This is a genomic window from Sphingopyxis sp., from assembly GCF_051861155.1.
In the GTDB taxonomy this organism is placed as follows: Bacteria; Pseudomonadota; Alphaproteobacteria; order Sphingomonadales; family Sphingomonadaceae; genus Sphingopyxis.
In genome coordinates this window covers 113,275-169,811 of record NZ_JBHYDE010000006.1, presented here as the reverse complement: position 1 = coordinate 169,811, position 56,537 = coordinate 113,275, and the positions used below count along the sequence as shown (strand labels likewise).

Annotated in this window: 52 protein-coding genes, 1 tRNA gene and 1 other RNA gene (2 of these 54 only partly in view); 32 read left to right on the top strand and 22 right to left on the bottom strand. The window is 65.4% G+C overall.

Annotated elements, in window-relative coordinates:
- From ACTIFP_RS12440 to ACTIFP_RS12430, 3 genes are all read right to left on the bottom strand, one after another.
- Nucleotides 1-75: the 5' portion of an AAA family ATPase gene (locus ACTIFP_RS12440; protein WP_137752167.1), read on the bottom strand. 771 nt of this gene lie to the left of the window's left edge; the window shows 75 of its 846 coding nt (coding positions 1-75); its start codon is at nt 73-75; its stop codon lies beyond the left edge, outside the window.
- 170 nt (nt 76-245) lie between these two features.
- Nucleotides 246-914, bottom strand: coding sequence for a DUF6975 family protein (locus ACTIFP_RS12435; RefSeq protein WP_439569020.1), 669 nt, complete (start codon nt 912-914; stop codon nt 246-248).
- Nucleotides 915-1,190: 276 nt separating this feature from the next.
- Complete coding sequence (locus ACTIFP_RS12430) at nt 1,191-1,487, bottom strand: PspC domain-containing protein (protein ID WP_439569019.1); 297 nt, start codon at nt 1,485-1,487, stop codon at nt 1,191-1,193.
- 438 nt (nt 1,488-1,925) lie between these two features.
- On the opposite strand from ACTIFP_RS12430, the gene ACTIFP_RS12425 reads away from it, so the two are divergent.
- Nucleotides 1,926-3,077 (top strand): hypothetical protein, encoded by a 1,152-nt coding sequence (locus ACTIFP_RS12425; RefSeq protein ID WP_439569018.1) that lies wholly within the window; start codon nt 1,926-1,928, stop codon nt 3,075-3,077.
- 50 nt (nt 3,078-3,127) lie between these two features.
- Here ACTIFP_RS12425 and rpoD read toward each other — a convergent pair whose 3' ends face one another.
- From rpoD to ACTIFP_RS12405, 4 genes are all read right to left on the bottom strand, one after another.
- On the bottom strand, nt 3,128-5,149 hold the full coding sequence (rpoD, locus tag ACTIFP_RS12420; RefSeq protein ID WP_439569017.1) for an RNA polymerase sigma factor RpoD: 2,022 nt from the start codon (nt 5,147-5,149) through the stop codon (nt 3,128-3,130).
- A 32-nt stretch (nt 5,150-5,181) separates the two neighbouring features.
- The gene (dnaG, locus tag ACTIFP_RS12415) at nt 5,182-7,077 is read right to left on the bottom strand and encodes a DNA primase (RefSeq protein ID WP_439569016.1); all 1,896 of its coding nucleotides are present in this window, start codon (nt 7,075-7,077) and stop codon (nt 5,182-5,184) included.
- Nucleotides 7,074-7,463 (bottom strand): endonuclease domain-containing protein, encoded by a 390-nt coding sequence (locus ACTIFP_RS12410; RefSeq protein WP_439569015.1) that lies wholly within the window; start codon nt 7,461-7,463, stop codon nt 7,074-7,076. Before ACTIFP_RS12410 ends, dnaG begins: the two co-directional genes overlap by 4 nt.
- Nucleotides 7,464-7,568: 105 nt before the next feature.
- Nucleotides 7,569-8,021, bottom strand: a complete 453-nt coding sequence (locus ACTIFP_RS12405; protein ID WP_439569155.1) for a GatB/YqeY domain-containing protein — start codon at nt 8,019-8,021, stop codon at nt 7,569-7,571.
- A 131-nt stretch (nt 8,022-8,152) separates the two neighbouring features.
- Here ACTIFP_RS12405 and carA point away from each other — a divergent pair, with 131 nt between their 5' ends.
- The 5 genes from carA (at nt 8,153) to ACTIFP_RS12380 (ending at nt 14,341) form a co-directional block, all read left to right on the top strand.
- The gene (gene carA, locus ACTIFP_RS12400; RefSeq protein WP_439569014.1) at nt 8,153-9,421 is read left to right on the top strand and encodes a glutamine-hydrolyzing carbamoyl-phosphate synthase small subunit; all 1,269 of its coding nucleotides are present in this window, start codon (nt 8,153-8,155) and stop codon (nt 9,419-9,421) included.
- Between the two features lie 26 nt (nt 9,422-9,447).
- Nucleotides 9,448-9,750 carry a hypothetical protein gene (locus ACTIFP_RS12395; protein WP_439569013.1) on the top strand — a complete coding sequence of 101 codons (303 nt, stop codon included), beginning with the start codon at nt 9,448-9,450 and terminating at the stop codon, nt 9,748-9,750.
- The gene (gene carB, locus ACTIFP_RS12390) at nt 9,750-13,106 is read left to right on the top strand and encodes a carbamoyl-phosphate synthase large subunit (protein ID WP_439569012.1); all 3,357 of its coding nucleotides are present in this window, start codon (nt 9,750-9,752) and stop codon (nt 13,104-13,106) included. Before ACTIFP_RS12395 ends, carB begins: the two co-directional genes overlap by 1 nt.
- 96 nt (nt 13,107-13,202) lie before the next feature.
- Nucleotides 13,203-13,679 (top strand): transcription elongation factor GreA, encoded by a 477-nt coding sequence (gene greA, locus ACTIFP_RS12385; RefSeq protein WP_439569011.1) that lies wholly within the window; start codon nt 13,203-13,205, stop codon nt 13,677-13,679.
- Nucleotides 13,680-13,705: 26 nt separating this feature from the next.
- On the top strand, nt 13,706-14,341 hold the full coding sequence (locus ACTIFP_RS12380; protein WP_439569010.1) for a rhomboid family intramembrane serine protease: 636 nt from the start codon (nt 13,706-13,708) through the stop codon (nt 14,339-14,341).
- Nucleotides 14,342-14,361: 20 nt separating this feature from the next.
- On the opposite strand, the gene ACTIFP_RS12375 is transcribed toward ACTIFP_RS12380, so the two are convergent.
- Genes ACTIFP_RS12375 through ACTIFP_RS12355 form a run of 5 tightly spaced genes read right to left on the bottom strand, consistent with a single transcriptional unit; the run spans nt 14,362 to nt 17,551 of the window.
- Entirely contained in the window at nt 14,362-14,919 is a 558-nt protein-coding gene (locus tag ACTIFP_RS12375) for an NUDIX hydrolase (protein WP_439569009.1), read from the bottom strand.
- Nucleotides 14,920-14,930: 11 nt separating this feature from the next.
- Complete coding sequence (locus ACTIFP_RS12370) at nt 14,931-15,617, bottom strand: TPM domain-containing protein (RefSeq protein WP_439569008.1); 687 nt, start codon at nt 15,615-15,617, stop codon at nt 14,931-14,933.
- A gap of 11 nt (nt 15,618-15,628) precedes the next feature.
- Entirely contained in the window at nt 15,629-16,444 is an 816-nt protein-coding gene (locus ACTIFP_RS12365; RefSeq protein ID WP_439569007.1) for a TPM domain-containing protein, read from the bottom strand.
- A complete protein-coding gene (locus ACTIFP_RS12360; protein ID WP_439569006.1) occupies nt 16,441-16,953 on the bottom strand; it encodes a TPM domain-containing protein in 513 nt (170 codons plus the stop codon). The genes ACTIFP_RS12365 and ACTIFP_RS12360 overlap by 4 nt, the downstream gene beginning before the upstream one ends.
- A 1-nt stretch (nt 16,954) precedes the next feature.
- Nucleotides 16,955-17,551, bottom strand: a complete 597-nt coding sequence (locus ACTIFP_RS12355; protein ID WP_439569005.1) for a LemA family protein — start codon at nt 17,549-17,551, stop codon at nt 16,955-16,957.
- Between the two features lie 144 nt (nt 17,552-17,695).
- On the opposite strand from ACTIFP_RS12355, the gene mscL reads away from it, so the two are divergent.
- On the top strand, nt 17,696-18,106 hold the full coding sequence (gene mscL, locus ACTIFP_RS12350) for a large conductance mechanosensitive channel protein MscL (protein ID WP_439569004.1): 411 nt from the start codon (nt 17,696-17,698) through the stop codon (nt 18,104-18,106).
- A 106-nt stretch (nt 18,107-18,212) separates the two neighbouring features.
- Nucleotides 18,213-18,568, top strand: a transfer-messenger RNA (tmRNA) gene (ssrA, locus tag ACTIFP_RS12345).
- 207 nt (nt 18,569-18,775) lie between these two features.
- On the opposite strand, the gene ACTIFP_RS12340 is transcribed toward ssrA, so the two are convergent.
- A complete protein-coding gene (locus ACTIFP_RS12340) occupies nt 18,776-19,186 on the bottom strand; it encodes a MerR family transcriptional regulator (protein ID WP_439569003.1) in 411 nt (136 codons plus the stop codon).
- Between the two features lie 68 nt (nt 19,187-19,254).
- Between ACTIFP_RS12340 and ACTIFP_RS12335 the strand changes: the two genes are divergently transcribed.
- Complete coding sequence (locus ACTIFP_RS12335; protein ID WP_439569002.1) at nt 19,255-19,887, top strand: cation transporter; 633 nt, start codon at nt 19,255-19,257, stop codon at nt 19,885-19,887.
- Nucleotides 19,888-20,162: 275 nt separating this feature from the next.
- Here the strand turns inward: ACTIFP_RS12335 and ACTIFP_RS12330 are convergent, their stop codons facing one another.
- Together ACTIFP_RS12330 and ACTIFP_RS12325 are read right to left on the bottom strand one after the other, a co-directional pair.
- Nucleotides 20,163-21,284: a helix-turn-helix transcriptional regulator gene (locus tag ACTIFP_RS12330; RefSeq protein ID WP_439569001.1), complete on the bottom strand. Its 1,122-nt coding sequence runs from the start codon at nt 21,282-21,284 to the stop codon at nt 20,163-20,165.
- A gap of 127 nt (nt 21,285-21,411) precedes the next feature.
- Nucleotides 21,412-24,459, bottom strand: coding sequence for a TonB-dependent receptor (locus ACTIFP_RS12325; RefSeq protein WP_439569000.1), 3,048 nt, complete (start codon nt 24,457-24,459; stop codon nt 21,412-21,414).
- A gap of 153 nt (nt 24,460-24,612) precedes the next feature.
- Between ACTIFP_RS12325 and ACTIFP_RS12320 the strand changes: the two genes are divergently transcribed.
- From ACTIFP_RS12320 to ACTIFP_RS12290, 7 genes are all read left to right on the top strand, one after another.
- Nucleotides 24,613-26,820, top strand: coding sequence for a polysaccharide lyase 6 family protein (locus ACTIFP_RS12320; protein WP_439568999.1), 2,208 nt, complete (start codon nt 24,613-24,615; stop codon nt 26,818-26,820).
- Entirely contained in the window at nt 26,817-28,979 is a 2,163-nt protein-coding gene (locus tag ACTIFP_RS12315; protein ID WP_439568998.1) for a heparinase II/III domain-containing protein, read from the top strand. Before ACTIFP_RS12320 ends, ACTIFP_RS12315 begins: the two co-directional genes overlap by 4 nt.
- Nucleotides 28,976-30,259 carry an MFS transporter gene (locus ACTIFP_RS12310; protein WP_439568997.1) on the top strand — a complete coding sequence of 428 codons (1,284 nt, stop codon included), beginning with the start codon at nt 28,976-28,978 and terminating at the stop codon, nt 30,257-30,259. The genes ACTIFP_RS12315 and ACTIFP_RS12310 overlap by 4 nt, the downstream gene beginning before the upstream one ends.
- Nucleotides 30,260-30,271: 12 nt before the next feature.
- Nucleotides 30,272-31,024 (top strand): SDR family NAD(P)-dependent oxidoreductase, encoded by a 753-nt coding sequence (locus ACTIFP_RS12305; protein ID WP_439568996.1) that lies wholly within the window; start codon nt 30,272-30,274, stop codon nt 31,022-31,024.
- Nucleotides 31,024-31,863, top strand: a complete 840-nt coding sequence (locus ACTIFP_RS12300) for a rhamnogalacturonan acetylesterase (protein WP_439568995.1) — start codon at nt 31,024-31,026, stop codon at nt 31,861-31,863. The genes ACTIFP_RS12305 and ACTIFP_RS12300 overlap by 1 nt, the downstream gene beginning before the upstream one ends.
- Before the next feature lie 114 nt (nt 31,864-31,977).
- Nucleotides 31,978-34,866, top strand: a complete 2,889-nt coding sequence (locus ACTIFP_RS12295) for a TonB-dependent receptor (RefSeq protein ID WP_439568994.1) — start codon at nt 31,978-31,980, stop codon at nt 34,864-34,866.
- 82 nt (nt 34,867-34,948) lie between these two features.
- The gene (locus ACTIFP_RS12290) at nt 34,949-35,695 is read left to right on the top strand and encodes a FadR/GntR family transcriptional regulator (RefSeq protein WP_439568993.1); all 747 of its coding nucleotides are present in this window, start codon (nt 34,949-34,951) and stop codon (nt 35,693-35,695) included.
- A 103-nt stretch (nt 35,696-35,798) separates the two neighbouring features.
- Here ACTIFP_RS12290 and ACTIFP_RS12285 read toward each other — a convergent pair whose 3' ends face one another.
- Genes ACTIFP_RS12285 through ACTIFP_RS12275 form a run of 3 tightly spaced genes read right to left on the bottom strand, consistent with a single transcriptional unit; the run spans nt 35,799 to nt 37,652 of the window.
- Complete coding sequence (locus tag ACTIFP_RS12285) at nt 35,799-36,503, bottom strand: putative sulfate exporter family transporter (protein WP_439568992.1); 705 nt, start codon at nt 36,501-36,503, stop codon at nt 35,799-35,801.
- A complete protein-coding gene (locus ACTIFP_RS12280) occupies nt 36,496-37,101 on the bottom strand; it encodes a 3,4-dihydroxy-2-butanone-4-phosphate synthase (RefSeq protein ID WP_439568991.1) in 606 nt (201 codons plus the stop codon). The genes ACTIFP_RS12285 and ACTIFP_RS12280 overlap by 8 nt, the downstream gene beginning before the upstream one ends.
- Nucleotides 37,098-37,652, bottom strand: coding sequence for an NADPH-dependent FMN reductase (locus ACTIFP_RS12275; RefSeq protein WP_439568990.1), 555 nt, complete (start codon nt 37,650-37,652; stop codon nt 37,098-37,100). The genes ACTIFP_RS12280 and ACTIFP_RS12275 overlap by 4 nt, the downstream gene beginning before the upstream one ends.
- Before the next feature lie 179 nt (nt 37,653-37,831).
- On the opposite strand from ACTIFP_RS12275, the gene ACTIFP_RS12270 reads away from it, so the two are divergent.
- Nucleotides 37,832-39,091 (top strand): MFS transporter, encoded by a 1,260-nt coding sequence (locus tag ACTIFP_RS12270; protein WP_439568989.1) that lies wholly within the window; start codon nt 37,832-37,834, stop codon nt 39,089-39,091.
- Between the two features lie 108 nt (nt 39,092-39,199).
- Here the strand turns inward: ACTIFP_RS12270 and ACTIFP_RS12265 are convergent, their stop codons facing one another.
- Nucleotides 39,200-41,512: a TonB-dependent receptor gene (locus tag ACTIFP_RS12265; protein WP_439568988.1), complete on the bottom strand. Its 2,313-nt coding sequence runs from the start codon at nt 41,510-41,512 to the stop codon at nt 39,200-39,202.
- Between the two features lie 202 nt (nt 41,513-41,714).
- Here ACTIFP_RS12265 and ACTIFP_RS12260 point away from each other — a divergent pair, with 202 nt between their 5' ends.
- The 5 genes from ACTIFP_RS12260 to ACTIFP_RS12240 all read left to right on the top strand — a co-directional run bounded on the left by ACTIFP_RS12260 (nt 41,715) and on the right by ACTIFP_RS12240 (nt 47,366).
- Nucleotides 41,715-43,736: an alpha-glucosidase gene (locus tag ACTIFP_RS12260; RefSeq protein WP_439568987.1), complete on the top strand. Its 2,022-nt coding sequence runs from the start codon at nt 41,715-41,717 to the stop codon at nt 43,734-43,736.
- Nucleotides 43,736-44,749 (top strand): LacI family DNA-binding transcriptional regulator, encoded by a 1,014-nt coding sequence (locus ACTIFP_RS12255; protein WP_439568986.1) that lies wholly within the window; start codon nt 43,736-43,738, stop codon nt 44,747-44,749. The genes ACTIFP_RS12260 and ACTIFP_RS12255 overlap by 1 nt, the downstream gene beginning before the upstream one ends.
- 15 nt (nt 44,750-44,764) lie before the next feature.
- On the top strand, nt 44,765-45,670 hold the full coding sequence (locus tag ACTIFP_RS12250) for an aldo/keto reductase (protein WP_439568985.1): 906 nt from the start codon (nt 44,765-44,767) through the stop codon (nt 45,668-45,670).
- Nucleotides 45,667-46,749, top strand: coding sequence for an LLM class flavin-dependent oxidoreductase (locus tag ACTIFP_RS12245; protein ID WP_439568984.1), 1,083 nt, complete (start codon nt 45,667-45,669; stop codon nt 46,747-46,749). Before ACTIFP_RS12250 ends, ACTIFP_RS12245 begins: the two co-directional genes overlap by 4 nt.
- 191 nt (nt 46,750-46,940) lie before the next feature.
- Nucleotides 46,941-47,366, top strand: a complete 426-nt coding sequence (locus tag ACTIFP_RS12240; RefSeq protein WP_439568983.1) for a VOC family protein — start codon at nt 46,941-46,943, stop codon at nt 47,364-47,366.
- A 38-nt stretch (nt 47,367-47,404) separates the two neighbouring features.
- Here ACTIFP_RS12240 and ACTIFP_RS12235 read toward each other — a convergent pair.
- Both ACTIFP_RS12235 and ACTIFP_RS12230 read right to left on the bottom strand, forming a co-directional pair.
- Nucleotides 47,405-47,480: transfer RNA gene (locus tag ACTIFP_RS12235), tRNA-Thr, on the bottom strand.
- 17 nt (nt 47,481-47,497) lie between these two features.
- Nucleotides 47,498-48,370, bottom strand: coding sequence for a hypothetical protein (locus ACTIFP_RS12230; RefSeq protein WP_439568982.1), 873 nt, complete (start codon nt 48,368-48,370; stop codon nt 47,498-47,500).
- A 62-nt stretch (nt 48,371-48,432) separates the two neighbouring features.
- Between ACTIFP_RS12230 and ACTIFP_RS12225 the strand changes: the two genes are divergently transcribed.
- The 10 genes from ACTIFP_RS12225 (at nt 48,433) to ACTIFP_RS12180 (ending at nt 55,474) form a co-directional block, all read left to right on the top strand.
- On the top strand, nt 48,433-49,008 hold the full coding sequence (locus tag ACTIFP_RS12225) for a NifU family protein (protein WP_439568981.1): 576 nt from the start codon (nt 48,433-48,435) through the stop codon (nt 49,006-49,008).
- Nucleotides 49,009-49,046: 38 nt separating this feature from the next.
- On the top strand, nt 49,047-49,640 hold the full coding sequence (locus ACTIFP_RS12220; RefSeq protein WP_439568980.1) for a malonic semialdehyde reductase: 594 nt from the start codon (nt 49,047-49,049) through the stop codon (nt 49,638-49,640).
- A gap of 19 nt (nt 49,641-49,659) precedes the next feature.
- The gene (gene tsaB, locus ACTIFP_RS12215; RefSeq protein ID WP_439568979.1) at nt 49,660-50,289 is read left to right on the top strand and encodes a tRNA (adenosine(37)-N6)-threonylcarbamoyltransferase complex dimerization subunit type 1 TsaB; all 630 of its coding nucleotides are present in this window, start codon (nt 49,660-49,662) and stop codon (nt 50,287-50,289) included.
- Nucleotides 50,286-50,768 carry a GNAT family N-acetyltransferase gene (locus ACTIFP_RS12210; protein ID WP_439568978.1) on the top strand — a complete coding sequence of 161 codons (483 nt, stop codon included), beginning with the start codon at nt 50,286-50,288 and terminating at the stop codon, nt 50,766-50,768. Before tsaB ends, ACTIFP_RS12210 begins: the two co-directional genes overlap by 4 nt.
- 108 nt (nt 50,769-50,876) lie before the next feature.
- Nucleotides 50,877-51,311 (top strand): MucR family transcriptional regulator, encoded by a 435-nt coding sequence (locus ACTIFP_RS12205; RefSeq protein WP_439568977.1) that lies wholly within the window; start codon nt 50,877-50,879, stop codon nt 51,309-51,311.
- A gap of 132 nt (nt 51,312-51,443) precedes the next feature.
- Complete coding sequence (locus ACTIFP_RS12200) at nt 51,444-51,869, top strand: Fur family transcriptional regulator (RefSeq protein ID WP_077147848.1); 426 nt, start codon at nt 51,444-51,446, stop codon at nt 51,867-51,869.
- Entirely contained in the window at nt 51,841-52,626 is a 786-nt protein-coding gene (locus ACTIFP_RS12195; RefSeq protein ID WP_439568976.1) for a lysophospholipid acyltransferase family protein, read from the top strand. Before ACTIFP_RS12200 ends, ACTIFP_RS12195 begins: the two co-directional genes overlap by 29 nt.
- A 7-nt stretch (nt 52,627-52,633) precedes the next feature.
- Nucleotides 52,634-53,980, top strand: a complete 1,347-nt coding sequence (gene miaB, locus ACTIFP_RS12190; protein ID WP_439568975.1) for a tRNA (N6-isopentenyl adenosine(37)-C2)-methylthiotransferase MiaB — start codon at nt 52,634-52,636, stop codon at nt 53,978-53,980.
- Nucleotides 53,981-54,111: 131 nt separating this feature from the next.
- Entirely contained in the window at nt 54,112-55,119 is a 1,008-nt protein-coding gene (locus ACTIFP_RS12185) for a PhoH family protein (protein ID WP_439568974.1), read from the top strand.
- A 106-nt stretch (nt 55,120-55,225) separates the two neighbouring features.
- Nucleotides 55,226-55,474: a hypothetical protein gene (locus ACTIFP_RS12180; RefSeq protein WP_439568973.1), complete on the top strand. Its 249-nt coding sequence runs from the start codon at nt 55,226-55,228 to the stop codon at nt 55,472-55,474.
- Nucleotides 55,475-55,513: 39 nt separating this feature from the next.
- Here the strand turns inward: ACTIFP_RS12180 and ACTIFP_RS12175 are convergent, their stop codons facing one another.
- Nucleotides 55,514-56,537, bottom strand: the 3' portion of a protein-coding gene (locus ACTIFP_RS12175; RefSeq protein WP_439568972.1) for a hypothetical protein. The gene runs 92 nt beyond the window's last position; only the last 1,024 of its 1,116 coding nucleotides appear in the window; its start codon lies beyond the right edge, outside the window; the stop codon is at nt 55,514-55,516.

Here is a 56,537-nt window from a genome sequence, read left to right as displayed (position 1 = left end):
CAGCAGGGTCGCGGCATTGACCGCGACCTTCAGGTCGTCGGTGGCGATATAGGCGCTGGTTCCATCGAAACGCATGGGCTCGTCTTTCCCTTAACGTGAACGTCAATCAAGCGCGGGCATAGCGAGGGGAGGGGGAGGGTGCAAGCTGAAGGCGTCGCCCCCGCGAAGGCGGGGGCCGCTGTCGGTGTAGAACTGCCTGTCGGCGTAAGGGGGATAACGGCCCCCGCCTTCGCGGGGGCGACGGATTAGATAGCCCGGCTTGCTGCGCGCGCCGCCATCAAATCCCACAGCCCGCTGTGCTGGACGATCAGTTGCTGGGCGCCGAACACCATCGCGCGCTCGACCGCGGGGCTGTCCGCGACCGTCGCCGCCAGCCGCGCGGTGCCCGGAAGGTCGGGCAGGTTGCACGTCGGCGGCGTCATGTCGAGCCGCTGGGCGCTGATGTCGAGCAGGACGCGGATCGTCCGCCAGTCGAGCGTCAGCGCGATCGCGGCGCCGACGGCGCAGCCGTGGCGATCCGATTCGGCGAGCATGTCGATCGCCTTGCGCTGCGCCGCGACCGCGGCCTCGCATTGCGCCTGGCCCTGGGTGCTCGGCACCGGGCCGACCGCCGAGGCGATCTTGGTCAGAAAGGCGCGTTCCTGGACAAAGGCGGCGGCGGCTTCATCCATCCATTTGCGCGATGCGGGATCGACGGCCTTGCGCGCAGCATTGTCGATCACGCCGGGGTGGCGGCCGTGGAGCAGGCAGAGGAAATGGACGGCGTCGGCCAGGTTGCGCATGGCGTCGGGGCCGCTGGACAGCGCGCCGGCGCGGACGTGCGGATGCGCGCCGGTGCCGCCGCTGGCAACCAGCGAATCGAGCATTTCGGCGACGCGGCGCGGCTGCAGCAGGGGCTGGGTCGACTGGCTCAACGCTTGTTCCTCGCCTGTGGCGCGGGCCGCGGAGGCCAGGCCGGTGGACTATCAGCGATCAGCCATAGAGTAACGTCGTAAACGTCACGTTTATAAGCGGGAAACGATTTGTACCGGTGCTGTTTCAGTCAGGGACAGCCGGGGCCTGGGCCGGAACCGACAAAGAAGGACCGGCAAGCCCCGGGGAAAGCTTGCCGGTCCTGTGACGACGTCCGGGGACGTCATCGTCGCGGGGGGCCGAACCCAAAGGGAGAGGGAGCGTCCGGCCGGGTCCGCTCAAGCGGCGAGTGCGAACTCGCCGGCTTTTTCGGCGCTCGGCGTGCTGCCTTCGACCGCGCTCAGCGCCGGCGAGGCGGCAGCGGCGGTCTTGGCAGGGAAAAGCAGGCGCGAGGCGAGCACGACGCCGCCGAGCGCAAAATAGCCGAGGAAGGTCTGCACCGGGAAGAAGAACAGCGGCGCCACAAAAGCGAGCCGCAGCCACAGCGGGTTGAAGCCGAAGTCCTGGCCCACAGCCTCGCAAATCCCGAAAAAGGTGTCGCGACGCTGGAAGAGATTGGTGGTTTCATTGTCCATTTTTCGGTCTTTCCTTTTGGCGGCGGGTGTCGCCCCGTGCTCGTGCCCCCAGCTTCGCAAGGGGCGTGCCAATTTGTCGGATGCGTGGATTTCCAGCCTTTACCGGGCAGCGACGCGGCAAGGCGCGCTGCACTAATCGGGAAATGATCCCATCAGTCGGGAAATGACACCATCAGTTCGTATTTTGATTCATGGCGTGAACTCGGGGAGGGGAGAGCGCCACTCATGTGGGCGGTCGTCGGCAGTTTACAAGATTCCATAACAAGTCAGGCGCTTGGTTAGACCAAGCGCCTGACTGTTTCGACGAAATGCGAGGTAGTTTTTCCCGGTTCGGCAAACCGCCTATCCTTCCGCCAGCATTTTTAGGTTACGCCGGGCGCGTGGTAGGCAATTCAAAAGCAATTGCTTCCTCGCTTACGAACGATCATTTTGGATCGGATGACGCCAGAAATCAGGGATTCGAATTTTCTCAGGTTGAAGCTGAGCCGCTCCGACAACGCGCGGCAACCGGTTAGCTTCCTGGTCGGCGCTCCCTTTTCCTTCGATCGCGGGGTCGGCGTTCCGAATGTCGACGGGTTTTTGGATGTCGTGCGCGAGCGCGTGGCGCAAAGCGGCACCCAATTTTCCGCGGGCCTGGAAAAGGCGCTTTCGGATGGGCCGGGTCCGCTGCGCTATCAAGGCGCGATGGGCTTTGTTTACGACGGGCTCGATGCAGGTGCGGCGGCCGACGTCGTGCGGGCGGCGGTACTCCGCGCCCGTAAACCTGGCTTGCCCGACCTCGATCCGGTTACGGACTATGATGGCAGCCCGGGCGAATGGGACATTGCGCGGGCGCAGCGCGGACTGGCCCGGGCGATGCAAGTTGATCCGGATCGATTTCCGGGGCCGGTCTTTACAACGAATTTCGATCCGCTGATCGAACTTGCGTTGAGGGACCGCGGGTTTGTTCGCGGCGAAATCGGCATTGCGGCGGCCGAGGCAGCCATGGCGGCGATGCCGCAATGGTCGAGCACGATCAATGCGCGGGCGCGGGCGTTGCGGCTTGCCGATTATCCGCAAGACGCGTGCGATTTGTTGCGCGGGCAATTCCGCAACATCAAAACCACCGTCGATTGGCAACAGAATCTTCGCGCCTATTTGCACGAATGGGCAACATGCGAAGGCAAAGTCGGCGGGCGGGCGCGGCGGCTGAGCAATGCGTGGCTCGACGCCATTTCGCTTTCCGACGCGCTGCCGGTGGAGCTGGCGCCGGATCAGGTGAAGCTGTCCTGCGGCGGCCTTGCCGTCGCCTTCGAACGCCTGAGCGACGGCACGCCGAGCGGCGTTTATGCAAGGGCGCGCCGCGCCGTCACCGAACTCGGCCTTCAGGCGAATCCCGATTCCAGAGCCGCGACGATCTTTGCGCGGCACCAGCAGGAAGCGGACGCGCTGGGAATCGCCAAACCCGCCGACAACGACCAAGCCCTCGCGTGGCTCGCCGAGGCAGCGACGGCCGCATGGCAGGAGCTCGACGATACCTTCCTCCGCAGCCTCAGGCAGGATGGCCGATTGACCTTCCAGAAACTACGCGCCGCCCTGTCGACAACCTGACGTCGGCGACCTGACGTCCGCTTCGGTCGCCGCGCGCCGACTCGGACTGCCTATTGGTCGAGGAAGCTGCGCATCTTGCGGCTGCGGCTCGGGTGCTTCAGCTTGCGGAGCGCCTTCGCTTCGATCTGGCGAATGCGTTCGCGGGTCACGCTGAACTGTTGGCCGACTTCCTCCAGCGTATGGTCGGTGTTCATCCCGATGCCAAAGCGCATGCGCAGCACGCGTTCCTCGCGCGGGGTGAGCGAGGCGAGGACGCGGGTGACCGTTTCCTTGAGGTTCGACTGCACCGCGGCGTCGACCGGGATGACCGCATTCTTGTCCTCGATGAAATCGCCGAGGTGGCTGTCTTCCTCGTCGCCGATCGGCGTTTCGAGGCTGATCGGTTCCTTGGCGATCTTCATCACCTTGCGGACCTTTTCGAGCGGCATCGACAGCCGCTCGGCCATTTCCTCCGGGGTCGGCTCGCGGCCGCTTTCGTGGAGGAACTGGCGGCTGCAGCGGACCAGCTTGTTGATCGTCTCGATCATATGGACCGGGATGCGGATCGTGCGCGCCTGGTCGGCGATCGAGCGGGTGATCGCCTGCCGGATCCACCAGGTCGCATAGGTGCTGAACTTGTAGCCGCGGCGATACTCGAACTTGTCGACCGCCTTCATCAGGCCGATATTGCCTTCCTGGATCAGGTCGAGGAACTGCAGGCCGCGGTTCGTGTATTTCTTGGCGATCGAGATCACGAGGCGGAGGTTCGCCTCGACCATTTCCTTCTTGGCGATGCGCGCTTCGCGCTCGCCCTTCTGGACCATGTTCACGACGCGGCGGAATTCGGTCAGGCTCATGCCCGCGGCTTGCGCAATTTCCGAAATTTCGATGCGGATGCGGTCGACGGCGCCGGCTTCATTCTCGGCGAAGGCGGCCCATTTTTTGTCGATCGAGCCGACCGCGTCGAGCCACGTTTCTTCCAGCTCGCGCCCGACATAATTGTCGAGGAACGCCTTGCGCGGCACCTTGTGGCGCTCGGCCAGGCGCAGCATCTGGCCGCCGAGCGCGGTCAGGCGGCGGTTATAGCTGTAAAGCTGGTCGACCAGATATTCGATCTTGGTGCCGTGGAACTGCACGCTCTCGACCTGCGCGGTGAGCTCCTCGCGCAGCTTGTGATATTTCTTTTCCGACGCCGACGGAAATTCCTCGCCGCCCGACAGCGCCTCGAGCCGCGCTTCCTGCAGCTTCGAAAAGGCCTTGAAGCTCTTGGTGATGTTCGCGAATTTTTCGAGCGCGTCGGGCTTCAGCAGCTCCTCCATCGCCGCGAGGCTGAGCGTGTTGTCCTCCTCATCCTCTTCGAAGCTCTCGCGCTTGCCCGACGATCCTTCGCCATCCTCGTCGTCGCCATCGGCGGCGGGTTCTTCCTCGACCTCGTCCTCGTCCTTGAACGACACGCCGGCGGTCTTTTCGCTGATCTCGCCGTCGTCCTCGGCGCCTTCCTCGTCAAGGTTTTCGGGCGCCGGATCCTTCGACAGCATCGCTTCCAGATCGACGATCTCGCGCAGCTGCATGTCGCCATTGTTCAGCGCAGTCGACCAGTCGATGATCGCGTTAAAGGTCAGCGGGCTTTCGCACAGCCCCAGGATCATCGTGTCGCGGCCCGCTTCGATGCGCTTGGCGATCGCGATTTCGCCTTCGCGGCTGAGCAGTTCGACCGCACCCATTTCGCGCAGGTACATGCGCACGGGATCGTCGGTGCGATCGACCGTTTCCTTCTTCTTTTCGATCGCGGGGTTCGACACCGAACCGGTGCCGGCGCTGACGTCGACATCGTCATCGGCTTCCTGGTCGGCCTCTTCCTGCACATCCTCGTCGCTTTCGACGATGTTGATGCCCATGTCGCTGATCGCCGACATGATGTCCTCGATCTGCTCGGACGACATTTCGTCCTGCGGCAGCGCCGCGTTCAGCTCGTCATAGGTCAAATATCCGCGCTTCTTGCCGCGCGCGATCAGCTTTTTGACGTCGGCCTCGTTCAGGTCGATCAGCGGGGCGTCGGTATCGGTGTCGGCGGCGGTGTTCTTGGTGGCCATATATGTTCCTGCCAAAGGGGCAATTCGGTGGGTCAGCTCTCGCTACTGTCGGACAGCGCAGCGAGGCGGCGGGTCAGTTCCTTGTCCATCGCATACAGCTTTTGCTGCCTTGCGAATCCTTCATCGTCCATCGTGCGCTGAAAATCCGCGGTGGCCTCGGCCAGCCGGGCGCGGATTTCGGGCTGGGTGACCAGCACGCCGATATATTCCTCCAAGTCGCGAAGCGCGGTTTCCCGCGCCGCATCAACCTCTTCGCTGTCAAGCCTGCGATTGAACGAGAAGTGCATTCCATCGGCTCTGAGCAATGTCGTCGCCCTATTATACACTTTCATTGGCTCCAATATGGCAAGCAACCCCTCGCAATCAAGCCCTTCCTGACCACCCACGCTGTCAAGCATTGCGCGCAGCAGTTCGGCGTCGCCGGAATCGGCGACCGGCAGACGGGTGAGCGCCTCCTCGTTGCGCCGCAGCGCTTCGGGGTAACGCAGCAAGCCGCCGATCAGCGCCGCCACATAGGGCGCGGCGATCCCCGCCAGGCCGATCGTGCGCGTTTCGTCGGCTGGCGGCTGCAACCGCGGGTCGGGGCCAAAGCGGCGATTGCCGTTGCCGCCGCGTCCGCCCCGCGGCGGGTTCGGCGTCCAAGGCGCGCGCGCCGCGCGTTCGGGGCGTTGCCGCGCGAACAGCGTGTCCAGCCGTTCGCGAAACGCCTCGCGATAATGGTGGCGGACGTCGGCGTCCTCGATCGCGTCGGCATGCGCGAGCAACCGGGTCTTGAGCGCCGCGCGCTCCTCGGGCGTCGCGAGCGGCCCCGCCGCGACCTCATGCGCCCACAATCGCTCGACCAGCGGCTGGGCGTCGGCGAGCAGGTCGGCGAACCCCTCGGCCCCGCGGGCGCGGACGATGTCGTCGGGATCCTGCCCGGCGGGCAGGGTGGCAAAGGCGAGGCTGAAACCGGGGCGGAGCAGCGGCAGTGCGCGCATCGCGGCGCGCATCGCGGCTTTCTGCCCCGCCGCATCGCCGTCGAAGCACAGAAAAGGCACCGGCACCATGCGCCAGATGAGGCCTAGTTGCGCTTCGGTCAGCGCGGTGCCGAGCGGCGCGACCGCGTCGGCAATCCCTGCCTCGGCGAGCGCGATGACGTCCATATAGCCCTCGACGACGATGATCCGGTTCGTCTGCCGCGACGCCGGGCTCGCCTTGTCGAGGTTATAAAGGACACGCCCCTTGTCGAACAAAGGGGTGTCGGGCGAGTTCAGATATTTGGGCTCGCCATCGCCCAGGATGCGCCCGCCGAACGCGATCACGCGCCCGCGCGCATCGCGGATCGGGATCATCAGGCGACCGCGAAAACGGTCGTAGGATTCTTTGTCCTCGACCGCGATCAACATCCCCGATTCGACGAGCATCGCGGTCGGGAATTTCTTGAGCGCCTCCTTCAGCGCGCTGCGGCTGTCGGGCGCGAGGCCGAAACCGAAGGCGCGGCGGGTCGGGTCGGATATGCCGCGCTTGGCCAGATAATCGCGCGCCGGGGCGCCGTTGCTGCTGTCGAGCTGCTGGGTAAACCAGTCGGCGGCGCCCTGCACGACATCGCGCAGGCTCGCTGCCTCCTCGGCCTTTTTCGCGGCGCGCGGGTCGGCGGCGGGCACCTCCATCCCGGCCTCGGCGGCGAGTTCCTTGACCGCATCCATGAACGACAGCCCGCGCTGGTCGGTCATCCAGCGGATCGCATCGCCATGCGCGCCGCACCCGAAGCAGTGATAGAAGCCCTTCTCTTCGTTGATCGTAAAGCTGGGGGTCTTTTCGTTATGGAAGGGGCAGCACGCCTTATACTCGCGGCCCGCGCGCGTAACCTTCACCGTCCGCCCGATCAGGGTCGACAGCGTGATCCGCGATCGCAATTCGTCCAGCCATTGCGGGGTGAGGGTCAACTATCCCCCTCCCGCTTGCGGGAGGGGCTAGGGGAGGGCATGTTCGCTATCACGCGCTCAATCTCGCCCACGACACCTTCGATCCGTTCCAACACATCATTATTCCAGAACCGGATCACTCGATAACCCTGTGATTGCAGAAAGGCCGTGCGCGATGCGTCTTTTGCTACATCAACTGCGTGCTGCCCACCATCGACTTCGACGATCAGTTTGGCGGTTCGCGAGACAAAATCGCAAATGAACGGGCCTACCGGGAATTGTCGATTGAAGCGGACGCCAGCGACCTTGCGCGCGCTCAGTTGCGCCCAGAGTTTCCGCTCGGCGTCGGTGGCGTTCAGCCTAAGCTCGCGGGAGCGCATTGTCGGTCGTTTGTAGCCCTTGTCCAACAGGCCCTCCCCCGACCCCTCCCGCAAGCGGGAGGGGAGAAATATGCGCTCGCGGCCCGTCCAGTCCCCCTCCCGCTTGCGGGGGCTAGGGCAGGGCATGTCGCCTTACGACAGCGCCGCCTTCACCCACCCGCTCGCCTTGCTCATGTCCAGTTCGGACCCGTGGCGTTCCTTCACCGCGGCCATCACGCGGCCCATATCCTTCAGGCTTGTCGCGCCCAGTTCCGCCGCAATCGCCTTGATCGCCGCCTGCGCCTCATCGTCGCTCAGCTGCGCGGGCAGGAAATCCTCGATCACCACGACCTCGGCCGCCTCGATGTCGGCCAGTTCCTGCCGCCCGCCCTGCTCGTACATGGCGATCGACTCGCGGCGCTGCTTGACCATTTTCTGCAGCACGTCGGTGACCAGCACATCGTCGTCGGCCGGCGCGGTGCCGGTGCGCAGTTCGATATCCTTGTCCTTGATCTTCGCCAGCATCAGCCGGATGGTGCCCAGCCGCGCCTTGTCGCCGGCTTTCATCGCGGCGACCTGCGCAGCCTTGATGTCGTCACGAATCATGCGTGTCCCCATGCGCTGCAAATTTCGGAAAGGCCCTCTCTAGCGGCAAGATTCCGAATCCGATAGCTTGTGAATCACTTTTTTGCCGCCTACTTGGTCGGCCGTTTAGCCCCCCGTCCGGAGCATATTGAATGGCACCTGCCAACCCCTCTGCCGCGCCCAACGCCCAGCCCGATGGCGCGACTGGCGTTCTCGTCCTTGCCGACGGCACCGTCCTGTGGGGCGTCGGTTATGGCGCGAGCGGTGCGGGTGTGGGCGAGATTTGTTTCAACACCGCGATGACCGGTTATCAGGAAATCCTGACCGACCCCAGCTATGCGGGCCAGATCATCACCTTCACCTTTCCGCACATCGGCAATGTCGGCGCGAACCCCGACGATATGGAGCGCGACAAGCGCGCCGCGATCGGGTGCATCACCCGCGAGCTGCCGACGCTGCCCAGCAATTTTCGCAGCGTCCAGACCTTGCCCGAATGGATGGCGGCGCAGGGGCTGATCGGCCTCGCCGGCATCGACACCCGCGCGCTGACGCGCCGCATCCGCAATGGCGGTGCCCCGACCGGGGTGGTGGCGCACAGCCCCGATGGCAAGTTCGATCTCGACCGGCTGCTCATGCTGGCGCAGGGCTGGCCGGGGCTGGAGGGTATGGACCTTGCCAAGACTGTCACCCGTGAACGGCAGGGCGCGTGGGATGCGGGGGTCTGGCATCTGGGTTCGGGCTATGAGTCCCCCTCCCGCTTGCGGGAGGGGCTAGGGGAGGGCATGTCGCCGTCCTCGACCGAAACAGGCCCTCCCCCGACCCCTCCCGCAAGCGGGAGGGGGGAAGAAAAGCCGCACGTCGTCGCGGTCGATTATGGCGCCAAGGACAATATCTTCCGCAATCTGGTCAAGGCCGGCGCGCGCGTCACTGTGGTGCCCGCAAAGACCAGCCTCGAAGACATTGTCGCGCTGCGCCCCGCGGGGGTGTTCCTGTCGAACGGCCCCGGCGATCCCGCGGCGACGGGCGACTATGCGGTGCCGGTGATCAAGGGATTGCTCGAACGCAACGTCCCGATCTTCGGCATCTGCCTCGGCCACCAGCTGCTCGCGCTCGCCGCAGGGGCAAAGACGGTGAAGATGCACCAGGGCCATCGCGGCGCCAACCATCCGGTGCAGCGCGTCGGCGGTGAGTTCGCCGACGGCGTGGTCGAGATCACCAGCATGAACCACGGCTTTGCGGTCGACGCATCGACGCTGCCCGGCGGCGTGGTCGAAACGCACAAGAGCCTGTTCGATGGATCGAACTGCGGCATCGCGATCACGGGCAAGAATGCGTTCAGCGTGCAATATCACCCCGAAGCGAGCCCGGGACCGCAGGACAGTTTCTATCTGTTCGAGAAGTTTGTGGGCGGGTTGAAGTGAGGCGAACGCGGCTGATCTGGCTAGCGGTGGGAATTGCGGTCGGTGTAATCGCCGCCGCAATACCTTCCTTTTTTTATCCGGACGAGCTCATGTATTTGAAGCTTGTTGGTCCGGATTCGGGTCAGACGGCGGGCCAACGCGACGCGCAGCAGTCAGTTCTGGAGAAGGTTTGGACCTGCGGAGGTCGTAACTTTTCAGCGGCTCTGCCGACCCATGCCGTCGACGTGAATATCCCGATCACGTCCGAAAACAAGAAAATCGCAGACTGCGTCATCAAAGCCGCAGCTGGGACCGACATTTCCATAACCATAGCGAACGGCAAACGATAATGCCCAAAAGAACCGACATCCAATCCATCCTCGTCATCGGCGCCGGCCCGATCGTTATCGGTCAGGCGTGCGAGTTCGACTATTCGGGGACGCAGGCGATCAAGGCGCTGAAGGAGGAGGGCTATCGCATCGTCCTCGTCAACTCCAACCCCGCGACGATCATGACCGATCCCGACCTCGCCGACGCGACCTATGTCGAGCCGATCACGCCCGAGATCGTCGCGAAGATCATCGCGAAGGAAACCGCGCTGCACCCCGGCGGCTGGGCCGTCCTGCCGACGATGGGCGGGCAGACCGCGCTCAACACCGCGCTGGCTTTGTTCAACGACGGCACGCTGACCAAATATGGCGTCGAGATGATCGGCGCCGATGCCGAAGCGATCGACAAGGCCGAGGACCGGCAGAAATTCCGCGACGCGATGGACAAGATCGGGCTGGAAAGCGCGCGCAGCGGCGTCGCGCACACGCTCGACGAGGCGCTGAAAATCCTCGACCGCACCGGGCTCCCCTCGATCATCCGCCCGTCGTTCACGCTCGGCGGCACCGGCGGCGGCATCGCGTATAACCGCGAGGAGTTCGAGCATATCGTCCGCGGCGGTCTGATCGCCTCGCCGACCACCGAAGTCCTGATCGAGGAATCGCTCCTCGGCTGGAAAGAATATGAGATGGAGGTCGTGCGCGACCGCAAGGATAACTGCATCATCATCTGTTCGATCGAAAATGTCGATCCGATGGGCGTGCACACCGGCGACAGCATCACCGTCGCCCCGGCGCTGACGCTGACCGACAAGGAATATCAGATCATGCGCAACGCGAGCATCGCGTGCTTGCGCGAGATCGGGGTCGAAACCGGCGGATCGAACGTCCAGTTCGCGGTCAATCCCAAGGACGGCCGCCTGATCGTGATCGAGATGAACCCGCGCGTGTCGCGCTCGTCGGCGCTGGCGTCGAAGGCGACGGGTTTCCCGATCGCCAAGGTCGCGGCAAAGCTCGCGGTCGGTTACACGCTCGACGAGATCATGAACGACATCACCGGGGTCACCCCGGCGTCGTTCGAACCGACGATCGACTATGTCGTCACCAAGATCCCGCGCTTTGCGTTCGAGAAGTTCAAGGGCGCCGAGGCGGTGCTGTCGACCGCGATGAAATCGGTCGGCGAAGTGATGGCGATCGGCCGCACGATCCACGAGTCTTTGCAAAAGGCGCTGCGCGGGCTGGAAACCGGCCTGTCGGGCTTCAACTTCGTCGATCGCTTGAAGGGCGCGTCGCACGACCAGCTGCGCAGCGAACTGGCGAAGGCGACCCCCGACCGCTTGCTCAACGCGGCGCAGGCGATCCGCGAGGGGCTGCCTTTGGCGGAAATCAACCGCATCGCGGGCTACGACATGTGGTTCCTCGAACGCATCGCAGAGATTATCGCCGCCGAGCAGGAGGTTTGCGAAAACGGCCTGCCGCGCGATGCCGAGGGGCTGCGCAAGCTCAAATCGATGGGCTTTTCGGACAAGCGGCTCGCGTACCTCGCGCTCCAGTCGGCAAATTTGCGCCCCGGATCGAAGCGCGCCACCGCGCGCGGCAGCGGGCTGATCCACGAAGCGGTGAAGGCGATGACCGGCGGTGTCACCGAAGCCGAAGTGCGCGCGCTGCGCCACAAGCTCGGCGTTCGCCCGGTGTTCAAGACGATCGACACCTGCGCCGCCGAATTTGCGGCGCAGACCCCCTATCTTTACTCGACCTATGAAGCGCCGACCTTTGGCATCCCCGAGTGCGAGGCCGATCCGTCGGGCGCCAAAAAGATCGTCATCCTCGGCGGCGGCCCGAACCGGATCGGGCAGGGGATCGAGTTCGACTATTGCTGCTGCCACGCCTGCTTCGCGCTCGAAGAGGCGGGGTATGAGACGATCATGATCAACTGCAATCCGGAGACGGTGAGCACCGATTATGACACCTCCGACCGCCTCTATTTCGAGCCGCTGACCGCCGAGGATGTGCTGGAGATCCTCCACGTCGAGCAGTCGAAGGGCACGCTGGTCGGCGTGATCGTCCAGTTCGGCGGCCAGACCCCGCTGAAGCTGGCGCAGGCGCTGTCCGACGCGGGCATCCCGATCCTCGGCACCTCGCCCGACGCGATCGACCTCGCCGAAGACCGCGAGCGCTTTGCGGCGCTGGTCAACAAGCTTGGCCTGAAGCAGCCCGAAAACGGCATCGCGCGCAGCCGCGAGGAAGCGATCGCGGTCGCGGCGCGGATCGGTTACCCGGTGCTCACGCGCCCGTCCTATGTGCTGGGCGGCCGCGCGATGGAAATCGTCGACGATCAGGCGCAGCTGGAAAATTACATCGAGACCGCGGTGCAGGTGTCGGGCGATTCGCCGGTGCTGATCGACCGTTATCTGCGCGACGCGATCGAGGTTGATGTCGATGCTTTGTGCGACGGCACCGATGTGGTCGTGGCGGGGGTGCTCCAGCATATCGAGGAAGCCGGGGTCCATTCGGGCGACAGCGCCTGTTCGATCCCGCCGTACAGCCTGTCGGCCGGCATCATCGCCGAAATCGAGCGCCAGACCGAAGCGCTCGCGCGCGCGCTCGACGTCCGCGGCCTGATGAACATCCAGTTCGCGGTGAAGGGCGATCCCGGCTCGGAGGCCGGGGCAGGCGTTTACCTGATCGAGGTCAACCCGCGTGCCAGTCGCACCGTACCCTTCGTCGCGAAAGCCGTCGGTTCGCCGATCGCCAAGATCGCGGCGCGGGTGATGGCGGGCGAAAAGCTTGCCGACCTGCCGCGGATCAATCGCGACATCCAGCATGTCGCGGTCAAGGAAGCGGTGTTCCCCTTTGCGCGCTTCCCCGGCACCGATCCGGTGCTGTCGCCCGAAATGAAGTCCACCGGCGAAGTCATGGGAATCGATCGTGATTTCAACCTGGCGTTCGCGAAGGCGCAGTTGGGCGCGGGCGACCGCCTGCCGACCACCGGGCGCGTGTTCGTGTCGGTCAAGGACAGCGACAAACCGCGCATCCTCGACTCCGTCCGCCGCCTGACCGGCTGGGGCTGGAAGGTGATCGCGACCGGCGGCACCGCCGATTATCTGGCGGGCGAAGGGATCGCGATCGAGCGCGTCAACAAGGTCGCGCAGGGCCGTCCGCATATCGTCGACCGGATCAAGGACGGCGACGTCCAGCTGATCTTCAACACCACCGAGGGGTGGCAGAGCCTGCAGGATTCGCAGTCGATCCGCGCCTCGGCGCTCGCCGGCGACGTCGCTTACTACACGACGGCGGCGGGCAGCGATGCCGCGACCCACGCGATCGGCGCGCTGCGCGCGCACTCTCTTGAAGTAAAGCCGCTTCAAGACTATTATTGAAGGACCGCTCCACCCCCCGACATTGACGGAAACAGCGGCGCAGCCGCCCGGCGAAGTTTCGCTGGCGGCGGATTATTGACGAAGGACAACAGGATAATGGCAAGCGTTGAAAAGGTACCGATGCTGGCAGAAGGCTATGACAAGCTGAGCTCGCAGCTCAGCGCGCTCAAGGCCGAGCGACCGCTGATCGTCGATGCGATCGAGGAAGCGCGCGCCCACGGCGACCTTTCGGAAAATGCCGAATATCACGCCGCGAAAGAGCGCCAGGGCCAGGTCGAAGCGACGATCGGCGATCTGGAAGACAAGCTGTCGCGCGCGCAGGTGATCGACCCGACGACGCTGACCGGCGACCGCATCGTGTTCGGCGCGACCGTGACGCTCGCTGACGAAGACGACAAGCCGGTGCGGTACCAGATCGTTGGCCAGGCCGAAGCCGACGCCAAGGACGGCAAGATCAGCTATAATTCGCCGCTCGGCCGCGCGCTGATCGGCCGCCGCGTCGAGGACGAGATCGAAGTCACCGTGCCCGCGGGCGACAAATATTATCTGGTGAAGAAAATCGAATTCATCTGATGGAGCGCCAAGGAGCGAGATAGGCGATGAAGCCGCAGGCCGCGCCGCTGGTCACGGGCTATGCGCTGGCGTGCGTCATTGTCTTTGCCCTGCTGTGGATCACCGGGTTCCAGATCGATGCGATCGTCCGCGCGGGGTTCATTCCGGCGCGGTTCGGGTCCGAACTGATCGTCCCGCCGGGGACGCTGGTGCCGTTTTTCCTCACCCCGCTGACGTCGGCGTTCCTGCACGGCGGGGTGCTGCACATCGTCTTCAACATCGTCGTGCTGCTGTTCATCGGCCGCCAGCTGGAAGCACCGCTGGGCGCGAAGGCGATGGTGGTGCTGCTCCTTGCCGGCGCCTACACCGGTGCGTTCGCGCAATTCCTCGCCGACCCGGCGTCGGCGGTGCCGATGATCGGCGCCAGCGGCGCGATCTCGGCGCTGATTGCGGTGTTCGCGCTGATCTTCAGCCGCTCGCAGGCGTCCGCGATCGGCCCGATCCCGGGGCATTGGGTGCGCGCGCTGTGGCTCGCCGCGGCGTGGATCGGGTTACAACTGCTGATCGGTTTTGCGGGCGGCGGCAGTTTTGGCGCGATCGCGATCTGGGCGCATGTCGGCGGGTTTCTGGCCGGGCTGGTGCTGGCACGGCCGTTGCTGCGCTGGCGGTTCGGGGCGCGGTAGTCAAAGCCAACCCCTCCCCTTTAGGGGAGGGGCAAAAAAGCCAGCAACCCACCCGCCAGCAGCAACGCAACCCGCACATCGATCCCGCACCCCTCGGCGCGTTTCGCCGCAGCAAAATCGGCAATCCCGTCCAGCGGCACGCGGTGGACGATGATGTCCTCGCTATCGACCCCGCCGCCGTCGCCGACCTTGGTCAGCCCGGTCGCGACCAGCAGGGTGAAACTTTCGCTGACCATCCCCGGCGAGCTGTAGAATTCGCCGACCACCCGCCAATGCGCGGCGCGATAGCCCGTTTCTTCTTCCAGCTCACGCTCTGCCGCGACTTCGGCGGCTTCGCCCGCGCTGTCATCGCCGACCAGCCCTGCGGGCAGTTCGATGCAATTCCTGTCCATCGGCACCCGATATTGCTCGACCAGGATGACGTGACGCCCATCCGCCGCATCGTCGATCGCCAGGATCACCGCGGCATGGATGCCGCGCGAGCGCGAGACATATTCCCACGTCCCCTGCTGCCTCACGGTGATGAAGCGGCCTTCCCAGCGGGTTTCGATGGGGGTGCCGGGCGCGGGGCGGGTCATTGCATGCGCCCCTAAATCTCGATCAACCGATCGGGCAGCTCGTTCGGATTTTCGCTGCCGCGCGGGAAATGCTGCGCCAGCACGGCGCCCATCTGTGTCACCGCCGCCGCCATGCCCGCGCCCGGCTGGCCCGCGCGCACCCGTTCGATCAGCGCCGCCATGGCATCGCCCCACACGTCGGCGGACACCTTGGCGGCAATCGCTTCGTCGGCGACGATGTCGGCGCGATGCTCTTTCAGGCTGAGGTACAGCAGCACCCCGGTGCGGCCCAATGTCTTCGCTTCGGTACCGACCTTGAACAGGTCGACGGCGCGCGCGCGCACCCGCTGCGCCTTGATCGCGCGCGGGGTTAGCGCCAGCCGCAGCGGCCGCCACAGCAGGATCAGCCACATGCCGATCCATTTGACGACGCCGATGGCGATGACCGTCCCAAGCCATTGATTGGCGGTCAGCTCATAACCCCAGCCGCCGGTCAGCCGGTCGTAGAGGCCGCGGTAAAATTCGGGAAACAGCGCGATCGCTGACATGGCGACAAAGGCGACGACGCTCGCCCACACCAGCGCGACATCGTCATAATCGTTCGATTGCGCCGCGACGACGGTGACGATCTCGCCGCTCGTATGTGCCTCGGCCGCGGCGACCGCGACGGTGACGACATCATGGTCGGCGGCGCTCACATGGCTGATCTTGCGTGGCATCACTCGTCCCCTTACCAGCCGCCGGAGGCGCCGCCGCCCCCGAACGAGCCGCCGCCGCCCGAAAAGCCGCCAAAGCCGCCGCCGCCGCCGCCCCAGCTGCCGCCACCCCACGACGATCCGCCGCTGCCGCCGCCCCAGTCGTCGCCGCCCCAGATGATGATCGGCGCATCCCACGGCCGGCCCTTGCGCCGTTTTTTGCCGCGCCGCCCGATCCGCGCCAGCATCGGCAGGATGAAGAAGAAAAAGATGATGAAAGCGACAAAGATCAGCCCGCCGATGTCGCCATCGTCGGCGCGGTCGCGTTCCTGCGCCGCCGCCGCCTCTGCACGCACCGCGGCTTCTTCGGGGGGCAACTGAATCTGTTCGGCGATCGCATTGACCCCGGCCTGGATGCCGCCGGGATAGTCGTTCGCCTTGAATCGCGGCGTGATGGTGTCGCGGATGATACGTCCCGACATTGCGTCGGTCAGCACCGGTTCGAGCCCCAGCCCGACCGCGATGTGCATCCGTCGCTCATTGGGCGCGATCAGAAAGACGACGCCATCGTCCTTCTCGGCATCCCCGATCGCCCACTCGCGGCCTAATCGATAGCCATAATCGGCAACATCGCGGCCTTCCAGATCGCTGACCGTCGCGACCACCAGCTGGTGCCCGGTCGTTTTCTCCAGCGCGAGCAGCTGCGCATTGAGCGCCGCCTCCTCGCCCGCCGGGATGATGTCGGCCTGATCGACGACGGGATTGCCCGCAAGCTTGGGGAAGGTTTGCGCCGTGGCGGGGGCCGCGATCAGCGACAGGCCGAGCGCCCAGCCGAGCAAAAGCGGCCTCATTTGGCATCTCCCGTTTGCGCAGCGATGGCGTCGATCCCGATCCTCAAGCCGCTGGCATAATCGCCCGTCTGGAAACTGGGAATCATGTCCTCGATCACCGCTTTGGCTTCCACGTCGGTCAGCGCCTTTTCCAAGCCATAGCCAACCGCGACGCTGGATTGGCGCTCGTTCGGTGCGACAAGAATGAGGATGCCGTCATGACGCTTGGCATCGCCAATCCCCCACCGCCGGCCAAGGCAGGTCGCGAATTCCATCGGGTCCGCGCCGTTCAGCGCGCTCGTCGTCGCGACCACCATTTGATGGGTCGTGCGTTGCTCATAGGCGGCGAGACGTTCGGACAATTGCTGCTCCACCTCTGCGCTCAGGATATTCGCGGCATCGCTTACGCGCCCTTCGAGCGCCATCTTCGGAACCCCAACGCAAATTGCGGATTCAGGCGCGGGCGCCGCCTTGCAACCGCCCGCGATCAACAGGATCGCGAGCGGAGCAGCAAGGGCGGCACGCCGCATCTTACGTCCCGAAATCGACCTTCGGCGCCTGATTGGCGTTCGGCGTCACCGCGCGATACGGGGTCATCGGCTTGGCGCCATGGACGATTTTGGCGCCGATGATGTCGGGGAAGGTGCGGATCGTCGTGTTATAGTCCTGCACCGCGCCATTATAGTCCTGCACCGACACGTTGATGCGGTTTTCGGTGCCCTCCAGCTGGGTCATCAGATCGGCAAAGCGCGCCTGGCTTTTGAGGTCGGGATAGGCTTCGACGGTGACGAGCAGGCGGCCGAGCGCGCTCGACACATTGCCCTGCGCCTGCTGGAACGCCTGCACCTTCGCGGGATCTTCCAGATCGTCGGTGCTGAGCTTCACCTGCGTCGCCGACGCGCGCGCCTGGATCACGCCCTGCAGCGTCGATTGTTCGATATTGGCCGCGCCCTTCGCGGTTTCGACCAGGTTCGGGATCAGGTCGGCGCGGCGCTGATACGCGGCCTCGACATTCGCCCATTTCGCCTTGGCGGCTTCTTCCTTGGTGGGAACGCTGTTGATGCCGCACGCGGACAGCGACACGGCCGCGACGGGGATAATCAGCCAGCGGGCAGAACGGAAAGTCATGGGTCAGGCACTCCCTCCGCGCGGCACGGCGCCGCGCCAACTGCCTTAATATAGTAAGACGCCCCGCCGCCCGCAATCATTGACGCCGATAATCGTGTCATGCAGTCTGAAACCCGCAATCGAAGCGACCAAAGGGGTGAGAACATGATCAAGGATTTCAAGGCGTTTTTGAACCAGGGCAATGTCATGGGACTGGCGGTCGGCGTCATCATCGGCGCCGCGTTCGGGACGATCGTCAAATCGCTGACCGACGATGTCTTGATGCCCTTTATCGGCCTGATCACCGGCGGCGGGGTCGATTTCACCAACAAATATCTGATCCTGTCGGGCGGCGAGAAAGTGACCGCGGGCATGACGCTGGCCGCGGCGAAGGCAAGCGGCGCCAATGTGATGGCGCTCGGCAGCTTCGTCACCGCGATCATCAATTTCATCCTGCTGGCGTTCGTCGTTTTCCTGCTGGTGCGGCAGGCGAGCAAGTTCATCGCGATGCCCGAAGCGGGGCCGACGCAGGTCGACCTGCTGACCGAAATCCGTGACGAATTGCGGAAGAAATAGCCTCTTTTGTCATCCCGGCGCAGGCCGGGATCTCACCGGTGCGTACCATATCGGCGGCGAGATCCCGGCCTGCGCCGGGATGACGATCGTTTGGGCTGGGGTCGCTGCCCTTCCCAAAGCCTTTTAGGCACCCTATATAGCTCAGGTCGGTTTCGGCCGACTATGGTGATAAATGGTGTCGTGGAATAGACACAGCGGACCCGGGGGCAGTACCCGGCGGCTCCACCACAAACCCGCCGATCCAACCGGAAAAGCGGGCTTCTGACGGGGCCGAACCAGGATCGACGTGTGTTCAAAGACGATATTTTTGCCCGGGCTGAGTAACCCGTTCAAGGCTCAAAACCAATAGGTGCTAACGATAACGAAGCACTCGCTCTGGCTGCCTAACCGATAAGCCTCACGGCCTAAGGTTAGACAAATAGAACGCGGTTCGGACCGAACCGGGCAACAGAATCGGATACCAGCGGCTGGGGACGAGCCGGGCAACAGAATCGTCCCACCTTTCCCTAAAATGTGCCATCCCCCTCGTCATTCCGGCGAAACCGGGAGCCCTGTTGCGGCGCGCAAATGGATCGTCATTGCGAGGAGCGCAGCGACGCGGAAATCCAGAGTATGCGCAAACCGCCATGGATTGCTTCGCTTCGCTCGCAATGACGATGGGAAACCGTGTCAGTGTGCCCCCGCACAGCTCCCATGATCGCCCAGCGCCTCGATCACCCGGCAATCGGCGGCGACCCCGCCGCGGCAGCGCCCGACGATGCGCGTCAGCTCGTCGCGGAGCAGCGTGAGCTGCGCGATTTTGTCCTCGACCTGTTCCAGATGGCGGGTCGCGATGCGGTCGGCCTCGCTGCAATCGCGCCCCGGATCGTCCGACAGATCGAGCAGCGAGCGGATTTCCTCGATCGTGAAGCCCAGATCGCGCGAATGGCGCACAAAGGTCAGCCGCGCGCGGTGCGGATCGCCATAGCTGCGATAATTCGCTGCGGTGCGGTGCGGCGCGGGCAACAGGCCGATGCGCTCATAATAGCGGATGGTTTCGATATTGGTCCCGGTCGCCCGCGACAGCTCGCCGATTTTCATGACTTGACCCTGTAGTTGCTACAGGGTGCATATAGGGTGCCGACTCGAAGATCAAAGGAGCATCGACCTTGTCCGATCATTGCTGTGCCGGTGCCAGTGGCAAGACCGCCCTCAACGACCCGCGCTGGCGGCGCATCCTGTGGGCCGCGCTGCTGATCAACGCCGCGATGTTCGGGGTTGAAATCGTCGCGGGGGTCGCGGCGGACTCGCGCGCGCTTCAGGCCGATGCGCTCGATTTCCTTGGCGATGCGGCCAATTATGCGATCAGCCTGGGGGTTGCGGGCATGGCGCTGGCGTGGCGCGCCCGCGCCGCAATGGTGAAGGCGGTGACGATGCTCGCCTTTGGCCTGTGGGTGCTGGGATCGGCGGTGTGGGGCTTTGTCGGCGGATCGGCGCCGCATGCTGAAACCATGGGGTTGATCGGCGCGCTCGCGCTCGCCGCCAATGTTGCGGTCGCGCTCATGCTCTATCGCTATCGCACCGGCGACGCCAACATGCGCTCGGTGTGGATCTGTTCGCGCAACGATGCGATCGGCAATGTCGCGGTGATGGGCGCGGCGCTCGGCGTGTTCGGCACCGGACAAAGCTGGCCCGATCTCGGGGTGGCGGCGATCATGGCGACGCTCGCGATCTGGGGCAGCATCGAGGTGTTCCGCCAGGCGCGCGGCGAACTCGCCGCCGTTCCGGCGACCAGCCGCTGAACCGCCACATTTCGGACGGCCCGACAGAAAAGGGCCCCGCCGAGATTCGACGGAGCCCTTCCAGGTCGCACACAGCAATCCACTGGCGAGGCCCTCGCCCTGTCGTTCTGGGTCGCATCGAACGACAGGAATGACTTGAGCCCGACCCCTTCGACGCATCGCCGTGCCGGACGCGAATCCGGCGCGATGCGGTCGAAGGAATGGCCCCCCTTAGTCCTTGCAAATGGACCTTTATTTCGGACGGGGCGGCGGATCATCCCCCTGCCGGGGGGTGCCTACGCCAGGATCGGCGCCAGCAGCCGCATCAATCCCGCTTCGTTGTCGACGCCGCATTTCAGATAGATTTGCTTGATCTGGCCACGCAGCGTTTCGGCGGTGACGCTGCGCTCCGCCGCGATCCGCAGCCGCGGTTTGCCCTCGAACAACCGCACCGCAATATCGGCTTCGGCGGGGCTCAGGCGATAGATGGCGGCCAGATAATGCGCCACCCCGGCGCGGTCGCGCCGCGGGCCATTGGCGATCAGGATCGCGTGCGGCAGCTTGCCGAGCGACCAGTCGCGTTCGGGCAGGCGAAATCCTTCGATCACCAGCTGCGGCCGGTCCTCCGCCGTCGCGACCCGTGTCCTTACATGGTCGAGCCCGCCGTCGGCGATCAGCGCCTGGACCGCCTGGCGGAGCGTGAACGGCGCCCCCGCGGCGTCGATCGACCGGCCCGCCAGCCGCACATCGCCCGCGTCCAGCATCGCGTCGGCGCCGCTGCTGTGGGCGAGCAACTGGCCGCGCACGTCGACGATGAACGCGCTGACCTGGATCGCGTCGAACGCGCCCGCCAGCAGCTTGGCCTGTTCGCCCTCCAGCTTTTCCTGCAACCGAACCGCACGCCGCGCCGCCTTGGCGCCATGCGCGAAAATCCGGCGCTGCGCGGCGGTCGTCCGGCCATCCTTGCGGTTGCGCAGGGTAGCAAGGCCGACGATCCCGAAATTGTCGATCACCAAATTGGTCTGACAGCCAAAGGGAATGCCGATCTCCTCGCACCAGTCGAGATAGTCGGGCGAGGCCAAATGCGGGATCACCCGATCATAATGATCTTCGTGCAGGATCGGGTCGTAATAGCCGCGTTCGACGTGCCGGTTCGACGCGGCAACGCGAAAATTATGCGTTTCTGCACCCCAGCCGCTCGCCGCGAAATGATCGATCAGGTCGGCGTCGAAATCGATCACGAGGTTGAACGGGATTTCGCGCGCCCCGCCGACCCCGATCAACTGGCCATGTCCCGATCCGGTCTGGCTGGCGAGGGTCGCCAGCGCGTCCAGCCACCGGTCGGGCTGCAGCGCGGCCTGCATGAAAATCTCGTCCCAGTCCGGTTCCGTCCGCTGGCCCATCGCGTCCGCTGCCATTCCAATCCTGCGCCAATTTCACGCCATCTCGCCCAAGTTTATGACAAAAGCCAAGAAATTAACTTCAAAAAACTTTTGCCGGGCCGACGGCGGGACGCGCTGGATCTGGTCCGCGCCGATCGGGGGCTTAGAATTTCACGCTCAACCCCGCGGTGATGCGGCGGTCGGTGAGGCCCTGAAAGCACAGGAGCGCCTTGTTGTTGACGCAATATTGATTCTGGTCGCCGCGGAGCAGGTTGATACCCTCGACGCCGACATTGATGCGATCATTGATGTCATAGTTGATGCTGGCGTTGAGCTGCCCGCGCGCGCCGTTGATCAACGGCAGGCCAAAAAAGAAGGGGTCGTTCGACACATAGCTTGAGCGCCACGTATAGCGCAGCCGCGCGTTCAGCCCGTATTTGTCATAGAACAATGTGGTATTATAAGCGAATTTCGACAGGTTCGTCAGCGTGATCAGGTCGCGCGAACCCGGAAAGCCGAGCTGGGTGAACACCGTGCGGGGGCCGTCGGCGACGCGATATTCGCGCGCCGAACCGCCGGCCTTTTGATAGGTGAAATTGCCGATGAAGCCAAAGCCGGACGCAAAGCCGAGCGTGTCCTCCCACGCCGACAGATCGTGCTGAAAGGCGATTTCGACGCCTGTCTGCGTCGTCGTGCCCGGAACGTTGAAGGTCGAGCTGCGCGGGACGCAGATGCCGACGCCCTGAACCGGGTTGTTGATGTTGCGGTTGGCGATCGGGTTATAGATGCCGCCGCCGGGGCAGGCGGGGTCGATCGAGATGTTGAGATTGCCGTTCGCGTCGAGGTTGGGCGCCGGGTCTTCCTGCCGCTGCGCGAATAAATTGGTGCGGCTCTTGTGGAAGAAACCGATGCTGATCAGGCTCGACGGCGCGAAATAATATTCGCCCGACAGGTCGAACGACCACACGGCTTCGGGAACCAGGTCGGGATTGCCGACCGCGACCGGCGTGTTCGCGCCGGTACCGAACGAAAAGGAGGTCGACAGCGTGTCGAAATTCGGGCGGCGGATGTCGCGCGCGATCCCGGCGCGCACCAGCAACCGGTCGGCGGGTTCGAGCACCAGGTTAAAGCGCGGCAGCAGGAAATTATAGGAGCTGTTCGCGACAGTCTGCCCGGTAACCGCGCCATTGGCGATATTGTTGCCGGTCGACGAGAGTTTGGTGTGCAGCCAGCGCACACCGGCGTTGCCGCGCACCGGCATGCCGGCGACTTCGCCCTCTATATTGGCCTGGAAATAGGCGGCGTTGGTCGTTTCCTTGATGCTGAAAAAGCCCGCGAAGGATTCTGTCGGCGTGGCCAGCGAGGCGACCGCCGGACCCTGCGTGCGCGCCGCGTTGCTCGCCGCGATCGCCGCGTTGAGCGCCGCCAGCACGCTCGCCGGATCGCGGAAGGCGAGGCCGCCGTCGATCAGCAGGAAATCGGGGAAATATAATTTGCGATTGTCGGCCGCGTTGAAGTTGCTGGGACCGGGAATCAGGATGTCGGAAAACAGGTCGCCCGACGGCCGGTTCCAGGCGCTGGTCGTGTTGGTCAGGCTGACATTGTTCGAAAACTCGTTGTTTTCCGCCGACGTCCGGTTCCAGCGATAGCCGAAGTCGACCGAGGTGACGAAGGGGTTGAGGTCGCTGCTATCGTAAGAAAAATCGAGGCGCGCGGCGCGTTCCTGATTGTCGGTCGAATTGGCGCCCTGCGTCACCTGTTGCAGCTGGTAATTGGCGGGGTCCAGCAGCTGCGCCGTCGTCGGGGCAAAGGGGCTGGCCTGGTCGATCCCGAATTGCAGCGTGCCGCCACGCAGGTCGAATTCGATCGGCACGCCATTGTCGATGCTGCGCCCGATGACTGGCTGCGGCCCGTTGGGGTTGATGAAGTCGAGCGTGGTCGAAAAATTGGGGAAATCGGATTTGGAGGTCGACAGCGACACCTCCGCGCGCAGCCTGAGCCTGTCGGTCATCTGCCAGTCGGTGCCGAAATCGAACACGCGGCTTTTGGTGACGCGCGCGCCGGTGTCGCTCGACGTGCGGAGGTTCGGATCGATGACGGTGCCGGTCGAACCGCCGATCCCGATCGTCCCGGCCACCGCCGCCTCGACGGTGCCAAGGTCGATCGGGCCGTTGGGGCCGTCGAGCCGGCCGAAATCGACGGTTTCGAAGGCGGTGTTGTTCATCGCGTCGACGACCGAGGGGGTCGCGGTGCCCGAAATCTGGACGCGGTGGCTCTGCTGGCCGCGCCGCTGGTTGTTCAGCGTCGCGTCGAAATAGAATTTCAGGTCGTCATTGGGTTTCCATTCGAGTGCGGCGGTTCCGTTGTAGGTTTCATATTCGTAATTCTCGAGCCCCTGTTGCAGGAACTGGATCCGCAGGAACGGAAAGGCTTCGGCGCTCGGCCCCGATCCCGGCAGGACGAGCGCGTCGCGGTCGACGCGCGGCTTGAACGACGCGACATCCTGCCGCGCATAGCTGCCGCTCACCACGATGCCGATTTCGCCGATGCCGGTATCCCAATTGTTGCCGAGCGTCGCCGACAGGCGCGGCAGCGTCGATTTCGACAGGTCGCTGTTTTCCATCTGCGCGCGTGCCGCGATCAGCGGGTCGCGCAGGTCGAGCGGGCGGATCGTGCGCAGGTTGATCGTGCCGCCGACCGATCCCTCGATCGTCCGTGCGGTCGGCACCTTGGTGACCTCGACCGATGCGATCAGTGCGGCGGGCAGATCTTCGAAACTGATCCCCGAGCGGCCCGCGCCCGACCCGACGGTCGACACGCCGTTGATTTCGGTGCGATTGGCATCGGTGCCGCGAATCTGCACCGCATTGCCCACGCCCGCCTGGCGCGTGATCTGGACCCCGGTGACATTTTCCAGCACTTCGGCGAGGTTCTGGTCGGGCAGCTTGCCGATATCCTCGGCCTGGATCACCTCGACGATATTGTCGGAGGTGCGCTTTTCGCCCAGCGCGTTGGCAAGGGAGCTGCGAATGCCCGTCACGACGATCGCATCATCGCCGACCTCATCGGCAGCGGCGGTGGCTGCATCCGGTGCGGCGGTATCCTGCGCCAGGACGGGGGCGGCGAGCATCGCCATGCCCGTGGTGCCGAGCAGCGTCGCCGCGAGGTTCATTTTGCCGCGCGCCGCGCGGGCGAAGCTGCCCCGAATCATCCCTCTCTCCCTCTGTGGCTTTGTTTGGCATCAGGCTCGTCTTGTCAGACCAATATGTCAACCCATGATCCATACCTTTGTGGGGTTGATATTGTCCTACCTCTTGTATAGTCCAGTCGGCAAGAATCATAAAAAGGGTGAGGCGCAGTGCAGATGAGGGCGGTTTTGACGGTGGTGATGCTGGCCTCGACGGCGCATCCGGCGCTTGCGCGCGACCTGCTGGTGTCCGATCAGGCGCAGTATAAGGCCGCGGTGAAAAAGGCGCAGCCGGGCGACGCGATCATCCTCGCCGACGGCGAATGGCGCGATTTCCAGATCGTCTTCACCGGCATGGGCACCGCCGCCAGGCCGATCACGCTGACCGCGCAGACCAGGGGCAAGGTGCTGCTCACCGGCCAGTCGAACCTGCGGATCGGCGGCCGGCACCTGCGCGTCGCGGGCCTCGTGTTCAAAAATGGCGCCAGCCCGACGAGCGAGGTGATCAGCTTTCGCCGCGATTCGAAAACGCTGGCGAGCGATACGCGCGTCACCGAGGTCGTCATCGATGGTTTCAGCAAGCCCGACCGCCGCGCCGAGGACATCTGGGTCGCGCTCTACGGCACCGGCAACCGCGTCGATCATTCGCATTTCGAGGGCAAAACGAACAGCGGCGTGACGCTCGCGGTGATCCGCCGCGCGGGCGATCCGCTCGATAACCGCCACCGCATCGATCACAATTATTTCGGTCCGCGTCCGCCGCTCGGCTCGAACGGCGGCGAGACGATCCGCATCGGCACCAGCGAGGAATCGCTGTCGGCATCGAACAGCATCGTCGAACGCAATATCTTCGATCGCACGAGCGGCGAGGTCGAGATCGTCTCGGTCAAGTCAGGCGGCAATATCCTGCGCGAAAATCTGGTGCTGGAGGCGCAGGGTGCCTTTGTGCTGCGCCACGGCAACGGCAATCTGGTCGAACGCAACATCTTCCTCGGCAAGAACGTCGCCGACACCGGCGGCGTCCGCGTGATCAACCGCGACCAGATCGTCCGGGGCAATTATTTCGAGGGGCTCGCGGGCACCTCGTTCAAGAGCGCGATCAGCGTGATGAACGGTGTGCCCAATTCGGTGATCAACCGTTACCATCAGGTCGCAAACGCGCGGATCGAGGGCAACAGCATCATCGACAGCGCGCGCATCACCCTGGCCGCGGGTGCCGATGCGGAACGGTCGGCGGCGCCGGTCGCCAGCAAGTTCGAGCGCAACCTGATCGTCGGCGCCAGGGGCGAAGACCCGTTTCGCGCCGAAGGCGACATCGGCGGCATCGCGCTGGCCGGCAATGTCGAGGCGCGGGTTGCAAAACCGCTGCTGACCGCGGGCGTCGCGCAACGCGACGTCGCCCTCGAACGCGCCGCCAATGGCCTGCTCTATCCCACCGATCCAAAGCTTGCCGCGGTTGGCGCGCCGCGCGATCTGAAACCCGTGACGCGCGGGGAGGTCGGCGCCAGCTGGTACCGCGGCAACGCCGCCGAAGCCGCGTTCGGCGCCGGTGCAACCCGCCCGGTGGCGGCGGGTGCCTCGCTCGCTGCGGCGGTCGCGAATGCGAAGGCGGGCGACACGCTGGCGCTCGCAAGCGGCACCTATGACGTCGCTGCGCCGCTGGCGGTGCGCCACCGGCTGACCATCGCGGGGGCGAGGGATGCGCAGCCTGTGCTGCGCGTCGCGTCGAGCCTGGCGCGGATCGAGGGGGGCGGCGGGCTGCGGCTCGAAAATCTGGCGGTCGACGCGCGAGCGGCGCCGGGCGACGGCGCGCTGATCGCGGTCGGCAGCGGCGTTGCGCCCAATTATGCGGTCACGCTCGACCGCGTTTCGGTGCGCGGCCCGGGTCGAGGACGCCTGGACGGCATCGCCATGGCGCCCGGCACCTTTGCCGAGGATGTGGCGATCACAAACAGCGATTTCGCCGAGATGGGCGTCGTCGTTGCCGCGACCGCCGAACAGGAACCGAAGGGCTGGTATCCGATGGAGCGGCTGACGATCAGCGGCAGCCGCTTCGCGCGCGTCGCAATGGTCGCCGACCTGCTGCGCAAGGGCAGCGACGAGAGCACTTTCGGCCCGTGGTTCGCGATGACCGGATCGAGCGTCAGCGGCAGCGGCCGCGACGGCGCATCGCTGCGCCTGTCGGGCGTCCAGCACGCCGACATCGCGCGGAACAGCTTTGCCGGATCGGACGGCATCCTCGTCATCCATTCGGTCGGCGCCCCCGAAACGCGGATCGCCGCGAACGCCTTTGCCGCGACCCCGGGGCCGCGGATCGAAGAGCTTGCGTGGAAAGGTCCGCCGCGCGGGCAGCTGATCGGCAATGTTGTGGAGGCGCGGCCATGACTCGTACGATCGCACTTCTCCTCGCAGCGGCCACGCTGCCGGTCCTCCCCGTTTCGGCGCAGACCCCGCCAGGCGCTTCGGCGCAGGCGTTCGCGCCACTGTTCGCTACCGAGATCGAGCGCGCCAAGGCGGGCGTCGAGGCGTCGATCAAGGCAGGCATCAACGTCCCGGTGCCAAAGGATCCCGGCGGCGGCTTCACGCACGAACAGCACAAGCGCAATTATCGCACGATCTTCGAGGGCGGCCAGCTCTTCCGCCTGACCGGCGACGTCCGCTATCGCGAGCATGTCCGCGACCTGCTCCTTGCCTATGCCGATCTCTATCCTACGCTCGGGCCGCATCCCGCGGCATCGAACCAGGTTCCCGGCCGCCTGTTCTGGCAAAGCCTCAACGACAGCGTCTTCCTCGTCAACGCGGTGCAGGGCTATGCCGAGATCCGGGCGTCGCTGTCTGCTGCCGACCGCCAGCGGATCGACGACCGGGTGATCCGCCCGATGGCGCGCTTCCTGTCGGACGGGTCGCCCGAGGTGATCAACCGCATCCACAATCACGCGACTTGGGCGGCGGCGGGCGTCGGGCTGTCGGGCTATCTGCTCGGCGACCGCGACCTCGTCGACAAGGCGCTGCTCGGGCTCGACAAGAGCGGCAAGGCCGGCTTCCTCCGCCAGCTTGATCTGCTCTTTTCGCCCGACGGCTACTATGCCGAAGGCCCCTATTATCAACGCTATGCGCTGCAACCCTTTGTCGTGTTTGCAGCGGCGATCGCGGCGAACGATCCCGAGCGCAAGATTTTCGCCTATCGCGACGGCGTCGTCCTGAAGGCGATCCGCACCGCGATCGACGTCACCCACGACGGTTATTTCCTGCCGATCAACGACGCAATGCCCGACAAGAGCTTGCGTACCGAGGAACTCTATCACGCCGTCGCGATTGCTTATGGCGCCACCAAGGATCCCACCTTCCTGTCGATCGCCGAAGGGCAGGGGCGGACGGTGCTGACGCCCGCCGGGCAGGCGATGGCGGCCGAGCTGGCGGCGGGCAAGGCGAAGCCCTGGCCGTTCGGCTCGCGGCTGCTGTCCGACGGTCCCGACGGCAAGGGCGGCGCGCTCGTCCTGCTGCGGACCAAAGCCGATCCGACCGGCCCGCTGCTCGTCGCCAAGAACACGGTGCAGGGCATGGGTCACGGCCATTTCGACCGCCTCGGCTGGCTCTATTATGACGAGACCGGTGCGGTGGTGACCGACTATGGCGCGGCGCGCTTCCTGAATGTCGAGGCGAAGCGCGGCGGGCGCTACCTGCCCGAAAACGACAGCTGGGCGAGCGCGACGATCGCGCACAACACGCTTGTCGTCGATGAACAAAGCCACTTTGCAGGTGACTGGAAAGCCGGAGAAAAAGTACCAACGCGGCAGCTCGCGGCGGCGCTCGAAGGCCCGACCCGCTACGCGATCGGCGCGATCGGCGGCGCTTATCCGCAAGTCGAAATCCGCCGCGCGCTGTTGCTGGTCGAGGTCGATGGCCTCGCCAACCCGCTTACCCTCGACATCCTCCGGGGGGCTGGCAGCGGCAGGCATCGTTACGACCTGCCGCTGCATTTTTCGGGGCATGTCATCGACAGCGACATCGCGTTCGACCGCAAGCTTGCCGAGCGACCGGTGCTGGGCAAGGCGAATGGCTATCAGCATCTGTGGGTCGACGGCGAGGGGAGCAAGGCGGGCAAGGCGCGGCTGACGTGGATGCAGGGCAGCCGCTTCTATTCTTACCACATGCTGCCGCCCGCGGGTGCGCGCTACATCATTGCGGAAAGTGGCGCCAACGATCCCGAGTTCAACCTGCGTCGCGAACCCGCGCTGATCCAGCGCGTCGACGGTGCCGCGGACGCGACTTTCGTCAGCCTGCTCGAACCGCACGGCGCCTATGACCCGTCGGCCGAAACGGTGGTCGCGAGCAGCGCGCGCGTGGCGGCGATGGCGCATCGCCGCGAAAAGGGCATCGACCTGGTCCTGATCACCCTCGTCGACGGGCGGCGCATCGCGCTGGCGGTCGCCGAAGATGTCGGCGCCGATGCCAAACACAGCATCGCGGTCGAGGGCCGCACGCTGGCATGGACCGGCCCCGTCGGCCGCCTCGACCTCGCCAAGACCGGAGCGAAGAAATGAGCAATATCAAGGGCCGCTTCCGCTGGTGCGTTATCGCGCTTATCGCGCTGGCCACGGTGATCAACTATATCGACCGCAACGCGCTCGCGGTGATGTGGCCCGAAGTATCGAAGGACATCGGCGCGACCAAGGAAGATTATGCGCTGCTGGTGACGATCTTCATGATCTTCTACGCCTTTGGCCAGTCGCTGTTCGGGCGCATCTTCGACGCGATCGGTACCCGGATGGGCTTCACCATCTCCATCGTCATCTGGTCGCTGTCGATCGCCGCGCACGCCTTTGTACGCTCCATGCCCTTGCTGATGGTGCTGCGCGCGACGCTGGGGGTCAGCGAGGCGGGCAACTGGCCCGGCGCGGCCAAGGCGAACGCGTTGTGGTTTCCGTCGCGCGAACGCGCGCTGGCGCAGGGTATCTTCAACGCCGGCGCGTCGCTCGGCGGCATCGTCTCGGCGCCGCTGATCGCGCTGCTGTTCGTCCAGTTCGGCTGGCACGGCACCTTCCTGCTCATCGGCGTGCTCGGCTTCGTCTGGCTCGTTCCGTGGCTCTGGTTCTACAAGGCCGATCCCGACACGCATCCGGGGATCAGCGCCGAGGAACGCGCCTATATCCTGTCGGGCCGTACCGAGGCGGGGCAGGACGACGGCCGCCGCATCCCGCTCGGCGAACTGCTGCGCTATCGCCAGAGCTGGGGTGTCATCCTGTCGCGCTTTTTTCTCGACCCCGTGTGGTGGCTGTTCGTGTCGTGGTTGCCGATCTACCTTGCCGAAACCTTTGGTTTCGACGTCAAGCAGATCGGGCTTTTCGCCTGGGTTCCCTTCGTCGGCGCGATGTTCGGCAGCCTGTTCGGCGGCTGGCTTGCGGGGCGGATCATCGGGGGCGGGGGCAGCGTGCATCGGGCGCGCATGACGACGATCGGGATCGGTTGCGCGATCATGCTGCCGTCGCTGCTGTTCACCATCGGCGCCAGCGAACCGCTCAATGCGGTGCTGCTGATCGCGTGCATCCTGTTCGGGTTCCAGATGGCGATCGGCAACATCCAGACGCTGCCCAGCGATTATTTCGGCGGTGGCGCGGTCGGCAGCCTCGCGGGGATCAGCGGCACCGCCGCGGTCGCGGGCACGCTGATCACCACCTGGCTGGTCCCTACGCTCACCCAGACCAGCTACGCGCCGATCTTCGCGCTCTCTGCGGCGATCGTGCCGATTTCCTTCCTCTGTTTCTGGCTGGTCGGCGGCCGCGTCGCACCAGTCACCGTCAAACCTGCCAACACCGAAGCTTAAGGATCAAATTGCATGACTCTCCAGGGGAAAACCGCGCTCGTCACCGGCGGCGGCCGCGACATCGGCCGATCGGTCTCGATCGCGCTGGCGCGCGCCGGCGTCCGCGTCGCGATCAACTACAACAGCGGCCGCGAGGCGGCTGAAGACACGCTCAAGGCCATCACGGATGCCGGCGGCGACGCCTTTCTGATCCAGGCCGACGTGACCGACAGCAGCGCGGTCAAGGCAATGCTCGCAGAGGTCGGCGTCGCCTTCAGCGGCCGGCTCGACATCCTCGTCAACCTTGCGGGCGGCATGGTGGCGCGCAAGACGCTGAGCGAGATGGACGAGGATTTCTTCGACCATGTGATGACGCTCAACCTCAAATCGGCGTTCCTCGTCCTCCAGGCATCGCAGCCCTTCCTCGGCGAAGGGTCGGCGGTGGTGAATGTGTCGTCGCTCGCGGGCCGCGACGGCGGCGGCCCCGGTGCGTCGGTCTATGCGACCGCGAAGGGCGCGCTGATGACCTACACCCGGTCGATGGCGAAGGAACTGGGGCCGCAGGGCATCCGCGTCAACGCCGTCTGCCCCGGCCTGATCGGCACCAGCTTCCACGACATCTTTTCGAAACCCGAAGGCCGCGCCGCGGTCGCCGGCAACACGCCGCTGCGCCGCGAAGGCCATCCCGACGAGGTCGCCGATACCATCGTCTATCTCGCGTCACCGGCGGCGAGCTTCCTCGCGGGCGTCTGCCTCGACGTGAACGGCGGGCTGGGCTTCTCCTGATGCGCTGGCTGGTCGCCGCCGCGACAGCGGCGCTGTTCGTCGGCGGGGCGCAGGCGCAGGAGCGCGAGCGAACCGATGCGCCGCTGCTCGAACCGTACAAGATCATCCTCGTCGGTGATTCGACGATGGCGCCGCACAGCGGTTGGGGCGGGGCGTTCTGCGCGCATCACGTCAAATCGGCGGTCGCGTGTCTCAATGCGGGGCGCGGCGGGCGCAGCACGCGCAGTTATCGGCAGGAAGGCGGGTGGGACATCGCGCTCGCCGAGGCGAAGGTGCCGGGTTATCGCGGCACCTGGGTGCTGATCCAGTTCGCGCACAACGACCAGTCGTCGCGCCCCGAACGCTGGACCGAACAGGCGACCGAGTTCCCCGCGAACCTCCGCCGCTTTGTCGAGCAGGTGAGGGCCGCGGGTGCGACGCCCGTGCTGGTGACGCCGCTGACCCGCCGCGAGTTCAAGGACGGCAAGCTGAAGAATACGCTCGCCAGCTGGTCCGATCAGGTGCGCGGCGTCGCCCGGGCGATGGACGTGCCGCTGGTCGATCTCAACGCGCTCAGCGCGGCGCAGGCGGAAGAGATGGGCGCCGAGCTGGCGACCAAGCTGGCGCAGGAGCCGCCGACCGCCGAGGAACTGGCCGCGGCGAAGGCGGGCACGACGCTGACCGCGCGCCCGGCGCCGCCCGAACCCCCGCCGATCGCCGGCGAAGGCGCACGCGGGCAGGTGACGCGCAAGTTCGACTACACCCACCTCGGCAACGTTGGGGCAGAGGTCACCGCGCAGCTGGTGACGCAGGCGTTGGCGCGCGCGGTGCCGGGGCTACGAAGCCAGCTCGTCCGCTGACGCGGCGTGTATGGCAAATTGGACTAACCAATTTGCCATACACAATTGTTGACAAAATTGCCGCCATGCTTGACAGCATTGGTCAGAACAGAATCATATTCAGGGAGAGATGACGTGAATTCTCGCAATCCGATCCGTGCGCGCAGCCTGCGTGCTGCCTTGCTGGCCGGTGTCGGTTCGGCGCTGCTGGTCGCCGCCATGCCCGCGATGGCGCAGGACGCGCCCGTCGCGCCGCAAGCCGAGGCGGAAGAGGATGCGATCATCGTCACCGGCATCCGCGAGACGATCCAGAATTCTATCAACACCAAACGCGCGGAAACGGCGATCGTCGACGCGCTGTCGTCGGACGACATCGGCGACATCCCCGCTATCTCGGTCGGCCAGGCGATCCAGACGATCACCGGCGCGACGACGCACCGCGAAAAGGGCGACGCGTCCGAAATCGCGCTGCGCGGGCTTGGCCCCTTCCTGTCGAACGCGACCTTCAACGGCCGCGACGCGACGAACGGCAGCGGCGATCGCTCGGTCAATTTCAACCAGTTCCCGTCGGAGCTGGTCAATAATATCAAGATCTACAAGACCCAGCAGGCAAGCCTGGTCGAAGGCGGTGTCGCTGGGACGATCGAGATCGGCACGCTGCGTCCGCTCGATTTCGGCAAACGGCGCCTGCAGGGTGAGATCAAGGCGCAGTTCAACCCCTATGGCGACCGCATCACCGGTGGCGCCGGCGGCATCGGCTGGCGCGGCACGCTGAGCTATGTCGACCAGTTCGCGAACGACACGATCGGCATCGCGATCGGCATCCAGCGCAACGACACCAACAATCCCGAAGAAACCTATGCCGCGTCGACGACCTGGACCGCGTGCCAGGCCGCACCCGTCGTCGCGAACAATAATTGCGACGAATATACGCGCGCCGAATATGGCCAGAACCGCGCGTTTTACCTCGTTCCCAACGCCTATACCTTTCGCCAGATCAGCGAAACCGACAAGCGCGACGCGGCGTTCGGCGCGATCCAGTGGCAACCGTCGGACACGCTCGAGGTCAATCTTGACGTCCAATATTCGGACCGCACCTTTGTCGAGAGCCGCCGCGACCTCAATATTTCCGAAGGCCGGTTCGGTCTGACCAACGTCGTCTTTGACGAAAACGGCATCGTCCAGAGCCTGAACGGCCTTTCGGCGCTCGAATCCAACGGGTCCGAACTGTCGCGGGCGGAGGAATATCTGGGCGGCGGGCTGTCGGTCGAATGGCAGCCGACCGACCGGCTGACCCTGTCGGTCGACGGCAGCTATTCGCGCACGATCCGTACCGAGATCGAGCGCAACGTCCGCCTGCGCACCGATCCCTTCGACGTCAACAATGTCCGCAACTTCTTCAGCGTTACCGGCAACGGTTTTGCCGCGAACAACATGCGCGTTCCCTATAGCTATTCGATCACCCCGGGCAGCTTCGTTCCGACGATAACGATCGATCCGCGCTTCAACCTCAACAACCACAATCTCTTCTGGGACGACGCGCGTTTTCGCCGCGACGAAAGCAAGCGTCGCAACGAGATTTACGCCGGGCGCGTCGACGCGACTTACGAACTGGACGGCTTTTTGAAATCGCTGTCGGCGGGCGGCCGCTGGTCGCATCTGACGTACCGCGACTATGATGTGCGCAACGGCGATTTTAACCTGAACCCGGCGATGGCCGAGGATCGCCGCATCAACAATCTGTGCCGCCAGGCCTTCCCGCAGACCAATTTCCTGTCGGCGGCCAAGGGCAATAATATCAACAGCTGGGCGACCTTCGACGTCGACTGCCTGTTCCGCGAATATATGGGCAGCGAAGACCCCGGCCTTCCCGCCGATACGCGCTCGGTCGCCAACCGCGACGTCACCGAACGCACCCTCGCAGGCTATGTGATGGCCGAATATGGCGGCGACCTCGGCAGCATGCCGGTGCGCGGCAATGTTGGCGTCCGCGTCGTCAAGACCGACGTCACCTCCGACGGGCTACGCAGCGACCTCAGCATCGTCACCAACCCCGACGGGACGATCCGCCTTGTCGCGTCGAGCGATTTCGAGACGGTGACGATCAAGAGCAGCAACACGCGCATATTGCCCAGCGTCAATGCGATTTTCGAGGTTGCGCCCGACACGCTGATCCGCGCCGCGGCCTATCGCGCCATGTCGCGTCCCAACCCCAGCGCGCTCGGCGCCGGGCGGGCGATCCTGCTCGAGGACGGCACCAGCTTCACCTCGGTCGAGGATGCGATCCGCAACATCACCGCCAACGGCAGCCCGCGGTTGAAACCCTTGATGTCGTGGAACGCCGACCTGGCGTTCGAATGGTATCCGAACAAGGACAGCCTGCTGTCGGCAACGGTCTATTACAAGCAGTTCACCGGCGGTTTTCAGCCCGTCGTGTTCGACGAGGATTTCACGATCGACGGCCAGTCGGTGACGATCCCGGTGACGCAGACGCGCAACAGCCCAGACAAGTCGCGCATCTATGGGCTCGAACTGACTGCGGCGACGCGCTTCAGCTTCCTGCCCAAACCGCTCGACGGGCTGGGCGCCAAGGTCAGCTATAACTATGCCAATTCGAATTTCGAGACGCAGGACATCCGCCTCGGCGAGGTTTATGACCCCGAAACCGATACGGTCAGCGCCGGCATCATCCCGCCCGCGAACCTCTCGGGTTATTCGAAGCATGTGCTGTCGGCGCAGGCTTATTACGACTTAGGGCCGGTGTCGCTGCAGGCGATCTACAATTACCGGTCGAGCTATTTTCAGGACTTCGTCGGCGGCAACAGCCAGCTGCGTTATGTCGGGCCCAGCGAAACCGTCGATTTCCGCGCCTCGCTCAATCTGATGCCCGGCGTCTCGCTGCGCTTCGAGGCGCTGAACATCTTCAACGAACCCAAGGCGACCTACATGCCCGTCTATGGCAGCAGCCGTCAGTATCATTATTATGGCGCGAAATATTTCGTCGGCATCCGGGCGCGGATCTGAAACTAGTTTTGGTCATGGGCTTCAAACTTGTCATACCGGATTGTATGGACTTCCTGACGCCTGCGTGGGGAGAAGATTGACCATGGCCGAACGCCGCCTTTTCGAAGATGTCGCCGACACGATCCGGCGCCAGATTCTCGACGGAACCTTTCCGCCGGGAACCCGGCTGCCCGGCGAGCGCGAGCTGTCCGAACGGTTCGAGGTCAGCCGGGTGACGATCCGCGAGGCCGAGATCGCGTTGCAGGCGACGGGCTGGATCCACATCCGCACCGGCGCGGGCGCCTATGTCGAGGCGATCCTGCCCGGCGACAATGCGATCCTGCCCAAGGTCAGTGCCTTCGAACTCACCGAAGCGCGCTCGCTGTTCGAGGCCGAGGCGGCGGCGCTCGCGGCGCCGACCATATCGACCGAAACGCTCGAAAAGCTTGAGGATTTGCTGAAAGCCATGGCCGACGAAAACGCGAGCGAGGAGGAAATCAGCGCAATCGACCGCGAATTTCACATGACGATCGCCGCGGCATCGAGCAACAAGGCGATCATCCATGTCATCGAAAGCCTGTGGCGGATGCGCATGGAATTGCCCGAGGTGCGGAGCAGCCATTCGCTTGTCTGCCGCAAGGACGGGGCGGCGCGGCAGGCCGAACATGCCGACGTCGTCGCCGCATTGCGTAACCGCGACGCGGCTGGGGCACGGCTTGCGATGCGCTGCCATTTCAACCGTCTGCTGAAATCGATGCTGGACGAGACCGAGGAACGCGCGCTGGTCGAACTGCGTCGGCAATCGGCGGAAAGCCGCGAACGCTATCTCTTGAGCGCCAAGCTCGCCTGATGACGGGAGCGCCGGACCCGGTTGCGGCGCTGCTCGCTGCGCGGCTTTCGGGCCAGGCGCTGCCGGCCTTTCCCGATCCGGTTCCCGCGACGCTGGCCGAGGCCTATGCGATCCAGCAGCGCCTCATCGCCGCGCTCGGCGCACCGGTGCTGGGTTGGAAGGTGGGGCGCATCCCGCCGCCGCTGATCGAAACGCTTGGTGCCGAGCGCGTCGCCGGGCCGGTGCTGCGGGTCGCCGCACTCGACGGCGCCGCGCCCGGCAAGGCGCCGGTGTTCGCTGGCGGCGCGGGCGCGATCAGCGCATAGATGGCGAGCGCGGCGGACGCGCCGCAGATGGCGGTGGCGCCGCCCGCGAGCAACCCGACCAGCGCGCTGTTGCCGCTAAGCCGCGCCCCCAGCACGCCCGCCGCGATCACCAGCGCGACAATCGCGATCAACGCGGCAAAGCTCGCCGCGCCGAGCCCGGCGATCTGCGCCAGCGTCACCTGCGTCCCCAGCAGGACTATGCCCCAGCGCAAGCCGGCGGTGCTGCACAGGTCCATGCCCGGATGCAGCCGCGGATTGGCGGCAAGGAAATTGAGCGCCAGACCGATGAGCAGCCCGGCGAGGATGATCGGCATGGCATAATGGTCGGCCAGCCAAGCGGCGGCGGCCCCGGCGATCGCGACGATGCCAAGGCCGGGCAGCCACGGCCTGACCGACCAGCGCGCCGCTTCCGCCTGTCGTTCGGCGAGCCAGATTTCGCCGTACAGGTCGGCGCCGATACCGCGCCGCTCGCTGCCGCTTTCCAATGCGTCGCCGCTATTCAAAGCCCAGCGTGCCGATGTCGACGATCGGCGTTCGCTGCTCGGCGGCGAAATCTTCCATATCGGCGCGGCGCGCCATCGTGCCGTCGTCGCGCAGGATCGCGCACAGCACGATGCCTTCGCCCAGGTCGAAACGCCGGCACAGCGCGATCCCGGCCTCAAGCGTCGAGCGTCGCACCGCAAGCCCGCCCGGATCGGCGATCAGCGGAAAGACATGGCCGGGCTTGACCAGGTCGGCGGCGCGCGCGTCGGGTGCCATGGCGACCGCGATAGTGCGCGCGCGATCATGCGCCGAAATGCCGGTTTCGACGCCATGCCGCGCCTCGATCGATACCCCGAACGGCCGCCCGCTGTCGCCGCCTTCGCCGCTGTTTTGCGGTGTGATCCCCAGTTTCCAAGCCCGCGGCTGGGTCAGCCCCAGGCAGATCAGGCCGCGGCCATGGCGCGCCATGAAATTGATCGCCTGCGGCGTCACTCGGCTCGCCGCCATCGCAAAGTCGAGGTCGCCATGGCGCAGCGCGTCGCCCGCCAGGATGACCAGACCGCCGTCCGCCAGATGCTGGCCGATGGCGTCCAGCTCGCTGTCGCCGGGGGCGGTCATGACAGGATGCCCGCCGCTCCGACGACCTGCTTGCCGACCAGTTCCAGCTGCATCCGCGCCCCAACGTCGAGAATTTCGCCCAGATCGTCAAAGGTTTCGGGGGTGGTGCGGATCGCGGCGCCGATCGGCGTCGGCCAGCCGCGCAGCGCATGGGTGATGCTGCGCAGGGTCAACAAAGTACTCATCGCCGCCTGATGACCGAACGCGGTGGCGATCAGCCCGACCGGGCGGCCATGGAAATAGGGCCGGACGTCGGTCGACAAATCCTCGAAATAATCGAGCGCATTCTTGACCAGCCCCGAAATGCTGCCGTGATAGCCGGGTGACGCAATGATCAACCCGTCGGCGTCGCGCACCGCGGCTACCATTTCGGCGCCCGCCTGATCGCTGTGGCCCGGGCCGCGATAATAGGGCAGCGCGCTCATATAGGCGCCGTCGAAGCGGGTGACGACCGCACCCTCGGCCGCCGCGGCGCGGCAGCAGATTTCCAGGATCTTCTCGGTCGACGATCCGGGGCGCGGCGTGCCGCCGAGCGCAACGATGGACCTCACGGGCTTGGCTCCTCTGTTCGATGCCTGCGGCGGGATGCGGACGGCAAAGCGGCTTGCCTTATGTCTCGCGGTGTCATACGATTCTCTAGGCCCGTGAAACGGCGTAACGCAAGTCCTAATTGGGCTGGAACGGTCGACGCGCAGCGCATAGCGTGCGACCCTGACGAGAGAGGGCCGATATGGCTGAAACTACCGCATCCGCGACCGACGCCGCGCAGCGCGCCATTCGTATCGGCCTGATCGCGCTGATCTTCTTTGGGACCGCGCTCAATTATCTCGACCGCCAGGTGCTGGCGCTGCTCAAGCCGATGTTGCAGGCCGATTTCGGATGGAGCGATCAGGATTTCGCCCATTTCGGCTCGTCGTTCCAGGTCGCGGCGGCCTTTTCGCTGCTCGGGGTCGGCTGGTTCATCGACCGCGTCGGGGTGCGCTGGGGCTATGGCCTCGCGGTCGGGGTATGGAGCCTCGCCGGCATGGCGCATGCGGCGGCGGCCAGCGTCCAGCAATTTGTGGCGGCGCGCGTCGCGCTGGCGGTCGCCGAATCGGTCAACACCCCAGCAGCGATCAAGGCGGCGGCGACCTATCTGCCGGTCAAGGAACGCTCGGTCGGGCTGGGCGTCATCAACAGCGCGTCGAACATCGGCGCCATCCTCGCACCGCTGGCGGTGCCGGTGCTGGCCTTGGCGCTCGGCTGGCAGGCGGCGTTCCTGATCACCGGGGCGCTGGGCTTTGTGTGGCTGTTCTTCTGGTGGCTCGGCACTGCAAAACTGCGCCCGGTGGGTACGCCGGCGAAGACCGATGCGCCGCAGGAGCGCGCCGACCCATGGCGCCTGTTGATCAAGGATCGGCGGACGCTCGCGGTCATCGGCGCCAAGACGCTGACCGACCTGGTGTGGTGGTTCATCCTGTTCTGGGCCCCCGATTTCTTTGCCCGGCAATTTTCGCTGGGGCAGGGCGAAATCGGTTATCCGACCGCGATCGTCTATGTCATGGCGGCGGCCGGGGCGCTGTCGAGCGGCTTTCTGTTTCCGGCGCTGCTCAGCCGCGGACTCAGCGAGAACCGCGCCCGCAAATCGTCGATGTTCTTTTATGCGCTGCTCATCCTGCCGCTGCCGTTGGCGCTGGTGGCGCCGAACCAATGGGCCGCGGCGCTGGTGATCGGGCTGGGGCTGTTCGCGCATCAGGGCTTTTCGACCAACATCTTTGGCATGACCGCCGACATCGTCCCGGCGCGTCAGGTCGGCAGCGTGATCGCGATGGGGGCGTTGGCGGGCAATCTGTCGGGCGCTGCGATGCTGGAGTTCACCGGCTGGGCGCTCGACACCGGGCTTGGCTATGCGCCGATGTTCGTGATGTCGGCGAGCGCCTATCTGTTGGCGCTGGGCTGGATCCACCTGATGCAGCCGCGGCTGGTCGTGGTCAACAGCGAGGAGGCGTAGGGAAGGCGGGTCGCGCGGCCCGCCGCCCGTTAAAATGGGCCAATAAAAAAGGGGCGCCGCGGTCTATCCCGCGGCGCCCCTTTTTTGCGTTGGCTGATCCCGCGCGGCTTAGCGGATCTTGGCGCTCAGGCTGACCCCGAAATAGCGGTCGGCGTCGCGCGGGATCTGATAGCGCTGGCCATTGCCGACGTTCAGCAGGGCGTAGCTTTTGTCCCCGATGTTGCGGGCGTGGAAGGTCAGGCGATAGAGGTCTTCGGCGTCGCTGAACCCGACCGACGCGTTCCAGATGCCGTAGCTGTCGAGCGGCCCGCCTTCGCCCAGGTCCGAGAACTGCTTGCCGGTGTAGCTGTAGCTGGTCCCGGCATAGAATTTCAGCGCGCTGCCGATCGGCGTTTCATAATCGGCACCGACGTTCCAGCTCCACTTCGGAGCCAGCGGCAGCCGCGTCCCGTCGCGGGCGTCGGGGGCGTTGGTCAGCGGATTGGGATTGAAGCGGCGCACCTTGGCATCGGCATAGGCGACGCTGCCGCGCAGGGTCAGCCCATCGACCGGGGCGATGACCGTATCGACCTCGAAACCCTTGGTCCGCACCGTCCCGGCGTTGGTCAGATTGGTGATGATCTGGCCGTTCAACAGGACGAAGTTGTTCGCCTGGAACCCGTCATAGGTCGCCTGGAACAACGCCGCGTTAAACTGGATGCGGCGATCCCAGAATTGCGATTTCATGCCGACTTCATAGGCATCGGACGATTCTTCATCGATCGGCACCGCGTTGGTCGGCGCGGTGTAGTTGAAGAAGATGTTGAACGCCGGCCCCTTATAGCCGCGGGTAAAGCTGCCATAGAATAACAGGTCGTCGGTCGGTTCGAACTGGATCGACGCCTTGCCCGAGATATTGTTGTTCTGGGTGCTGCCGCTCGAGGTGTTGAGCCCGGTGCCGCCGCCCGCGATCGTGCCGCCGGCAGGGTTGCCCGACACGCCGGGGCCGGAGAGCGGCAGGCCGGTGGCGGCGTTGATCCCGGGAGCGCGGCGGTGGGTATAGCTCAGCGTATCGCGCGTCCAGCGGAGCCCGCCGGTCAGGCTGAGTTGCTCGGTCAGGCGATAGGTTGCCTGGCCGAACACCGCGAAATTGTTGCTGTTGACGTCGCTCGCCGACGTCGCGGTGGGATAGGTGGTGTTGACCGGATCATTGAGGTTGCACGGCCGTGCCCCGCTGGGCGCGAGCGGCAGCGTCGATGATGCGCAGACGATGTCGCGGCGGGTGAAATCCTGCCGGTTGTTCGAATGCCAGATGAAGGTGCCGACCTGATAGAAGAAGGGCATCGCCTGATCCGACGACAGGCGGATTTCGGCCGACATCTGATCGGTTTCGACAAAGCCGTTGTCGTGCAGCTCGTTCGTCCCGACGATCGCGCGCGGCAGGAAATCGCCCTCGCGAATTTCGGTATTCTGCCAGTTGCGATAGCCGAGGATGACGCTCAGCACATGCTCGCCGGGGACGTCGAGGTCGAGATTGCCGGTCAGGCTCCACTGCTTGTCACGGGTGCGGGTGATCAGATTGTGGTTGACCGTGCGCTGGTCGGTGCCGAGCGCGACCGGAAAGCCCAGTTCGGCGTCGAGAACGGCGCCGCGGCTGACCCCGGTGACGTCGGCGCAGCAATCGTCATTGGCCTTGAAATAGTCGGCGATGACGCGGATGCGCGCGCCGTCGCCGTCGTAATCGAGGATGCCGCGCGCGCCATAATGTTCGTAACCGTTGACGTCGGTATCGAAAAAGACGTTGCGGATATTGCCGTCATAGCTGCCGTAAAAGCCGGTGACGCGCGCCGACAGATCGGGCGCGAGCGGCCCCGAAACCGACGCTTTGACCCGATATTCGCTGCCTTCATAATATTCGCCGCGCAAATCGGCTTCGAGCGTGTCGGTGCCGCCCGTCGACACGATATTGACGAGGCCGGCCGACGCATTCTTGCCGAACAGCGTCCCCTGCGGTCCGCGCAGCACTTCGATCCGGTCGATGTCGAGCAGGTCGCTGAACGCTTGCCCCGACCGACTCAGGACGACGCCGTCGACAACGGTGGACACACTGGGTTCGGCAGCGACCGAGAAGGTGATCGTGCCGACGCCGCGCATGATGATCGCGCTGTTGGCGCTGGTCGTGCCCTTGCGAAAGGTGACCGAGGGGACAAGATCGCCGATATTCTCGAGGCTGCTGGTGCCGCTTTCGATCAGCCGGTCGCCGGTGACGGCGGTAATTGAAATCGGCACATCCTGCACATTTTCTTCGACTTTTTGGGCGGTGACAATGATTTCTTCGACCTGGGCAAGCGCCGGCGCGGTGACGCCGAGCGCGAGCAGCGAGGCCGATCCGGCCAGCCGGAGTCGGCGACCGCGAAGACGGATTCCGGATGCGCGATTCATGTCATATCCCTCCCAATTTGGTGCCCGTTGAACGATGGTGGGCAGCGGCCTGTTGGCCTCTCGTCGGATGCCGAGATGAAATATGGCGATTGATATGTCAAGCGGTGTCATATAGACCCTGTTGGCGACATCGGCGCTTTATGGCCTGTTTTCGGGCTCTGTGGTGCGATAGCAAGCTGGTGATGAGGGGTAGGAAGCGACCGTGAAGGCGGAGTTTCGAGCACAAGCGGACGGTTTCGACCTGGTGGCGGGGGCGATGACGCTGCTGCGCCACCGCGCCGCCGCCCCCGGGATCGCCGCCGCCGTCGGCGATCCCGATGTTGTCATGGTGTGCGGCAATTTTCGTATGGACGACCGGCGCCGCGCGCTCGCGCCGCTGTCGCTGGTTGATGTGACGCCGGGCCGCGTCGAACTGCGCGCCCATGCGGGCGCGGCGTCCGACCTGACGCTCACGCTCGTCCCCCTTGAAGGCGGCTTCGCGCTGGACATCGAAAGCCACGACCCGGCCTGCAACCGCCTGACCGTCGATCTCGCCGCGCCGCCGGACGAACACATCTGGGGCGGCGGCGAGCAGATGAGCTATCTTCGCCTGAACGGCCGCCGCTTTCCGATCTGGACCAGCGAGCCGGGGGTCGGGCGCGACAAGGATCGCGAACTGACCCGGATCATGGACCGCGAGGGCATGGCGGGCGGCGACTATTGGACGACCAACTATCCGCAGCCGACCTTTTTGTCGTCGCACCATTATGCGTGCCACCTGACCAGCACCGCCTATGCGGCGCTCGACTTTACCGACCCCGCGGTGAACCGTGTGGAATGGTGGGAAGGGCGCGGGCGGATCGAGTTCACGTTCGCCGACAGCCTGCCGACGTTGGTCGGAATTTTGTCAGACCGCTTTGGTCGGCAACCGAAATTGCCCGGCTGGGCGCTGGAGGGCGCGATCGTCGGGCTGAAGCAGGGCGCCCACAGTTTCGACCGGCTGCAACGCATCCGCGACGCGGGTGCCGTTGTTTCCGGCCTGTGGTGCGAGGATTGGGTTGGCATTCGGGAAACCAGCTTTGGCCGCCGCCTGTTCTGGGACTGGCACTGGAGCGCGGCGCGCTACCCCGATCTGCCCGACCGGATCGCGCAGCTGCGCGCCCAGGGCATCCGCTTTCTGGGCTATGTGAACCCCTATCTGGCGATCGACGGCGGGATGTTCGCCGAAGCGCGCGAGCTGGGGTTGCTGGCGCTGCGCCAGGATAGCGACGATCCCTATCTGGTGGACTTTGGCGAGTTCGACTGCGCTATCGTCGATTTTACCAATCCGGCGGCGGCGGCGTGGTTCGCCGACCGGGTGATCGGGCGCGAGATGCTGGACATTGGTATCATGGGCTGGATGGCCGATTTCGGCGAATATCTGCCGACCGACCTGCGGCTTCACGACGGCAGTGATCCGATGCTGGCGCACAACCGCTGGCCGGTGCTGTGGGCAGAGGTCAACGCGCGGGCGATCGCGGCGAAGAGGCTGACCGGCGATGCGCTGTTTTTCATGCGCGCCGGGCATGCGGGGGTGCAGGCGCATTGCCCCTTGCTGTGGGCGGGCGACCAGTGCGTCGATTTTTCGCGCCACGACGGCATCGGCACGGTGATCACCGCCGCGCTGTCGGCGGGGCTGGTCGGCAACGCCTATAGCCACAGCGACGTCGGCGGCTACACCTCGCTCCACGGGCTGGTCCGCACCGCCGACTTGCTCAAGCGCTGGGCCGAGCTCGGGGCGTTTTCGCCGGTGATGCGCACGCACGAGGGCAACCGCCCCGACGACAATCTGCAAATCGAGAGCGACGACGATATTCTGCATCATTTCGCGGCGATGACGCGTGTCCACGCGGCGCTCGCCCCCTATCTGCGGTCGCTGTGCGACGAGGCCGCCGATCGGGGGTTGCCGGTGCAACGGCCGCTGTTCCTGCATTATCCGACCGACGCCTGCTATGGCTGCGAGGATCAATATCTGCTCGGAAGCGATTTGCTGGTCGCACCGATCATCCACGAAGGCCGTATGGACCGCGAGGTTCTGATCCCCGCAGGCGAGACATGGGTTCATGTGTGGACCGGCGACGTGATGGCGGGCGGACGGTGCACAGTTGCGGCGCCTTTTGGCGCACCGCCGGTCTTTTATCGGACGGCCAGCGCCTTTACACCGCTGTTCCAGTCACTGTCGGCGCACCGGGGGGAGCTTGTTTGATGAGCCAGCGCAGCAACATCCGCGACGTATCGGCGCGCGCCGGGGTATCGGTCAAAACGGTCAGCCGGGTGCTCAACGACCACCCCTATGTCAGCCAGGATACCCGCGAAAAGGTCGAAGCCGCGATCCGCGATCTCGAGTTTCGCCCCAGCGTTGCGGCGCGCATCCTGGCCGGGACCAAATCGGCGCAGATCGCGCTGATCTATGACAATCACAGCCCCTATTATATCAACCAGATCCAGGCCGGGTGCTGGGCGCGCTGCCATCAGGACGGCATTCGCCTGCTCGGCCAGCCGGTCGATGTCGACGATCCCGACGTCGGCGATCAGGTGCGCGGGCTGGTCAGCGAAACGCATGTCGACGGCATCATCCTGTCGTCGCCGGTGACCGATTGCGACCCGGTGCTGCGGGCGCTGGAACAGCTCGGCACCCCCTTTGTCCGCATTTCGCCCGGCACCAATCATGCGATGACGTCGTCGGTGTTCATGGACGACGCGCAGGCGGCGGACGACATGACCACCCACCTCATCAACATGGGGCACCGCCGCATCGGATTTATCAAGGGGCATCCCAATCATATGGCGTCGGACGAACGGCTGTTCGGCTATCGCCGCGCCCTCGACCGCGCCGGGCTGCCCTTCGAACCGCAGATGATCGCCGACGGATTGTTCGATTTCGACAGCGGTTATGCGGCATGCGAGCGGTTCCTGCTGATGCCGCATCGGCCCACCGCCATTTTTGCCGCGAACGACGATATGGCGGCGGGGGTGCTGGCCGCGGCGCACCGCGCCGGGTTCGATCTGCCAAATGACCTGTCGGTGGCGGGATTCGACGACACGACGCTGGCGCGGATGGTATGGCCTGCGCTGACGACGATCCGCCAGCCGGTGTTCGATCTGGCGCACACCGCGACCGACCTGCTGCTGACCGGGCAGAATCTGGTTCACCGCCGCCTGCAACACGACCTTGTCGAGCGCGATTCGGTGCTCGCGCGCAATCCCGCCACCCCATAAGGAAAACACTGGCATATGAGCGACCTTCCCGCCGTCCCGACCACCCGCGCCCTGGGCCAAAGCGGCATCACCGTGTCCTCGCTCGCCTGGGGGATGTGGCGGTTCGCCGGACCCGCCGGCGCCGCGCGCCAGCTCGTCGATGCGGCGCTCGACATCGGCATCACGCTGTTCGACACCGCCGACATCTACGGCTTTGACGGTCGCGGCGGCTTTGGCGACGCCGAAAGCCTGCTCGGCGAGTTGTTCGCCGCCGATCCCGGCCTGCGCGGACGCATGGTGCTGGCCAGCAAGGGCGGCATCATGCCGCCGCTGCCCTACGACAGCAGCGCGGCCTATCTGGAGCAGGCGATCGACGTCTCGCTGCGGCGGCTACAGACCGACGTCATCGACCTGTGGCAGATCCACCGCCCCGACATATTGACCCATCCGCAGGAAGTCGCGGGGGCGGTGCACAAAGCGCAGGCGGCGGGCAAGATCCGCGCCGTCGGCGTGTCGAACTGCACCCCGGCGCAGATTGCGGCGCTCCAGCATTTCCTGGATGTCCCGCTCGCCAGCACCCAGCCCGAACTGTCGCCGCTGCGCATCGCGCCGTTCGAAAATGGCGAACTCGATCAGGCACTGCAGATGGACATGGCGGTGCTCGCCTGGTCGCCGCTGGGCGGCGGCCGCCTCGCCGATCCGACGAACGAGCGCGAACGCGCGGTCGTCGCGGCGCTCGACGCCGTCGCTGCGGCGCATGGCGTCGGCCGCACCGCGGCGGCGTATAGCTGGCTGATGGCGCACCCGGCGCGGCCGATCCCGATCGTCGGGACGCAGAATGTGGCGCGGATCGGCGAAGCCGCCGACGCCTTTGCCGTCCGCTGGACGCGGACCAGCTGGTATGAGGTGTTCGTCGCGGCACGCGGGGAGAAACTGCCATGACCCAGGGTGAAGCGTATCGTCCGTGCGAGGTGAGCTGGTTTTCGGCGCTGTGCGACGATGATTATGAATTTCTGGGCCAGCCCGATCCGATGCTGCAATCGAGCTGGGAGCATTGCCGCAACATCGTCCTGACCGCCGAAAAGGGCGGCTTCGACAATATATTGCTGCCCTCGGGCTATCAGCTAGGGCTCGATACGACGGTGTTCGCCGCCGCGATCGCGCCGTTCCTCGACCGGATGCGGCTGCTGATGGCGGTGCGGATCGGCGAGGACTGGCCGCCGCAGCTGGCGCGGCGCATCGCCACGCTCGACCGCATCCTGGGCGGACGGCTGACCGTCAACATCATCTCGTCGGACCTGCCGGGCCAGACCCTCGACAGCGAACCGCGCTATGCCCGCACGGTCGAGGTGATGAAGATCCTGAAGACGATGCTGTCGGGGCAGCATCTGTCGCACCATGGCGAATTTTACGATCTGGAACTCGACCCGCCGCGGATGACGACGCAGTCGGGTCGTTGCCCGCCGCTGTATTTCGGCGGACTCAGCCCCGCTGCGCGCGAGGCCGCGGCCGAAGCCGCCGACGTCTATCTGATGTGGCCCGACACGATGGACAAGGTGCAGGACGTCGTCGGCGATCTGACCGCGCGCGCCGCGGCCAAGGGGCGCACGCTGAAGTTCGGCTACCGCGCCCATGTCATCGTCCGCGAGACCGAGGCGGAGGCGCGCGCCTATGCGGGTCGCTTGCTGTCCAAACTCGACGCCGGGGTGGGCGAGGCGATCCGCCAGAAATCGCTCGACACCGCGACCGCGGGGGTCGCGCGCCAGACCGAGCTGCGCGCCTCGGCGGGCGACGACGGGTTTGTCGAGGATAATCTGTGGACCGGCATCGGCCGCGCGCGCTCGGGCTGCGGCGCCGCGATTGTCGGCGATCCTGACCAGGTTCTTGCCAAGCTGCGCGCCTATCAGGCCGCGGGCATCGATGCCTTCATCCTCTCCGGCTACCCGCATGCGGCCGAATGCGACCTGTTCGCGCGGCACGTGCTGCCGCGGCTGGAGCATGGCCCGCTGACCATCGATTGATCGCGTCCCGGCGGCGGCGGGTTAGAGGGTGGTCCGGCAGCCCGGTACCCCATCGCCGCGGGAACTATACCCCGCTGGTAATTGAACCGCGGCGCTCCGGTCGCGTAGGCCGCGCGCCGATGCCGCGGCGCGCGCTCTCCTGTGAGCCGGCTGGGCATTGACGACCCCGCCGACCAGGAGTGACAATGGCAATGAAAATACGTGACCTCTATCCCTTGATCACCACGGCCAAACTCGCCGCGGTCAGGGATTTTTACATCGATCATTTCGGATTTGCCGTCGCGTTCGAAGCAAGCTGGTTTCTGTATCTGGTGGGTGACGCCGACGATGGCGCGCGCGGTGCGACGCTGGCGTTCATGTCGCCCGACCATCCGTCCAACCCGCCGGGGCCGGAAATCTTCGACGGGCGCGGCATGATCGTGACGATCGAAGTCGCCGACGCGGCTGCCGCCCATGATCGACTGACCGCGTCGGGGGCGCCGATCCTCTACCCGTTGACGCAGGAACGGTGGGGACAGCTTCGGTTTATGACGCGCGATCCGGCGGGCGTCATGATCGATGTCGTCGAACAGATCGAAGCCGACGCGGGCTTCTGGCCCCAATATATGCGGGATTGAGGGGCGGTGCCTGCGGTGGCGGGTGGTGCCTCGCCTTATGGTGCCGGCTGTCAGACTCGAACTGACGACCTACCGCTTACAAGGCGGTTGCTCTACCAACTGAGCTAAGCCGGCGTGGGGCGCTCCTTGCTTCAAATTATGCCAAAGGTCCAGCCTTCGGTGCGCGCGAGCGCGGCGGTGAGGGGCGATGGCGACCACGCCGCCGCGTCCCCCGCGATCGCGCGCAGCCAGGCGGCGGTCAGCAGCGCGTCGCTGGCATGGTCGCTGATCGTGCCGGTCAGGCCCGCGGGCGGCGACCCGAGCGCGCCCAGCGCGGTGTCGAGCGCGGCGCCGTCGCGAATCTTGCTGCGCCCCGCCGCCACTCCGGCGGCGCGCGCCGCGACGCCGGTATAAATTTCGACGAGCAGCGGGCCAACGGCGGGGACCGGATCGAGCGGCCATAGCGGCAACCGCGGGTGCAGCCGGTGGAGCAGGCGCATTCCTGCCAGGCTGGCCTTGCCCACCTGCGCCGCGCCGATCAGGTTGAAATTGCTGACGCTCGCCGCCTGTTTCGTCGCGCGCTGATGCTGTTCGACGATCCTGAGCCGCCCCGTGCCGGGCGCAAACAGGTCGCCGACGTCGCCCCGTGCATGCCGGAAATGCCGCCGCGCTGCGGGGTGCGCCAGAAATCCGCCGATTTCATAATGCGGATCGGGCGCCGCCAGCCGTTCGACGAGCGCCCATAAGCCGGTAATGTCGGCGGGGCTTTCCTCCCATTCGGGAAAATAGCCGTCGCAGTCGGCAAAGGCGAAAGCCGCCGAGAAGTCGAACCCGATCAGCATGTCGGCGCGCGATGCCGCAACATCCTGCAACCACGCCAGGATTTCGGCGCGCGACCAGATATGGCCGGGCCGGTGCAGTTCGGGCGCGGTGGTGCCGCTGGCCACCGCCAGCGCAATCCCGCGCTGCCGCGGCCCGCGGGCGCCCGACCAGTCGATGGCGGCAAAGTGGGCAAAGCGGCGCATCGGCGGGCTTTAGCGCGCGCTGGCGGCTTGCACAAAGCCTCGCTCCGCCCCACATGCACCCCATGCTGATCGAAACCGAATCGACGCCCAATCCGGCGACGCTCAAATTCCTGCCCGGCCGCGCGGTGATGGAGGCGGGAACCCGCGACTTTGCCAGCCCCGAAGAGGCCGAGGCGTCGCCGCTGGCCAGCGCGCTGTTTTCGATTGGCGACGTGACCGGGGTGTTCTTCGGCCGCGATTTCGTGTCGGTCACCGCGGCGCCCGGCGTTGGCTGGAGCGACCTCAAGCCCGACGTGCTCGGCATCCTGATGGACCATTTCCTCGCGGGCGTGCCGCTGTTCAACGCCGCCAGCGCGGGTTTTGCGGTGCCGCCCGAGGATGAGGCGGGTTTTGCCGACGACCCCGCCGACGCCGACATCATCGAACAGATCAAGGAATTGATCGAGACGCGCGTCCGCCCGGCGGTCGCCAACGACGGCGGCGACATCGTCTATCGCGGCTTTGACAAGGGCAATGTGTATCTGAAGATGCAGGGCGCCTGCGCTGGCTGTCCGTCGTCGACCGCGACGCTCAAGAATGGCATCGAATCGCTCTTGAAACATTATGTTCCCGAGGTAACGGCGGTTCATGCCGTCTGACCGCCAGGGTCAGCATGTGAATTTCAGGAGATTGCCCGATGAGCGAGCCGCTATCCGACAGCGCCCTCGACCAGCTGTTTCGCACCGCGCGCACCTATAACGGCTATTACGACAAGCCGGTGTCGGAGGCGCAGCTCCGCGCGATCTGGGATCTGATGAAATTCGGGCCGACCAGCGCCAATTGCCTGCCGGCGCGGATCATCTGGTGTACGTCGGACGCGGCAAAACAAAAGCTGGCGGCGCTCGCGATGCCCGCCAATGCGACCAAGATCCTGGCTGCGCCGGTCACCGCGATCATCGGCATGGACCTGGAATTCTACGAAAATCTGCCTGAACTCTTCCCGCACGCCGACGCGCGCAGCTGGTTCGCGGGCAACGATGAGCTGGCAAAGGCAACGGCGTTCCGCAACTCCAGTCTGCAGGGCGGCTATTTCATCCTCGCGGCGCGCGCGCTCGGGCTCGACACCGGCGCGATGTCGGGTTTCAACAATGACGCGGTTGATGCGGCCTTTTTCGCCGACCAGCCCAGCGTGAAGAGCAATTTCATCACGACCCTCGGCTATGGTGATCCGGCGACGATTTTCGAGCGCAGCCCGCGCCCCGATTTCGCCCGCTTTAACCGCCTCGCCTGAGCCAGGCGTCCACCATAGCATGCGCCATCTGGTGATCGATTCGGCGAGCGAGGCCTGCTCGGTGGCGCTGCTGGCGGGCGGCGCGGTGGTCGATCATCGCCACGAAGTGATCGGGCGCGGCCATGCCGAACGGCTCGTTCCCTTGATCGCCGAACTGGCGGGCGGCGGCAAAGCCGACGTTATCGTCGTCGGCTGCGGCCCGGGCAGCTTTGCCGGGGTGCGGATCGGGGTCGCCGCGGCGCGCGCGCTCGCGCTCGGCTGGCAGGTGCCGGTCCACGGCTTTTCGACGCTTGCGCTGGTTGCCGCGAGCGCGGCCGATGCGATCGCCGCCGCGGATGGCGCGCTCGTCGTCATGGAGGGCGGGCATGGCCAATGGTTCGTCCAGCCCTTTGCCGCCGACCTGACGCCGCGCGCCGCCGTCCGCTCGCTATTGCCCGAAGACGCCGTGGCGCTCGACGACGCGCTGGTCGTCGGCAACCGTGCCGAGCCTTTTGTCGCGCGGCGTGGCAGCGGGCAGGCGCTGGCGGTGCTGCCCGACGCGCGCGCGTTCCTGCGGCTGCCGTCCGGGGCGCTGCTCGACCAGCCCAGCCCGATTTATGGCCGCGCACCCGACGCCAAGCCGATGCCAAAGTCGATAAGCGCGGCATGACGGGCGCGATCCGCCTTGCCACCGCGCGCGTTGCCGATCTGGCGGCGGTGATGCGCGTGATGGATGCCGCCTTTGCTCCGGCCTATGGCGAGGCGTGGAGCGGCGCACAGCTGCTCACCCTGTTCGCCTTGCCTTCGGCGCGGGTGTGCCTTGCATGGGATGGCGACCAGCCGTGCGGGTTCTCCGCGGCGCGCATCGCCGGCCCCGAAAGCGAGCTGTTGCTGCTCGCGGTCGATCCCGCCTGGCGCGGGCAGGGAATCGGCCGGTTGCTGATGCAGGACTGGCAGCATTGGGCCGCTGCGCAGGGCGCCGATGAGTATTTCCTTGAAATGCGCGCCGATAATGACGCGGTTCACCTGTATGCGCGCGCCGGCTTTTCGGAAGTCGGACGGCGTTCTGCTTATTATCGCGGTAATGACGGCATGATGCGCGACGCCATTACCATGCGGCGGATCGGAATTGGGACAGGCGCGGGCTGATCTGTCATTGCGGAATTGCGCCGAAAGTGGCAATAATCGGCCGGAGGGAACAAGAATTTCAATATTCGCGGGCCGCTCTTCTGGGTAAAAATAATAAGGAACAGTCTCATGTCCGACCAAGCCGATACCAACGAGATGCTGGTTACCCTGACCGCCGACATTGTCGCCGCGCACGTCAGCAACAACAGCGTCGCCATTTCCGATCTTTCGCTGTTGATCAATAATGTCCACGCCGCGTTGTCGGGACTTGGCAGCGCGCCGGTCGTCGAAGAAAAACTGGTCCCCGCGGTGTCAATCCGCACCTCGGTCAAGCCCGACTTCATCGTCTGCCTCGAGGATGGCAAGAAGCTGAAGATGCTGCGCCGCCACCTGATGACGCATTATGGCATGACCCCCGACGACTATCGCGCCAAATGGGGCCTGCCCGCCGACTATCCGATGGTCGCGCCCAACTATGCCGAAAAGCGCCGCGCGCTGGCGAAGGAAATAGGCCTTGGCACCAAGGGCCGCGGCGGCGGGCGCAAGCGCAAGGCGAAAGTCTGACGCTTTCATACCGGTCCGGCGCAGCGACGGGATGGGGCGGCGCCGCCGGGTGCCGCCCTTGTCCTATCGCGGGGCTGACCCTATACAGTAATCATAAAAAAGACGCGGCTGCATCTTGCAGGAAAGGCCAGCATGTCCGGTACCATCGATCTTGAAGCCCTGTGCCATGAAAAGGGGCTGCGCATTACCGAGCAGCGCCGCATCATCGCGCGCGTCATCTCGGATTCCGAGGATCATCCCGACGTCGAAACGCTGTACGAGCGTGCGTCAAAGGTCGACAGCGGCATTTCGATCGCGACCGTCTATCGCACCGTGCGCCTGTTTGAAGAAGCGGGCATTCTCGACCGCCATGACTTTGGCGACGGTCGCTCGCGCTACGAAGCTGCGCCCGAGGCGCATCACGATCATCTGATCGACGTCGAAACGGGTAAGGTGATCGAATTCGTCGATCCCGAACTCGAAGCGTTGCAAAAGGTCATCGCCGAACGGCTGGGCTTCCGCCTCGTCGACCATCGCATGGAGCTTTATGGTGTCGCCCTCGATCGCAAGCGCGACTAGACCCGATCGGGTTACCTGGCGCACGATCGCCCGCCTGACCCTGATGGTGCTGGCGCTGCTGTTCCTGATCGTGCCGCATCTTCTTTACCGCGCCATCGGGCGCCCTTCGCCGATGGTCATGGCGTTCCTCAACGCCGTCGGCTGGATCGCCGGGCTGCGCATCCGCACCACCGGCACCCGGCTGCGCCGCGACGTGCTGTTCGTCTCGAACCATGTCAGCTGGCTCGACATCCTCGCATTGGGCGGCGCGGCGCGATCGGCCTTTGTGTCGAAGGCCGAGGTCGGCACGACCCCGCTCGTCGGCTGGCTCGCCGACCAGAACGCCACCATCTATGTCCAGCGCGAAGCCAGGCGCGACATCCACAGCCAGGCGAACAGCCTGCGCGAGGCGCTCGCCCGCGGCTGCCCGGTGACCTTGTTTCCGGAGGGGACGACCGGCCCCGGCGACGGGCTGCTGCCATTCCGCGCTTCCCTGTTCCAGGCGGTCATTCCGACCCCGCCCAATTTGCAGGTCCAGCCGGTGTTCCTCGACTATGGCCCAGGGGCGGGCGACATCGCCTGGCTCGACCCCGAATCGGGGCTGGGCAATTTCAAGCGGCTGCTCGCGCGCAAACGCCCCATCCCGCTGACCATCCATTATCTCGACCCGCTGCCCGACGCAGCCGAGCACGACCGCAAGGCGATCAACGAGGCAGCACGCGGCGCGATTGCCGCCAAAATCGTGGCGGCTTCCGCCGCGCCGCGGCATCGCCTATAGCGCGCCGATGACATCCGACTCCCCCAAGACCGCCAAAACCTTCCACGTCAAATCCTTCGGCTGCCAGATGAACGTCTATGACGGCGAGCGCATGGCCGAGATGCTGGGCGCCGAAGGCTATGTCGCCGCCGCCGACGGCGCCGACGCCGACCTTGTCGTGCTCAACACCTGCCACATCCGCGAAAAGGCGGCCGAGAAGGTCTATTCGGACATCGGTCGGTTGAAACGCGCCGACGGCAGCCGTCCGACGATCGCGGTCGCGGGCTGCGTCGCGCAGGCCGAGGGCGCCGAAATCGCGCGCCGCGCCCCAACCGTCGATGTCGTCGTCGGCCCGCAGGCGTATCACCGCTTGCCCGACCTGATCGCGCGCGCCGCGCGCGGCGAGAAAGCGGTCGATCTCGACATGCCGGCGATGAGCAAGTTCGGGGCGCTGCCGGGCCGCGCCGCCGGCCAGCGCCCGACCGCCTTCCTGACCGTGCAAGAAGGCTGCGACAAATTCTGCACCTATTGCGTTGTTCCCTATACCCGCGGCGCCGAAATCAGCCGACCTTTCGTGGACCTGATCGCCGAGGCGCGCGCGCTCGTCGCGGGCGGTGCGCGCGAGATCATTTTGCTCGGCCAGAACGTCAACGCGTGGGACGGCGAAGACGACAAGGGCAGGGTGATCGGCCTCGACGGTCTGATCCGCGAACTGGCGCGCGAGGACGGGCTGGAGCGCATTCGCTACACCACCAGCCACCCCAACGACATGACCGACGGGCTGATCGCCGCGCATGGCGAGGTCGACAAGCTGATGCCCTTCCTCCATCTGCCGGTGCAAGCGGGCAGCGACCGCATCCTCGCCGCGATGAACCGCAGCCACAGCAGCGAGAGTTATTTGCGCGTCATCGAACGCGTCCGCGCGGTGCGTCCCGACATCGCGATCTCGGGCGACTTCATCGTCGGTTTCCCCGGCGAGAGCGAGGCAGATTTCCAGGCGACGCTCGATCTGATCCACCAGACGCGCTACGCCATGGCGTACAGCTTCAAATATTCGCGCCGCCCCGGCACTCCCGCTGCGACGATGGCCGACCAGATTTCGGAGGAGGTGATGAACGACCGCCTCCAACGCCTGCAGGCGCTGCTCAACGACCAGCAACAGGCGTTCAACGCGGCATCGGTCGGCAGCACGACGCGGCTGCTCCTCGAACGCAAGGGCAAGCTCGAAGGCCAGCTGATCGGCAAGACGCCGTGGCTCCAGTCGGCGCATGTCATCGCCCCCGGCCTCGCGATCGGCGACATGGTCGATGTGCGGATCGTGTCGGCCGGGGCCAACAGCGTGGCCGCCGAGCCGTTGATGGAAGAAGTCGCCTAGTGCGCTTGGCGGAAGCTGTCTCCACGAAGACACACTCCGTCTCCTTCCGTCGAATGCCGAAACTATCGGTGATGGACTCCCGCCTGCGCGCGAGTACACAGGATGAACCCTAGCCTAGGAGACTTGCCCACGTGTCCAAACGCCCGCTGACCGCCCCCGCTCCCGCCGAACCCGGCGACCGTGTCCGATTGACCGCGGAATTTGAGCGAACGCAGCTGTTGGGCATTTTGTTCGGCGAGTTCGACCGCAATCTGGTCGGCATCGAAAACCGGCTGGGCGTCTATATTTCGGCGCGCGGCAACCGTGTGCAGATCGAGGGCGAGGCCGAAGCTGCGGCGCGCGCGCGCGACGTGCTGATCGACCTCTATAACCGCATCGAGCAGGGGCAGGAGGTCGATGCCGGCATGGTCGACGGCGTCATTGCGATGTCGGCGCAGCCGACGCTCGACGGCATCATCCGCCACGACAAGGATGAAGCGCCGCCGATCATGATCCGCACGCGCAAAAAGACGATCGTCCCGCGCGCCCCGTCGCAGGTGCCCTATATGAAGGCGCTGGCGCGCGACGATGTGATCTTCGCGCTCGGCCCCGCGGGCACCGGCAAGACCTATCTCGCGGTGGCGCAGGCGGTCGCGCAGCTGATCACCGGCAGCGTCCAGCGCCTGATCCTGTCGCGCCCCGCGGTCGAGGCGGGCGAAAAGCTCGGCTTCCTGCCCGGCGACATGAAGGAAAAGGTCGATCCCTATCTGCGCCCGCTCTACGACGCGCTCCACGATTGCCTACCCGCCGAGCAGGTCGAGCGCCGTATTGCATCGGGTGAGATCGAGATCGCGCCGCTCGCCTTCATGCGCGGGCGTACGCTGGCCGACGCCTTCATCATCCTCGACGAGGCGCAGAATACGACAATCCCGCAGATGAAGATGTTCCTGACCCGCTTTGGCATGAACAGCCGCATGGTGATCTGCGGCGACCCCAAGCAGGTCGACCTGCCGATCCCGGCGTCATCGGGTCTGGCCGACGCGGTCGGACGGCTCGAGGGGCTTGAGGGGATCAACGTCAGCTATTTCACCAGCGCCGACGTCGTCCGCCACCCGATCGTCGGGCGCATCGTCGATGCCTATGAGGGGCCGGGGGCCTAGCGAGCGTTTAATGAACCGCAGCTTACAACTGGGTTCAGGCTGGCTCTACCGGGAACATGAGATAGGTTTCTCAACGCTAGGTTTTTGGCGTTGAGGGGAGGATATCATGCGGAACTCTGTTGCTGTGCTGATCGCCGTCGTCGCTCTGGTGCCGGCCGCCCATGCTACCGAAATGAATCAGGAAAAAATGGACAAGGTCATGGCCGAAGCGAACAAGGAGCGCGACCGCCAAGCAAAAGAACGCCAGAACGAACAGCTTCGTGACAAGTCCCACGACTATCGGCTGATGGTTGGTAGAGACACGTCGGTGGGCTTCACGCGCAACGGCGTGAGTGTTCTGCGGACCACCCCATAAGCATAGGGAGCGACGCTCCCTTCTTATAGGCAGCGGCAATCAACCCGCCTTGCGCCCGAACACCCGCCGCACCCCAAAGCCCGAGGGTTGCGGCGACGGCGCGCTCGGTTGCGGGTTCCGCGCGCGAACCTCGAAACGGCCGCCGATCCCTTCGGCCAGCGCGCGCTTCGCCTGCCATTCGTCCAGCAGTTCCTGCCGCTTGCCCGGCGCGGGGGGCATCAGGTCGGCGGGCGGCGATCGGTCGTCGAAGGCGCGCTCGCGCGGGACATAATCGTCCGACTGGAATCCATATTCGCGGTGCAGCAGCGGTTCGAGCTCATAGAGCGCGACATCGTCATCGCGCGCCGCGATATGGCGGACCCGGTACGACAGGCTGCCGTCCTCGGGACCAAAGGTGTCGCCGTCGGGAATGACATAGCCGTTCTGCGTCGTGGCGACGCGCAGAAAGGCCAGGATCGTCTCGAAATTCGCCGACCAGGGCAGCTCACTCGGCTCGATGCGGATTTCGCGGTCGATGAAATGGCCGGCGCCAAAGGTGCGGATACCGGCGAGCGCCTTGCCGTTCGCCGCGGTGCCACTGCCATAGAGATAGGGATGGATATGCAGCGGCCCGGGGACCGACCCCGTGGCGAGCGCGTCGAACATCTCGCCGGGGAACAGCTGGTTGCTCTGCGTCCAATGGACGACGCTCGCCGGGGCATCGTCCTGCGCCAGCCGCGAGAGCAGGGTGCAAACCTCGATGCGGCGCAGGAACTGCGCCAGCGTCGTGCCCGGGCGGACATAGCCGATCTGGTCGAGCATCTTGTCGATCTCGGGCGTCGAACTCAGCGCGCCGTGCGACACGTTGATCAGGATGTGCGATGTGTGGCGCATCAGCCGGTTCGCCATGTCGGGACAATAGATGCGCGTGATCGCCGATTCGACCGGCTGGCGGAAAACGTCAGGGTTCGCTGGCGCCGCGACATATTCCAGCGTCACCATGACCTCGCCGCCGCCGAACAGGCGATAGAAGACGCCCGGCTTCGCCTCGACCAGATTATAGCCGACGCCGGTGCGCGCGGTC

Coding starts and splice junctions, on each gene's coding strand:
- ACTIFP_RS12430 (WP_439569019.1), bottom strand. CDS start 1,487: ATGGACAATGAAACCACCAATCTCTTCCAGCGTCGCGACACCTTTTTC.
- ACTIFP_RS12425 (WP_439569018.1), top strand. CDS start 1,926: ATGACGCCAGAAATCAGGGATTCGAATTTTCTCAGGTTGAAGCTGAGC.
- rpoD (WP_439569017.1), bottom strand. CDS start 5,149: ATGGCCACCAAGAACACCGCCGCCGACACCGATACCGACGCCCCGCTG.
- ACTIFP_RS12405 (WP_439569155.1), bottom strand. CDS start 8,021: ATGATTCGTGACGACATCAAGGCTGCGCAGGTCGCCGCGATGAAAGCC.
- carA (WP_439569014.1), top strand. CDS start 8,153: ATGGCACCTGCCAACCCCTCTGCCGCGCCCAACGCCCAGCCCGATGGC.
- carB (WP_439569012.1), top strand. CDS start 9,750: ATGCCCAAAAGAACCGACATCCAATCCATCCTCGTCATCGGCGCCGGC.
- greA (WP_439569011.1), top strand. CDS start 13,203: ATGGCAAGCGTTGAAAAGGTACCGATGCTGGCAGAAGGCTATGACAAG.
- ACTIFP_RS12380 (WP_439569010.1), top strand. CDS start 13,706: ATGAAGCCGCAGGCCGCGCCGCTGGTCACGGGCTATGCGCTGGCGTGC.
- ACTIFP_RS12375 (WP_439569009.1), bottom strand. CDS start 14,919: ATGACCCGCCCCGCGCCCGGCACCCCCATCGAAACCCGCTGGGAAGGC.
- ACTIFP_RS12370 (WP_439569008.1), bottom strand. CDS start 15,617: ATGCCACGCAAGATCAGCCATGTGAGCGCCGCCGACCATGATGTCGTC.
- ACTIFP_RS12365 (WP_439569007.1), bottom strand. CDS start 16,444: ATGAGGCCGCTTTTGCTCGGCTGGGCGCTCGGCCTGTCGCTGATCGCG.
- ACTIFP_RS12360 (WP_439569006.1), bottom strand. CDS start 16,953: ATGCGGCGTGCCGCCCTTGCTGCTCCGCTCGCGATCCTGTTGATCGCG.
- ACTIFP_RS12355 (WP_439569005.1), bottom strand. CDS start 17,551: ATGACTTTCCGTTCTGCCCGCTGGCTGATTATCCCCGTCGCGGCCGTG.
- mscL (WP_439569004.1), top strand. CDS start 17,696: ATGATCAAGGATTTCAAGGCGTTTTTGAACCAGGGCAATGTCATGGGA.
- ACTIFP_RS12340 (WP_439569003.1), bottom strand. CDS start 19,186: ATGAAAATCGGCGAGCTGTCGCGGGCGACCGGGACCAATATCGAAACC.
- ACTIFP_RS12330 (WP_439569001.1), bottom strand. CDS start 21,284: ATGGCAGCGGACGCGATGGGCCAGCGGACGGAACCGGACTGGGACGAG.
- ACTIFP_RS12325 (WP_439569000.1), bottom strand. CDS start 24,459: ATGATTCGGGGCAGCTTCGCCCGCGCGGCGCGCGGCAAAATGAACCTC.
- ACTIFP_RS12320 (WP_439568999.1), top strand. CDS start 24,613: ATGAGGGCGGTTTTGACGGTGGTGATGCTGGCCTCGACGGCGCATCCG.
- ACTIFP_RS12315 (WP_439568998.1), top strand. CDS start 26,817: ATGACTCGTACGATCGCACTTCTCCTCGCAGCGGCCACGCTGCCGGTC.
- ACTIFP_RS12310 (WP_439568997.1), top strand. CDS start 28,976: ATGAGCAATATCAAGGGCCGCTTCCGCTGGTGCGTTATCGCGCTTATC.
- ACTIFP_RS12305 (WP_439568996.1), top strand. CDS start 30,272: ATGACTCTCCAGGGGAAAACCGCGCTCGTCACCGGCGGCGGCCGCGAC.
- ACTIFP_RS12300 (WP_439568995.1), top strand. CDS start 31,024: ATGCGCTGGCTGGTCGCCGCCGCGACAGCGGCGCTGTTCGTCGGCGGG.
- ACTIFP_RS12290 (WP_439568993.1), top strand. CDS start 34,949: ATGGCCGAACGCCGCCTTTTCGAAGATGTCGCCGACACGATCCGGCGC.
- ACTIFP_RS12280 (WP_439568991.1), bottom strand. CDS start 37,101: ATGACCGCCCCCGGCGACAGCGAGCTGGACGCCATCGGCCAGCATCTG.
- ACTIFP_RS12270 (WP_439568989.1), top strand. CDS start 37,832: ATGGCTGAAACTACCGCATCCGCGACCGACGCCGCGCAGCGCGCCATT.
- ACTIFP_RS12265 (WP_439568988.1), bottom strand. CDS start 41,512: ATGAATCGCGCATCCGGAATCCGTCTTCGCGGTCGCCGACTCCGGCTG.
- ACTIFP_RS12255 (WP_439568986.1), top strand. CDS start 43,736: ATGAGCCAGCGCAGCAACATCCGCGACGTATCGGCGCGCGCCGGGGTA.
- ACTIFP_RS12250 (WP_439568985.1), top strand. CDS start 44,765: ATGAGCGACCTTCCCGCCGTCCCGACCACCCGCGCCCTGGGCCAAAGC.
- ACTIFP_RS12245 (WP_439568984.1), top strand. CDS start 45,667: ATGACCCAGGGTGAAGCGTATCGTCCGTGCGAGGTGAGCTGGTTTTCG.
- ACTIFP_RS12240 (WP_439568983.1), top strand. CDS start 46,941: ATGAAAATACGTGACCTCTATCCCTTGATCACCACGGCCAAACTCGCC.
- ACTIFP_RS12230 (WP_439568982.1), bottom strand. CDS start 48,370: ATGCGCCGCTTTGCCCACTTTGCCGCCATCGACTGGTCGGGCGCCCGC.
- ACTIFP_RS12225 (WP_439568981.1), top strand. CDS start 48,433: ATGCTGATCGAAACCGAATCGACGCCCAATCCGGCGACGCTCAAATTC.
- ACTIFP_RS12220 (WP_439568980.1), top strand. CDS start 49,047: ATGAGCGAGCCGCTATCCGACAGCGCCCTCGACCAGCTGTTTCGCACC.
- tsaB (WP_439568979.1), top strand. CDS start 49,660: ATGCGCCATCTGGTGATCGATTCGGCGAGCGAGGCCTGCTCGGTGGCG.
- ACTIFP_RS12210 (WP_439568978.1), top strand. CDS start 50,286: ATGACGGGCGCGATCCGCCTTGCCACCGCGCGCGTTGCCGATCTGGCG.
- ACTIFP_RS12205 (WP_439568977.1), top strand. CDS start 50,877: ATGTCCGACCAAGCCGATACCAACGAGATGCTGGTTACCCTGACCGCC.
- ACTIFP_RS12200 (WP_077147848.1), top strand. CDS start 51,444: ATGTCCGGTACCATCGATCTTGAAGCCCTGTGCCATGAAAAGGGGCTG.
- miaB (WP_439568975.1), top strand. CDS start 52,634: ATGACATCCGACTCCCCCAAGACCGCCAAAACCTTCCACGTCAAATCC.
- ACTIFP_RS12180 (WP_439568973.1), top strand. CDS start 55,226: ATGCGGAACTCTGTTGCTGTGCTGATCGCCGTCGTCGCTCTGGTGCCG.